The sequence below is a fragment of the Kitasatospora sp. NPDC032757 genome (genome assembly GCF_055579305.1).
In genome coordinates this window covers 76,792-132,343 of the sequence record NZ_JBVINN010000002.1, presented here as the reverse complement: position 1 = coordinate 132,343, position 55,552 = coordinate 76,792, and the positions used below count along the sequence as shown (strand labels likewise).

The window sequence follows — 55,552 nt, the reverse complement described above, 5'->3', positions numbered from 1 at the left end:
ATCTTGGAGCCGGAGAGCACCCAGTCGGCGCCCTCGCCGGCGCCCTTGCGGCGGGCGCGGGTGCGCATGTTGGCCGGGTCGGAGCCGAAGTCGGGCTCGGTGAGGCCGAAGCAGCCGATGAGCTCGCCGGCGGCCATGCCGGGCAGCCAGCGCTGCTTCTGCTCCTCGGAGCCGTAGGCGTGGATCGAGCGCATCGCCAGCGAGCCCTGGACGGAGACGAAGCTGCGCAGCCCGGAGTCGGCGGCCTCCAGCTCCATGCAGGCGACCCCGTAGGCGACGGCGGTGGAGCCGGTGCAGCCGTAGCCGTCGAGGTGCATGCCGAGCACACCGAGGGCGCCGAGTTCGGGGGCGAGTTCGCGGGCCGGGAAGACGCCGCGCTCGAACCAGTCGGCCAGGTGCGGGCGGATCCGCTCCTCGGTGAACTTCCGTACGGTGTCGCGGATCAGTCGTTCCTCGTCGGTGAGCAGGTCACCGACGGCGAGGAGGTCGGCCGGGTCGATGCGGGGCTGCTTCGCCATCGAAGCTCCTTGTCGTCCTTGTGGTCTCGGCGGGTACCGGTCCGGGCCGGTCGCGCTCCCGCTCCGGGGGGCCGGCGGGGGTACCGGCCGCGGCGGGTACCGGCGAGTATTCCGCACGCGGCCGGGCTCCGGGCGGCCGGAGGCGAGGGAGTGAGCATGTCCACAGTTGACCGCTGACCACGGAGGAACCGTCGGACGCCACGAGACCGACGGACGCCACGGAACCGGAGGCACCCCGCACCCGACCACGCTCCTCGTCAGGGCGCTCGCACCGGCGGCACTTCCCGCCGAAAGGCCTCCCCCGCCTCGATAGGATGATCGCTTTCGCAGGCTCCGGCAGCTGAAGTGAGGGGTGGGCCATGACGCGCTGGGCACTGGTCGTCCAGGAGACCGAGGGCGCCGGCAACGACCGGATCTGGGGCACCAACGTGCTCGCCGAGATCGAGGGCACCCGCGAGGAGGCCCTCGCCGAGCTGAAGCGGCTCGTGCCGACGTACACGCCGCAGCACCCGTTCAACAGCCGCCAGCGCACTCTGCTCCGGGACGGCGACACCTACCTGCTGATCTCCAAGGGCAGCATGCGGGACTACCACTGCGTGTTCAAGGTCTGGGAGCTGCTCTGGGACAGCAAGCGGCCCGAGATCCAGCAGGAGCGTCTGACGGAAGGCGCCACCGGCTGAACCCGGGCCTGCGCCCAGGCGGTCGGCCCCGAGGAGCCGCCCCGTCCGACAGCGGCCGGGACGGTGCGCCAGGGCGGGGCGGTGCGTCACCAGGTCAGGGCGGTGCGCCGGGTCGGGACGGTGCTTCACGAGGGCGGGCCAGGGCGGCGGGCCGCACCCTGGCCGCGGGCGCCGCGTCAGGCGATCCCGCAGAGCCGGAGCACCGCCGTGGTCGCTGCGCCCGCCACCACCACGACCGGGAACGGCGCGCGGCGCAGCGCGAGCAGCCCGGCGACCAGTACGCCGGCGGGCCGGGCCCAGCCGGCGAAGTCGTGGCCCCGGGTGAGGGCGCCGGTGGCGACGAGGGCGACCAGCAGCACGGCGGCGGCCACGGCGAGCAGGTGGCGCAGCCGGTCGGAGAGGGTGAGCCGGTGACCGAGGGCGGGACCGGCGATCCGGAAGGCGTAGGTGCCGGCGGCCAGCAGGAGGACGGCGAGCAGGGGCATCAGCGGACCTCTTCGGCGGTCGGCGCGGGTGTCTGACCGGCGGGCTGCTCCCCGGCCGGGCGGGCCGGGCCCCGGCCGGCGAAGACCAGGCCGAGGAGGGCGAGCAGGACGGGCAGACCGGCCGGCAGGAACGGGGTGGCGGCGACCGCGACGGCGGCGCCGGCCAGGGCGGCGGCGCGGGTGCGCGGGTCGGTGAGTGACGGCAGGACGAGCGCGAGCAGGACGGCGGGGAAGGCGGCGTCGAGCCCGAGGGCGTCGGTGTCGCCGATGAGGCCGCCGGCGGCGGCGCCGAGCACGACTGCGGCGTTCCAGACCACGAACAGGGCGACCCCGCAGAGCCAGAACGCGGCCCGACGGCGGCGCCGGTCGGGCTGGAGCAGGGCGAAGGCGACCGACTCGTCGGTCAGCAGCTGCGCGCCGAGCAGCCGCCGCCACCAGGGTCCGTCGAGGACGTCGGCGACGGTGAAGCCGAACGGCAGCAGGCGGGCGTTGAGGACCAGGCCGGTGGCGACGGCGGCGAGCGCGCCGCCGCCGGAGAGGACCACACCGACGGCCGCGAACTGGGAACCGCCCGCGAAGACCAGCACGGACATGGCGATCGGCACCCAGATCGGCAGGCCGCCGGAGACGCTGATGGCGCCGAAGGAGGCACCGACCAGGGCGTCGGCCACGCAGACCAGGGCGATGTCACGCAGCGTGGAACGGTCGAGTGTTCGGAGGAGCGAACGCATGTCCAGTAGAGTGAACCCGATGGCTGTCGTTCGTCAAGGCGAACGCGTGGACCTGTGGAGCGAACGCGGATGAGTGTGGGCAGCGGCGGAACCGGCCCCGGCGGCGGCAGCCCCGGAGGCGGCAGCGGAGCGAGCGGCGGCGCGGGCGACAACGGCGGGCCGACCACGTCCGGTTCGGAGCTGATCGGCCTGATCTCCGCCTCGATCCGGCGCGAGCGCGAGCGCGTCGGACTCTCGATGGCCGAGCTGGCCCGGCGGGCCGGGATCGCCAAGTCCACGCTCTCCCAGCTGGAGTCCGGCGCCGGCAACCCCAGTGTGGAGACGCTCTGGGCGCTCGGCGTCGCGCTGGACGTGCCGTTCAGCCGGCTGGTCGACCCGCCGCGGCCGGTGGTGCGGGTGATCCGGGCCGGCGAGGGGCCGGTCACCCACTCCGAGCGGGCCGACTACGCCGCCACCCTGCTGGCCTCCTGCCCGCCCAACGCCCGCCGCGACATCTACCGGATCGAGGCGCAGCCGGGCGAGACCCGCGCCTCCGATCCGCACATGCCGGGCACGGTCGAGCACCTCCTGATCGGCGCGGGGCGTGCGCTGGCCGGCCCGTCGGAGGCGCCGGTAGAGCTGGGCCCGGGCGACTACGTGAGCTACCCGGGCGACGCCCCGCACGTCTTCCGCGCGCTGGAGCCCGGAACGCTGGCCGTGATCGTGATGGAGCACGTCTGACCGGAGCGGCGCTCCCCCGCCGGGCGGCCCGCGCCGGACGGACCGACCGTCAGTTCGTCAACAGCCGGTCCAGGAAGGGGTTTCCGAAGACCCGGTGCGGGTCGTGGCGGTCCAGTACGGCGATCGCCTCGTCCCAGCCGGGGCCGCCGCCGTCGCGGTGGCTGGCGGGGATGACCCGGCCGAGCACGTCCGGGTCGGCCCAGGCGGCGTCCGCGGTGTAGGCCCAGCCCTTGGACCACTCGACGCGCAGGCCGGCCCGGGTGCCGTCGAAGGTGCGCAGCAGGAACTGTTCGAGCTCGCGGGCGAAGCAGTGCAGCCCGGGTGTGCCGGGGAAGGCGAGGACGTCGAGCCAGACGGCGGTGTCCCATTCGGGGCGGTCGGGCCGGGGGCGCAGCGCGGAGAGCAGGGGCGGCCGGGCGCCGGGGACACCGCAGGAGGCGGGGTCGTCCAGGCCGGTGACCCGGATCTCGACCGCGCCGTTCACCGGGAACTCGCCGCGCGCCTGGTAATCGGCGAGCAACTGCCGGTAGTGGTCGGCGAATTCGGCGAGCACCCACTGGAGGTCGGCGCGCCGGGCGAGGATGGCGTAGCCGTTGGCGGTGACCCGCAGGGTGGTGGGGCGGACGTACTGCATCAGGGTGCGGGAGGGGCCCCAGAGGTCGGAGCGCAGGCCGCCGGCGAGCAGGTGGGTGAGCACCTCGCCGGTGAGCAGGTCGCGGATCAGACCGCCGGATAGCAGGACGTCGGTGAGGTCCCCGGTGAGCCCCACCTTGGCGACCAGGTACTGGAGTTGACCGAAGAGCGGGGCCGACGACCAGGCGCCGGTGATGAGTTGGCCGGCGAGCCGGGCGACCGGTTCCGGGATGTTGTCGGAGAAGGGGTAGTTGTACGGTTCCTCGACGGCACGGGAGGCGAACGGACGCTCCGGGGCGACGCTCCAGGTCTTCAGCCAGGGGCGGTCCGTGTAGGCGAACCAGATCGCCTCGGCGCGGCCGTCGCGCTCGACGAAGTCGGCGAAGGTGCGCGGTCGGCGGCCGAGGGGACCGGAGGTGCCCGGGCGGGCGAAGAGTTCGCCCGCCGGGATGTCCAGCCGGCTGACGCAGCGCAGCTGCCGGTCGGCGCCGGCCCGGAGCACCACCTCGGTCACGAAGGCCCGGCCGAGGTGGACGAGGAACGCGCCGCTGTCGGCCTCGGCGCGGTCGAAGGTGCGCAGGGTGTAGCGGCCGGTGCCGGGGTCGTGGACGACGGCGGTCAGCCGGGTGATCTGGTTGCTCAGCGAGCCGTAGCCCTGGCCGTCCGGGCGGGTCTCGCCGGCGGCCGGGGCGGCGGTGCCGTGGCCGCCGATGGCGAGCACCCCGCCGACGGTCAGCTCGCCGGGCGCGGGGCAGTTGGCGACGCCGAGGCCGCGGCCGGCCAGGTGGGCGAGCAGGTCCTCCATGGTGGCGCCGGTCTGGACCCGGACGGTGTCCGGCGAGTCGGCGGTGATCGCGGTGAGGTGGCGGGTGGTGTCGAGCAGCAGGACGCGGGCACTCTCGGGGGTGGCGTCGGCGACGGTGAGCGGGGCCCAGGTGTGCCGGTGTCCCTGGGCGCGCAGCCGCCAGCCGTTGGCGTGGGCCCAGTCGGCGAGCGGGGGCACCTCCTCGGGGGTGCGCGGGGCGCAAGTCCAGAGCTGGTCGGTGCGGACCTCGCCGGACCAGTTCTGGTAGACCCGCTGGTACAGCTCGGTACCGGCGGGCAGTCCGGGCGGCGCCGGGGTGACGGCCTGCGCGTGGTCCGGGCCGATCGTGCCGCGCAGCAGCCAGGCGGCCCCGCCGAGCGCGGCCGAGGCGCCGAGCAGTTCACGCCGGCTCAGGCCGGTGCTGCTCCTGCGAGCCCCGCGGGGCCCGTCGACGGCCGCGCCGTCGCGGCGTTCGCTGTCGCGGCGTTCGCCGGTGCGGTGCCCGCCGCCGTGGTGCTCGCCGGTGTGGTGCCCTGGTGCTGTCATGCCCGCCCCCTGCGTGGCGACGGGTGCCGCGGGCCGCGCGTCCTGCGCCGCACGCCGCACGCGAGCGCCGTCGTGACCGTTCCCCCGATCCGCGTACGAGCGTACGAAGCCGGACGGGCCGGGCGGCCGCCAACGGGCCTCCGGCTCGCGATCTTCACCCTTTCGAATGAAGCTTGCCCGGTTCCCCGACGGCCCCTAGGTTGATCGTGATCTCCACCCCTGATCACCCCCTCGGAGGCCCCACCGTGCCCGCGCCCGAGCCCCTGACCGTTGCCGTCGTCCAGCCCGTCTGCGCCGAGGCCTCCCGGCCGGAGACCGTGGCCGTCAACGTCCGACGGCACGTCGACGCGGTCCGCGAGGCCGGCGCCCGGCTGGTGGTCTTCCCCGAGTTCTCGCTGACCGGCTACGACCTCGCCGCGCCCGCGATCGACCCCGCCGACGCGCGGCTCGCGCCGCTGGTCGAGGCCTGCGCCGCGGCCGGCACGACCGCCCTGGCCGGCGCGCCGGTGCGCGAGGCGGACGGCCGCGAGTACATCGCCACGCTCGCCGTCACCGGCGAGGGCGCCGAGGTCGTCTGCCGGAAGACCCAGCTGCACGGAGCGGAGGGCGACCGCTTCACCCCCGGCGACAAGCCCGCGGTGCTGGAACTGGACGGCCGGCGGCTGGGCCTGGCGATCTGCGCGGACGCCGCGTTCCCCGAGCACGCCGAGCAGCTGGCCGCGCTCGGCATCGACGTCTACGTCGCCTCCACCCTGTACGGCGACGACCCGGTGGCGCTCGCCCGGCGGGACGGCCAGGTCCGCGACCGGGCCGCCGCGCACGGGGTGTGGGGCGTGCTGGCCACCTCGGCCGGGGCCAGCGGCGAGTACCCGCGAACCTCGGGCGGGTCGGGCTTCTGGGCACCGGGCGGCGCCCTCGTCGCCCAGGCCGGGGCCGAACCGGGCGCGGTCGTCCGCCACGAGCTGCCCTGGCCCGCAGAAGCGGTGGCGCCGTAGTGCGGTAACCCCGCAGCGCAGGAGCGGTGGCGCCGTAGTGCGGTGACCCCGCAGCGCAGGGGCGGTGGCACCGTAGTGCGGTAACCCCGCAGCGAAGGGACGGCCGGGGCCGGACGGCGCCCCCGGGGGCGGAAATACCCGGGACCCGCGCGCGGCTGTCGTGATCGGAGACCGAATCCGGTACCGGTACCGGTACCGACAGCACGACCGAGACCAAGGCCGCCCCCGGGGCCGGCCGGGAGGAGCAGCGCGCGATGGGCGACGAGCAGCAGTACCGGACCGAGCACGACTCGATGGGCGAGGTCCGGGTGCCGGCCGCGGCGAAGTGGCAGGCGCAGACGCAGCGGGCGGTGGAGAACTTCCCGGTGTCCGGCCAGCGGCTGGAGCGCGCCCACATCGCGGCGCTGGCCCGGATCAAGGCGGCCGCCGCGCGGGTGAACGCCCGGCTCGGGGTGCTGGACGACGAGACGGCGGAGGCGATCGCGGCCGCCGCGGAGCAGGTCGCGGAGGGCCGCTGGGACGCCGAGTTCCCGGTGGACGTGTTCCAGACCGGCTCCGGCACCTCGTCCAACATGAACACCAACGAGGTGATCGCGACGCTGGCCTCGGAGCGGCTGGGCCGGCCCGTCCACCCGAACGACCACGTCAACGCGAGCCAGTCCTCGAACGACGTGTTCCCGTCCTCGATCCACATCGCGGCCACCGCCGCCGTCACCCACGACCTGATCCCCGCACTGGAGCACCTGGCGGAGGCGCTGGAGCGCAAGGCGGCGGAGTTCGCGCAGGTGGTGAAGTCCGGCCGGACGCACCTGATGGACGCCACCCCGGTCACCCTGGGCCAGGAGTTCGCCGGGTACGCGGCGCAGGTGCGGCACGGGCGGGAGCGGCTGCTGGCGACGCTCCCCCGGGTCGCCGAACTGCCGCTCGGCGGCACGGCGGTGGGCACCGGCATCAACACCCCGCCCGGGTTCGCCGCGGCCGTGATCGAGGAGGTGGCCCGGACCACCGACCTGCCGCTGACGGAGGCCCGCGACCACTTCGAGGCGCAGGGCGCGCGGGACGGCCTGGTCGAGCTGAGCGGCCAGCTGCGCACCGTCGCGGTCGGCTTCACCAAGATCGCCAACGATCTGCGCTGGATGGGCTCGGGCCCGCGCACCGGTCTCGGGGAGATCAACCTGCCCGACCTCCAGCCGGGTTCGTCGATCATGCCCGGCAAGGTGAACCCGGTGCTGCCCGAGGTGGTGCTGATGGTCTCGGCGCAGGTGATCGGCAACGACGCGACCGTCACGGTGGCGGGCGCGAGCGGCAACTTCGAGCTGAACGTGATGCTCCCGGTGATCGCCCGCAATGTGCTGGAGTCGGTCCGGCTGCTCGCCAACAGCGCCCGGCTGCTGGCCGACCGGACGGTGGACGGCATCACCGCCAACGCCGGACGGGCCCGCGAGTACGCGGAGTCCTCGCCGTCGGTGGTCACCCCGCTCAACCGGTACATCGGCTACGAGGAGGCCGCCAAGGTCGCCAAGCAGGCGCTGGCCGAGCGGAAGACGATCCGTCAGGTGGTGCTGGAGCGGGGCTACCTGGAGCAGGGGCTGCTCACCCGGGAGCAGCTGGACGAGGCGCTGGACGTGCTGCGGATGACCCGGCCGTAGCCCGGGGGCGGCGGGGCGGCCGCAGTGCCGTCCCGCAGGGGGCGGACGTGCCGGGGCGCGGACGGCGGCCTCGCCGTTCCGCGCCCCGGTCCGGGCTGCCCGTCCGGGCTTCCCGTGAGGTCAGCTCCTGGCCCGGCCGGCCCGGCCGCGCCTCATCGACGCTCCGTTCGATGTCATGGTGGCCATCGAGATCGCGGCGAGCCCCAGCAGGAACATCACGCCGCCCGCGATCAGGCAGGTGACGATGTTCTTGCCACGGTCCACCTCACCGGACACCACCCAGGGAGAGATGATCGTCCACGCGCCGAGCAGGGTCGCGGCCCAGGCCCGTGCGTGGGTGCGCTCGTACGCCGAGCCGTATCCGGCCATCAGCAGGCAGTACGCCAGGCCGACGATCAGGCAGGTGACGGTCAGCGTGCTGAAGGCGGTGAAGCCGACGATCCATGGCGAGGCCGCCAGGAAGAGACCGGCGAGAACGGCCAGGGCCTCGATGCCCTGGGCCTGCGGGGTCAGCGTGACCCGCTCGTAGTGCTCCCGTAGTTCGACGATGTCCGGATGGTGCTCCATGCCCATCGGAATCTGGGTAGACACCGATACCACCTCCTACGTCCGGAACATGGAAGGCGCTAGCGCGCCCGTACCCATTCTGGCGCCGATCTACCGTTTTGCACCTTTTTGCCTCGGAAGCTACCCTGTCGGGTTTCCCGCCGCGCCGACGAAGCGGTGAGCTGCGTCTCACCGGGGCGGGGCGCCCTTGTGTATGCAACTCGTTGCATAGCAGGATGCCGGTCATGGCACTGGAGCACGCGATCCTCGTCTCGCTGCTGGAGCAGCCCGGCTCGGGCTACGAGCTGGCCCGGCGGTTCGACCGCTCGATCGGCCGCTTCTGGACCGCCACCCACCAGCAGATCTACCGGGTGCTGCGGCGCATGGAGGCCGACGGCTGGATCTCCGCCGAGGAGGTCGCCCAGGACGGCCGGCCGGACAAGAAGGTGTACTCGGCCGCCGAGCCGGGCCGCACCGCCCTGGCCGGCTGGCTGCGCGAGCCGGTCGAACCGGAGACCGTCCGGCACGAGCTGGCGGTCAAGATCCGCGCCGCGGCCTTCGACGACCCGGCCGCGCTGATCGCCGAGGTCGAACGCCACCGCGAGGGCCACGCCGCCCTGCTCGCCCGCTACCTGCACGGCGAGCAGCGCGACTTCCCCTCCCCCGCCGCGCTCGACCCCCGGCAGCAGCTCCAGCACGTGGTGCTGCGCGGCGGCATCGAGTACGAGCGGATGACCCTCGCCTGGCTGGACGACGTGCTCGCCACCCTGCACCGCCTCGCCGCCGGCCAAGCCGGCCAAGCAGGCTCCGGCGGCCCCGGCGGCTCCGGCGACCACCGGCCGTAGGCCCGGGCCGCCCAGGCCCCGGGCCGCCCGTGCCCCAGGGCACCCCGTACCCCACACCGTCCTCACACCCCTCGAATCCCTCGACCCCCGGGAGCCCGTGATGCTCTTCAACCCGCGTACGTACGACCCCGCGCAGTTCGACGAGCCGACCCGCCGACTGCTGCGCGCGACCGTGGACTGGTTCGAGTCCCGCGGCAAGAAGGCGCTGATCGACACCTACATCGACCGCACCTGGTACGCCGACTTCCTCGAATTCGCCGCGAAGGAAGGCCTGTTCGCGGAGTTCCTGACCCCGTCCTCGGCCGACCCGGCCAAGCGCTGGGACACCGCCCGGATCGCCGAGCTGAACGAGATCCTCGGCTTCTACGGCCTCGGCTACTGGTACACCTGGCAGGTCACCATCCTCGGCCTCGGCCCGGTCTGGCAGAGCGAGAACGAGGCCGTCCGGGCCCGTGCCGCCCAGCTGCTGGCGGAGGGTCACGTGATGGCGTTCGGGCTCTCCGAGCGCAGCCACGGCGCCGACATCTACTCGACGGACATGATCCTCACCCCCGACGGCGAGGGCGGCTTCACCGCCACCGGCCCCAAGTACTACATCGGCAACGGCAACGTCGCCAGCCTGGTCTCGGTGTTCGGCCGCCGCTCGGACGTCGAGGGCCCGGAGGGCTACGTCTTCTTCGCCGCCGACAGCCGCCACGAGGCGTACCACCTGGTCAAGAACGTCGTGAACGCCCAGATGTACGTCAGCGAGTTCCGGCTGGAGGACTACCCGGTGCGCGCCGAGGACGTGCTGCACACCGGCAAGGCCGCCTTCGACGCCGCGCTGAACACCGTCAACGTCGGCAAGTTCAACCTCTGCACCGCCTCCGTCGGCATCTGCGAGCACGCGATGTACGAGGCCGTCACGCACGCCCACAACCGGGTGCTCTACGGCAAGAAGGTCACCGACTTCCCGCACGTGCGGCGTGAGCTGACCGACGCGTACGCCCGCCTGGTGGCGATGAAGCTGTTCTCCGACCGCGCGGTGGACTACTTCCGCACCGCCTCGCCCGAGGACCGTCGCTACCTGCTCTTCAACCCGATGACCAAGATGAAGGTCACCACGGAGGGCGAGAAGGTCATCGACCTGATGTGGGACGTCATCGCGGCCAAGGGCTTCGAGGCGGACACCTACTTCGACAAGGCGGCGAAGGACATCCGCGGCCTTCCGAAGCTGGAGGGCACCGTCCACGTCAACCTGGCGCTGATCCTCAAGTTCATGGCCAACTACCTGTTCAACCCGGCCGAGTACGCGCCGGTGCCGAGCCGGCTGGACGCGGCCGACGACGAGTTCCTGTTCCGGCAGGGCCCGGCCCGCGGTCTGGGCGCGATCCGCTTCCACGACTGGCGCACCGCGTACGACGCGCACGCGCACGTCCCGAACGTCGCCCGGTTCCGCGAACAGGCCGACGGCTTCTGCGAGTTCCTGGTCCAGCACGCGCCGGGCGCGGAGCAGCAGGCGGACCTGGACTTCCTGCTCGAGATCGGCCAGCTGTTCGCGCTGATCGTCTACGGCCAGCTGGTGCTGGAGCAGGCCGAGTTGACCGGGCTGGAGGCGGACGTCCTGGACCAGATCTTCGACGCGCTGGTGCGGGACTTCTCCGCGCACGCCACCGAGCTGCACGGCAAGGCGTCCGCGACCGAGGCGCAGGCCGCCTGGGCGCTGGCGCACGTCCGCCGCCCGGTCGCGGACGGCGAGCGGGCGGCGAAGGTGTGGGCGCGGGTCGAGGCGCTCTCCGGCGCCTACGAGATGCAGCCGTAGCAGTCACAGGGCTGTCGTGGCCGTGGCGGCCGTCCTGGCCGCTACGGCCGCCGTGGCCGCTACGGCCTCGGCGGCTCGAGCGGCTCCGCGAGCGGGGGTGCCGGCGGCGGCCGGCACCCCTTCACCTCGTGCGGCTTGCTTCGCCCTCCTGCCGCGAGGGCGTCAGAAGGTGAGCTTCCAGCTGTCGATGTAGCCGGTGTCCTGCCGGGCCACGTCCTGGACCTTCAGCTTCCACGTGCCGTTGGCGGGCACCGCGGAGGCGTTGACCGTGTAGGTGGTCTGGACGTTGGGCGCGGAGTCGTTGCCGCTGGAGTTCTTCAGCCGGAACGTGGTGCCGTTCGGCGCGACCAGGTCGACGACGAGGTCGCCGCGCCAGGTGTGCTTGATGTCGACGCCGACCTTGAGGGCGGCGGGCGCGTTGCCGGTCTGCCCGGTCACCGCGAGGTCGGAGGTCACCGCGGAGCCGTAGTCGGGGATCTGGACGTCGGCGGTGTTCTCGAAGACGGTGCCGGTGGGCGGCGTGGTGTCGCCGGCCGAGAGCGTCCAGACCGCGTAGGCGATGGCGTCGCTCATCCGGTCCAGCGCCGTGTCGTCGATGTTGGCGCTGGTGTCGCAGGAGGAGTGGTAGCAGCGGTCGAACGGCTGGCCCGCCGTCCCGCCCCACTTGGCCGCCTGGGCACTGGTCTTGGTGTAGTCGGCGCCGCTGAAGAGGCCGCCGACGCGGATGCCGGCGTCCTGGAACGGGGCGTGGTCGGAGCGGCCGTCGCCCTCGAAGTCCTGCTCGGTGGCGATGCCGAGGCCCGCGAAGTATTCGCGGAACAGCGCGTCCAGCGCGGTGTCGTACCGGTAGGTGAAGTAGCCCGGGTTGGGCGAGCCGATCATGTCGAAGTTGAGGTAGGTGTCGATCTTCGAACGCTCGGCGGAGGGAAGGCCGTTGACGTAGTTCTTGGAGCCGACCATGCCGTACTCCTCGGCGCCCCACCAGCCGAAGCGCAGGTGCTTGGCGGGCTTGAGCCCGGCCCGGGAGACGGCCAGCGCGGTCTCCAGGATGCCGGCCGAGCCGGAGCCGTTGTCGTTGATGCCCGGGCCTCCGGTGACGGAGTCCAGGTGGGCTCCGGCCATCACGACGTGCGAGGTGTCCCCGCCCGGCCAGTCGGCGACCAGGTTGTAGCCGGTCGAGCCGTTGTAACTGAAGGTCTGCAGCGTGGTGGTGAAGCCCGCCGCGTCCAACTTGCCCTTCACGTAGTCGATCGAGGCCTTGTAGCCGGCCCGCCCGTGGGCGCGGTTGCCGCCGTTGGCGGTGGCTATCGACTGCAGTTGGGCCAGGTGCGCCTTCACGTTGGCGACCGGGATGTCGGGGGCGGCGGCAGCCGCCGTGCTGTTGGCCGGTGCGGCGGGGGCCGCCGTGGGGGCCGCGGCTGCGGCGGGGGCGAACAGGGCGGCGGCGAGAGTGACGACCGCCCCGGTCGACAGGGCGGATCGGCGCAGGCGGGATCGCCGCGAGGCGCGCTCGGTCAAGGGAGGCTCCGGTTTCTGGTGGGGCAGAACGGAAAGTGCGGAACCTCGCGGGCGACGGTGGAGTCAGGGGCCGGCCGGAGTAGGGGTCCGGTCGATGTGCAGAGCAAGAACAGGGGCGCGCCCGCGAAGTTGACGCGACCATGATGATTAAGGCAACCCCCGGTTCCGTCAAGAGGGCCGGGCGTGGCGGCGGCACGGTTGACGGCAGGCGCATGACGGACAACAGCTGACGGATCGTGACATCCGGCAGCCGTCGTCCGTCAGCCGAACTCCGACGCGCTGCGCGCGCCCACGCTCGGAGCACCCGCCTCGGAGGCGGCCGGCGTCCGCGGCAGCACCGCCCGGACGATGGCGCCGCCGTCGTGGTTGACGGCGGTGAAGCCGCCACCCAATTCCTCGGCCCGCTCGGCCATCGAGCGCAGGCCGAGACCGGAACCCGCCCGGTGGTCGGTCGTCGCCCCGGACACTTCGCCGGGCCCGTCGCCGGGCCCGTGACCGGGCGCTGCATCGGCCACCGGGAGGGGCGACGGCTCGGCCCGGCCGGAGCCGGCGGTGGCGCCGGCAGGGCCCGGGCCCGGGAAACCGCGGCCGTCGTCGCGGGCCTCGACCACCACCTCGTCCGGGCGCACGCGCAGCGTCAACCGGGCCTCCGTGGCGCCCGAGTGACGCAGCACGTTGTTCAGCGCCTCGCCGCTGATCCGCAGCACCGCCACCTCGACGGCGGCCGGCAGCGCGGGCGGCGGGTCCGGGTCGAGCACCAGGGCGAGCCGGACGTGGTCCCCGTCCAGCCCGGCGACCAGCCGGCGCAGCGCGCCCGCCAGCCCGTCGCCGGCCAGCGCCGCCGGCGCCAGACCCTCCGTGATCCGGCGCAGCTCGACGATCGCCTGCCCGATCCCGGCCGAGACCGCGCGCAGCGACCGGGCGGCCGGGGAGTCCTCGGGAACGGCCGCGCGCGCGGTGTCGACGCCGAGCCGCAGCCCGGAGAGGGTGGGGCCGAGCCCGTCGTGGAGGTCGTGCCGCAGCCGACGGCGCTCCTCCTCCCGGGCCAGCACGATCTGCCGTCGCCCGGCCTGGAGTTCCTCGTACATGCGCAGCGAGGCGATGGCCGGCGCGGCCTGGTCGGCGAGGAAGCGCAGCACCTCGTGGTCCTGGGCGTCCAGTACGGGCTGGCCGGCGCGCGGCGGCGCGTAGAGGTCAGCGATCACGGCGCCCTCGTAACCGAGGGGGAACACCTGGCTGTTGGGAGCGACGGTACCGACCGAGGCGACCTCGTGCGGGCCGTTGCGGGTGTGCAGGACGACCCGGGCGCCGGGCAGGCCGAGGGCGTTGACCACCGTGTCGCAGAGCAGCGGCGGCGCGTCGGCCGGGCTGACGGCGCGGCTGAGCCGTTCGGCGAGCTCGCGCACCACCTGGTAGGGGCGGGCCCGGTCGCCGTAGTAGAAGCGGTCGACGGCGCGGAGCACCCAGCGGGTGGTCGGGCCGAGCAGTCCGCCGATGGCGAGCGCGCCGGCCGCGAGGAGCTGGGCACCGGCGGTGCCGGCATGGGGCAGCGCGCGGCGCAGCAGCAGCCCGATGCCGAGGTAGCCCGAGATCAGCATCGCGGTGAGGGCGAGCACGCTGAGCATCCGGCGGGTGGCACGGTCGAGGTAGCGGGAGCGGTCGCGGGTGAAGGCGTAGCCGACGGCGCCGAGCATCCAGAGTGCGGAGCCGGTGAAGTAGGCGACCGCACCGAAACTCTCCGAACTTCCCATCCGGAGCGCGAGGTTGGTGGTGATCAGCCAGATCAGGTACGGGACGAGCACCGGGGCGACCGTCCGGTGCGGGCGGGCCGAGCGCCGCCACCGCACCGCGGCCACCGTCAGGCTGCCCGTGACGACGGCCCAGGAGACGAGGGTGACGTGCCACTCGTCCAGCGGCAGCCCCTCCCCCTGGGGCACCAGGACGTCCCCGAAGTAGGGCAGGGGTACGCCGAGCCGCACCACGCAGGCGTGGCAGGCGCTCCACACCGCGATCGCGGCGACGAAGAGGCGCCCCCAACCGCCGGGAAGCCGGCCCTCGGGCAGCCAGAGGGGGAGCGCGAGGGACAGGAAGATGAACAGGGTGACCGAGGCGAGCAGCATCGCCGCGCCGACGGCCTCCGGCACGGGGCCGGCGCCGGCCGACGCGGTGGCGAGCAGGAAGAAGCGGGAGAGGCAGCCGCCGAGGCCGGCGGCGAGCATGGTCACGCCGAGGCTGCGGCCGACGGGGCGGGGCTCCCCGGGGCCTGGGCGGGCGGCTTCGGGGGTTGGTGCGGCGGTGGCGCGTGGGCGTGCGGCGGTGGCGCGTGGGGGTACGGCGGCGAGTGCCGGTTCGTCCGGCCCGGCGCGGTGGGCGAGGATCAGCAGGCCGGAGAGCCCGAAGGCGAACCCCAGCAGCACCGTCTCGCCGTCGTGGAGGAAGAACGGCTCGGCCCAGGCGGCGTCCTGGCGGGTCAGGGCCAGCACCACCCAGCCGAGGCCGCTGGCCAGCGTCAGCCCGCAGGCCCAGTAGGCCCAGGTCAGGCCGGCCTGCCCCGGCCGGTCGGCGGTGGCTCGGCTCATGCTGGCCGCGGCCGGTTCGCTCATGTGGGCCTCCGTGTGAGCCTCCGTACGGGCGCCTGCGGGGGTCCCGGACGGACCCCCTTCCCCGCATCCTCGGCGGCCCGCCGTCCCGGGCGCGCGGAACGGCAGGCCGGTCCCGGCCCCGGGTCCGGCCCGCGGTGCAGTCGTGGCCCCGGCCGGCGCTCCGGGCCGCGCTTCGACCAGGGCGCCGTCCGGGTCGCCGTCCGAGCGGGGTGTCCGGGCCGGGTCAGCCGTCGCCGAGGCCCATGTCGCGCGCCCGGGCCACCGCCTCCGCGCGGGTCGCCACGTGCAGCTTCTCGAAGATGTGGGTGACGTGGTTGCGGACCGTCTTCTCCGCCACCACCAGCTCGCGGGCGATCCGCCGGTTGTCCAGCCCCCGCGCCACCAGGTCCAGCACCTCCGCCTCGCGGGCGGTCAGCGCGGGGAACAGCTGGCCCGCCTCGCGCAGCCGGGCCCCCGCCAGCAGCGCGGTGATCCGGCCTGCCACGTCCGCGCCGAACACCGCACCACCCGCCGCGACCGTCCGCACCGCGTGCAGCACCTCCTCCCGGCCCGCGCCCTTCACCAGGTAGCCGCGCGCTCCCGCCTGGAGCGCGGCCAGCAGGCTGCCGTCGTCGTCGGCCATGGTGAGCATCAGCACCGGCGGAGCCGGCGGCTGGGCGGCGAGCAGGCGGGCGGCCTCCAGCCCGGAGCCGTCCGGCAGCGAGAGGTCCATGACCACCACGTCCGGGCGGTGCCGGGCGACCGCGTCCGGCACCGCGCCGACCCGCTCGGCCTCGGCCACCACGGCGATGCCCTCGGCGCTCTGCAGTGCGGCCTTGAGGCCCTCGCGGAACAGCGGGTGATCGTCGACGATCAGCACCCGGACGGGTGAGCCGTCCGGTTCCCCGGGCGGGTCCCCTGACGGCTCACCGGAGGGGTCCCCCGCCTGATCGCGGGCCTGTGCACCCGTCGGCCCGGAGCCCGGCCCGCCGTCGTACCCGTCCGGCCCTTCGCCGGCGGGCTGCCGGACGGCCGCGCGGGCGGGCTGCTCCGCGGGTTCGTCCCGTGGCGCGTCCTGCGGCTCGTCCCGGGGGCCGGGGGCCGGCTGCGGAGCGGGCTGGGCGGCGGGGTGCTGTTGGTCCACCTGGACGACACTACCAGCGATGGTCGAGTGACTTTCCGTGACATGTTCGGAGTGTCGCCCGCCCGTCCGGACCTCCTGCACGCACGACGAGACCGCTGCCCCATGCGCCCGGGACGGCGGGCCGACGAGACTGCCACCAGTGCCCGGCGAACGGCCGTCGGCGGACCACACCCCAGCCCGTTTCGAGGCGGTGCCATGATCACGGTGAGCTCTCCCCGGCCCCGGCCCCGGCCGCCCGCCTGCACCCGCCGGCCCGCCGCCCGTCGCACCGGTGCCCAGCGGCAGCTCGCGGCGGCCGCCGCCGTCACGTGCCTGTGCCTGGCCCTCGCCACCCTGTGGAGCTGTTACGTTCTCGCCCATCTGGGCAATCCGGCCGTGGTGGTGCCCCGGAACCAGCTGCTCGTACTGGCCTACGCGCTGCCCACCGCCGGGGCCGGCATGCTGCTGCACGCGCACCGGCCCGGCAGCCCGCTCGGCTGGGTGATGCTGATCTACGCGCTCGCCTCGATCGCCCCCGACGCGGCGGCCGCGGCCGTCTGGGTCGAGGTCGGCGACCCCGGGATCGTGGGCGCGGTGACCGTGCTCGACGCCGTCTGCGACACGGTCCGCGAGACGCTGTTCTTCGTCCTGCCGCTCTGGCTCCCCTCCGGGCGGCTGACGGACCGCCGGTGGTACTGGTACATCGGTGCGGTCGCACTCTGGCAGATCACGATCTACCTGTCGGAGATCGGCGACGACCGGATGTTCGACCGCGCCAACCCGGTGGCGGGCGCCCCGCCGGCCCGGGCGCTGGCGTGGCTCTACGACCGTGTGGGCGCGTACGACCAGCAGGTCTTCTACGCCCTGGTCGCCTTCGCGGGGGCCGTGCTGCTGGCCCGGCTGCTCAGATCGGCCCCGAGGAACCGCCTGCACCTCGGCCTGATGCTCACGGCCTATCTGTGGTGGGCCGCCATGCAGGACTTCTACACCCGGACGGCCGCGGAGGACTACTGGCGCGCCTATGTGCTCTGGGCCGCGGCGAGCGCGTTCTGGGTCGTCGCCGTGGCCGTTCTGGTCATCAAGGACGGCGGCTGGAAGCTCGACCGGGCCGCCCGCCGGATCCTCAGCGGGCTCCTGCTCGCCACCGGGCTGACCACGCTGTTCGTGGTGTTCGCCGGTCTGCTGTCGAGCTGGCTGGTGCCCGGGCGCGGCGCTGCGGCCCTGCTGCTGATCGTTCTCGTCTTCGCGCTGGGCTCCGGTCTGCCACGGGCGGCCCGGTGGGCGTGCGGGCTGGTCGACCGGCTGTACTACGGCGAGCGTGCCCAGCCCTACCAGGTGCTGCGGACGCTCGCAGAACGCGTCCGGCAGGTGGTCGACCCCGAGCGGCTACCCGTCGCGCTCTGTTCGACCGTCGCCGAGGAGCTGAGACTGCCCGGAGTCGCCCTGACCGTCAGCACGCGGGCAGGCTCGCGCCGGCTGGCCGCGGTCGGGCGGCTGGACGGGACCAGGCAGGGCTTCGAGCTCGTCCACAACGGCACCGTCATCGGTGAGCTGAACGTCGGGCTCCGGGCCGGCGAGGAGCAGCTGGACCGCAGCGACGTGGACATCCTGCGCTCGCTCGCCGACCAGGCCTCGCCGGCGGTTGCCACCCTCCGGCTGCTGGAGGACCTCCAGGCCAGCCGGGAGCAGATCGTCGCCGCACGCGAGGAGGAGCGGCGCTGGCTGCGCCGGGACATCCATGACGGCCTCGGGCCCGCCCTGGCCGGGCTGCGGCTGCGGGTCGACAGCGCCGGCATCGGGCTCGCCGAGGACGACCGGCTCGCGGGCAGCCTGCGCGGCATCTCGTCCGACCTGGCGATGACCATCAAGGAGGTCCGGCGGATCACCGACCGGTTGGGGCCCGCGCAGCTCGGCGAGTTCGGGCTGACCCGGGCGGTCCGGCAGCTGGGCACCACGTTCACCGGCGCGGGCCTGTCCATCGACGTCACGGTGCGGCCGGACCCCCTGCCGGAGCTGCCCGCCGCGGTCGAGGTGGCCGTGTACCGCATCGCGGCGGAGGCGCTCAACAACGTGCTGCGGCACGCCCGCGCCCGGTCCGCCGAGGTCTGCGTCTCGGTGGACCGCGAGAAGCTGACCCTCACCGTCCAGGACGACGGCGTCGGCATCGCGGGCGGAGAGTCGCCGGCGGGCGGCGCGGATTCCGGCGGCGCGGATTCCAGCGGCCCCGGTGGCACCGACGACGCCACGATCGAAGCTGCGGCGGACGGGGCTGCGGCGGACGGGGCTGCGGCGGACGGGGCTGCGGCGGACGGGGCTGCGGCCGCCGGTGCTGCGCAGGCCGTGGCTGCGGCGGGTGGGACGGAGGTGGGTGGCGGTGTCGGGCTGCGGTCCATGTCCGACCGTGCCGCCGAGATCGGTGGCTGCTGCACCGTCGCGCCGCTGAACCACGGCACCCGGGTGCTCGCGGTACTGCCCCGCTACCCCACCACGCCCTGACCGCCCGGCCGGGCGGCAGGCGGCGGGCGGCAGGCGGCAGGCGGCAGGCGGCAGGCGGCCGCCTGAGCATCCGGCCGGCTGTACGAAGCCGCTCGGCCGGGCGCGGGCGCGCGGACCGTGGGCCCGGTCCACCACGGCGCCCACGGCCCGGCCCGCTTCACAGGGGCTGCCCCCGGTACCAGGTCCGGTACCGGGGGCAGCCCCCGTGAGGGAATGTCCGGTCGGTCAGCAGGGCGGCTTGTCGCCGGGCCCGCACTGTCGGGCCGCGCGCACGGCCGTGGCGTCCGGCCGCTTGGCCGGCCGGCTGCCGATGGCTGTCGCGTCGGACGTACTCGACGAGGCGGTCACAGCACACTTGATCGCCGCGCCCGCCGCAGTGACACCCACCAGCAGGGACGCCACGCGCAGTGCCTTCGTTGCGGTGTTTGCAGTCATGGGGATAGCTCCAGATCTTCCGAGTGGTCGAGCCGATCGGCCGCTCTTCCACCACTGTGCGCGGGGGCCCGGCCCGGGCACATGAGCCCGCCGTCCCGTTCCGGTCCCAGGGCGGGAGCGGCAGTCGGGACGGCGGGCGTTTGGGCGGGTGAGGCCGGAGTTCAGGCCCGGGCGTTCACGGGCGGGTCCGTCGTTCGGCGCGGCGGCCGGCCAGGGCGTCCCTGGCAGCCGCGGCGCGGCGGGGTGCGGCGAGGGTGAGGGCCAGAAGTTCGGCGCCGAGCGGTCCGGCGTCGAGGTGCAGCGACGTTGCCCGGCGGGCCAGCAGCAGATCACCGTCGACGGCCAAGTGGTCCGGCCCGTCGGTCGCTCGGCCGACGAGGAGGGAGCCACGCAGCACGTAGAGGACGGTCTCGGCCTCGGCCTGCCCGGGTATCACGTGGTGGGCGCCGGGGCTCAGCCGCAGGTGGTCGAAGGGCTCGCAGGCACTGCTGAGCATCGAACGGCGGGCCAGGCAGCGCAGCCTGATCCGTTCGCCGTGCGGGCCGAGGATGACGGCGGCGGCCGAGGCGGTGGTGACGATCACCTGGGCTCGCCTCCTTTCGGACGCTCGGGGTGGTCGGGGTGGTCCGGGTGGTCGGGGGCTTCGGAGTGCCCGGGGGCCTCGGCGCCGGCCGGGAGCCCGGTGACGGCGAGGACGGCGTGGAAGTACTCCAGGCCCGCCGTACCGGCGGTGAGGGCCGTCCGGGCGCCGAGCGGCAGGGTCAGCGCGGTGCCCTCGAGCAGCGGGATTCCGGCATCGGGGCCCGCCTGCGCATCGGCGTCCGGGGCGGTGGCCGTGCCCGAGCCCGCGGTGATGTAGAGGGCGTGCTCGACGCCCTCGGCGGCGACCTCGGTGCTGCGGCCCGGGTCGAGCCACTGCAGGCCGACCGCGCGCAGCGGGCCGGTCAGGACCCGGCTCGGGTCGACGGCGCCGCGGCGGCGGAGGTCGGTGATGACCGTTCCCGTCATGACAGGACTCCTTCTGGTTCTCCGGCGGTCCGTGCTGGTCCGCCTCTGGTTTCCACGGTGTCGCGCCCGCCGTCCCGGCCACACGGGGAGCCGGTCCCGTCCTGCTCCCCGTGTGCCGCCCGTTCCCCGCCCGCCGGTCATCCGGTGGCGGCGGCCAGCGGCTCCGGGGCGGGGACGCGGCTGTGCGGAACGGCGGTCCGGCCCAGGCCCTCGACGGCTGCCCGGAGCTCGGTGGCGTCGACCGGGGTGAGCAGGCGGCCGCGCGCGCAGTACGGGTGCCCCAGGCCGGCGAGCAGCAGCAGACCGGGCCCGGCGGTGGCGGCGAGTACGGCGGCCGGGGTGCGGGCGCCGGTCCCGGCGGACCGGACGGGGAGCGCGGGCAGGGCCGTCGCCGAACCGTTGCGGGCGAGCAGTGCGTGGTGGGCCCATGCCCCGGCACCGTCCAGCAGGCCGCGGTGGACGGCGATGCGGGCGGCGAGGAGCAGCCCCAGGGCCTCGGCGTCGCCGGGTGCGAGCGCGGCAACGCCGGCACCGGGGGCACCGGCGTCGGCGGCGTTGGCGGCATCGGCGTCGCCGGCGGCGGCGGCGATGACGTGCACCGCCGCGCCGAGACTCCGCCCGTAGTCGAGCGCGAGGGCCGGGCCGGTCTCGAACGGATCGAAGCAGACCAGCGCGGCACGGGCGTCGGCGCAGAGGGCGAGGCAGGCGGCAATGGCCTGCGGCGAGTAACGGCCGTCCGGGCGCAGTACCTTGGCGAGCACCTCGTACTGCGCCGGGCAGACGGCGAGGACGTGGCGGATCACCTCGACCATGCCGGCCCGGGTCTCCGGAGCGGGACGGCCGGCCAGCACATCGCTGCGGACCCAGACCAGCGCGGGCGCGGTGCGGGGAGCCCGGTGCCCGCCCTGGGGCGGGCGCAGCAGCGCGAGCGCGGGGCCGCACGCTGCCGCGAGCGTGGTCGGCAGGCGGACGTCGGCCGGGACGCCGCAGGCCCGTTCGCCACCGATCGCGATCACCACGGTCCGGCCGCCGGACGCCGGTCGCGCCGGCGGCCGATCGGACGGTGCGAGGACGGTGCACGGGGCCAGCGCCTCGGCGATGGTCCGGACCCGGGCGAGATGGTCGGCGGGAGCAGCACCGTCGGTCACCAGGATGAATCGATCGGCTTCGAACTCGGCCAGGCGGTCGGCGAGTTCCATCCAGGCCGCTTCGCCGCCGCGCACCAGGAGGGCGAAGTTCGCGGGTCCGGCCAGGATGCGGCGGTCGAGTTCGGCGGTGCGGCCCATCATGGTCCTCCTCCCGCTGGGTCTGTGACCTCGACCATGGGCCGCCCGGCGCCCCGGGCACCTGAGCCGCCGTTCCCGTCCCGGCCGGTCCCGGGCCCGGCCGGGAGCGACCGGGACAGGGCAGATCCGGCCGGGACAGGCCGGAGGCGGCCGGGAGCGGCCGGACGGGAAGCACCGGGGGCGGGCACCCGCAGAAACCGGCAGATGACCGACGGCAGGAGTTGCGATCCGTCGTCCGGCATCGGCCGGTTGACATCCGTCAGCCGGCTGCGGCCGCCGTCCCTTCCACCACGAGCTCCGCGTGGACGTACTCCAGCCCGTCCGGGCCGGCCGCCAGGTCCGCCGCACTGCCGAGCGGCAGGGTGAGCGCCGTCCCCGGCCGCAGCGGCACCCGTACCTCCCCGGCTGCGGCCCGGCCGCTCCCCGCCGTGACGAAGAGCGTGTGCTCGACCCCGTCGGCGGTGTGGCCGGCCCGCTCCCGGGGAGCCAGGCGGGCGGACTGCAGCAGGCGCAGCGGACCGCCGAGGAGGGCTGACGGGTCCACCGGGCCGGTGCGCCGCAGGTCCCGGATCACCGTGCTGCCCACGAGAGCGTCGCCGTCCCACTGCGCCGGGAGTTCGATCACCAGCCGCTCCAGTGCCCCCGCTCCGAGGTTGCGCAGGCAGTGCCGGGTGCCGACCGCCGTCAGCACCGCGTCTCCGGCGCCGACGGCGTACGGGCGGCCGTCGAGCGTGACCACGCCGTTCCCCGCGAGCACGACGGGGACCTCCCGGGTGCGGGTGTGCAGGTGTTCCCCGCTGACCCCGCCGGGCGGGATGCGCACCCATTCGACGGCCTCCCAGGCCCCGGCGAGCCCGGCGCGGCGGGCCGGGCAGGCCGACCGCGTGACCCCGGCCGCGCCGGGCACACCGTGGACGGCCGCCGGTGTGCCGGTGTCAGCGACCACGACCGCGCTACGCACGGACCTCACATCCCTCCGGCTCCGCGCGCTCCTCACCGACCGGGGTTGCGGTCGACCAGTTCCTCAACCACCACGCAGCGCAGGCATGTTCACGATCAGTCAGATCGTCCACGAATACGCCCGACCCGATCCCCGCCGGCAGTGGCAACCGTTGCCGGCCGTCACGACGGCGGACGGTGTCGGCGAGCGCGCCGCCACCGATCGCGATCACCGGCTCGCCCCGCCGGGAGGTGCCGAAGGAGTCCATCCGGTCGGCGACCCGGAACACGGAGTCCATGGTCTTCACCTGCTCGTGGGCGAGCAGGACCAGCGTCTCGTACTCGACACCCCGGGCGGCCAGGTAACGGTGGAGGTGGTGGCCGTAGAGCTCGTGCACCCGGGCCTCCACGACGACCAGCCGCCGCCCGGGCGGTCCGCCGACCCGGGCCAGGGCGGGGTTGCCCGGATCCAGCACACCGGGCACGAAGCGGACCTGGTGGCGGACGGGCAGCGCGGTGCCCACCGTCCGGCCGGTGACCGGCTCGCCGGTGGCGTGCGGTCCGTGCGGCAGGACCGGGCCGTGGGCGTGGACCGGGCCGTCGACGTGGCCGTGCACGGCGGCGGGGTCGTGCACGGCGGCGGGGTCGTGCACGGCGGCGGGATCGCCGGGCGGTCGGTGCGGACGGTGGAGGGTCACGGTGTGATTCCTTCTGCTCGGGCTGCTGCTTCGGGCGCGTCCCGTCGGGGGTGCACACGTCCGTCCGGGCCTCGCGTCCGTGCGGGCGGGCGCAGCCGGTTCGGACGCGGCCGCCCGGCCGGGCGAGACACCCACCGGGCGGCCGGTCCGACCCCACATTCCGGCGCCCGGTGTCCCGGGCGCACGGGCGACCGGGCCCATCCGCGTCCCGGGCGGAGCACGGGACATGCCCGCGCCGAAGGCCACCCGCGCTCCACCGCGGCCCCGCCCGGCCCGGCCCCCGCCCAACCGCAGCCGGCCCCACCTGCGCCCCCGCCCCACCTCCGCCCCGCCGACGTACGGTGGAAGTCGGAGGCCGCGCCATGCACGTCACCGGTACCCACTTCACCGACCGCACCGACGCGGGCCGCAAGCTGGCCGCCCGCCTGGGCCACCTGCGCGGCCCCGGCACCGTCGTCGTCGCCCTCCCGCGCGGCGGTGTGCCGGTGGCCGCCGAGGTGGCGGCAGCGCTCGGCGCCCCGCTCGACATCTGCGTGATCCGCAAGCTGGGCGTGCCCTACCAGCCGGAGCTGGGCATGGGCGCGATCGGCGAGGACGGCGTCCGGGTGCTGAACGACCAGGTGATGCGCATCGCCGGGGTCAGTTCCGAGCAGCTCGCCCGGGTGGAGCAGGCGGAGCGCGCCGAGTTGGAGCGCCGTGCCCGCCGCTACCGGGGCGACCGCCCGCCCGCCGACCTGCGCGGTCGCACCGTGGTCGTGGTCGACGACGGTGTCGCGACCGGCTCCACCGCCCGGGCGGCCTGCCGGATCGTCCGGGCCCGGGGCGCGGACCGGGTGGTCCTGGCCGTCCCGGTGGCACCCGGGGACTGGACCGACCGGCTCTCGGACGTGGCCGACGAGCTGGTCTGCGTCGGAACGCCGTCGCCGTTCTTCGCGATCGGCGAGTTCTACGCCGACTTCTCGCAGACCGGGGACGACGAGGTGCTGCGCCTGCTCGCCGAGGCGCGTGGCGGCCACCCGCCGGCGCCCGTCGAGGTGGACCGTGAGCTGACCGTACCGGCCGCCGGCGTCCTGCTGGCGGGGCGGCTGACCGTCCCGGCGCGGGCGGCGGGCGTGGTGGTGTTCGCGCACGGCAGCGGCAGCAGCCGGCACAGCCCGCGCAACCGTTACGTCGCCGCGTACCTCAACCGGGCGGGCCTGGCGACGCTGCTGTTCGACCTGCTCACCGAGGCCGAGGAGCCGGACCGGCGGAAGGTCTTCGACGTCGACCTGCTCGGCGCCCGGCTGACCGCCGTCGCCGGACGCCTCGCGGACCAGGAGGAGACGCAGGAGCTCCCGCTCGGCCTCTTCGGCGCCAGCACCGGCGCCGCCGCCGCGCTCTGGACGGCGGCCCGGCTGGGCGACGACGTGCGCGCCGTGGTCTCCCGGGGCGGGCGGCCTGACCTCGCCGGTCCCGGGCGGCTGGCCGCGGTCACCGCGCCGACGCTGCTGGTGGTGGGCGCCCGGGACGGCACGGTGATCGATCTGAACCGGCAGGCGCGGTCCCGGCTTCGCTGCGAGAGTGAACTGGCGGTGGTGCCGCACGCGGGCCATCTGTTCGAGGAACCGGGCACGCTGGACCGGGTCGCCGAGCTGGCCCGCGACTGGTTCCTGCGCCACCTGCCACCCGGCTCACCGGCCTGACCAGGCAGACCTTGCACGCCGGGCCGGCACCGTCGTCCCGGCCGACCGGCCGACCAGCCGGTGTCGGCAGATTGCGCCGCCACCCCGATCAGCAGCACATTTTGCCCAGCCGAACCCAGGATTTCCTGATCAGCTTGTACACATTGAACAGTGAAATCCCGACCTGTTGCCCAACCATCCCGCAAGGAGCAAGCTCTCCGCTCAGCCGCACCGCCCACCCTATGCGGCGCGGCCGCCTCAAGCGGATGCCTCAATGCCGAGGCCTCAATGTGGAGGAACGACCGATGACCCCGCAGTCCCACGCCCTTGAGCTCACCCCCGAGGAACGCGAGGCCGGTCTCGACGCCGAGCAGCTGCGCCGCCTCGTCGGACTCGTCGAGCACGACCCCGCCACGGACCCGTTCCCTGTCATCGCGCAGGACGCCATCGTGTTCGTGGTGGGCAACGCCACCCAGACGGCGCAGTTCTACCAGGCCGTGTTCGGCATGGAGCTGGTCGCCTACTCCGGTCCGGAGACCGGCCGGCGCGACCGCAAGGCCTTCGTCCTCCGCTCGGGCTCCTGCCGCTTCGTCATCAAGGGCGGTGTCGCCCCGGACAGCCCCCTGCTGGACCACCACCGCCGGCACGGCGACGGCGTCGTCGACCTGGCGCTGGAGGTGCCGGACGTCGACAAGTGCATCGCGCACGCCCGCGCCCAGGGCGCCAGAGTGCTGGAGGAGCCGAACGACGTCTCCGACGAGCACGGCACCGTGCGCCGCGCCGCGATCGCCACCTACGGCGAGACCCGGCACACCCTGATCGACCGCTCCCGCTACCACGGCCCCTACCTGCCGGGCTTCGTGGCCGCCCAGACCAGGGTGACCCGCCCGGCCGGGCACCCGAAGCGGCTGTTCCAGGCGCTGGACCACGCGGTCGGCAACGTCGAGCTCGGCAAGATGGACGAGTGGGTCTCGTTCTACAACCGGGTGATGGGCTTCGTGAACATGGCGGAGTTCGTCGGCGACGACATCGCCACCGAGTACTCGGCCCTGATGTCCAAGGTGGTGGCCAGCGGCAACCACCGGGTGAAGTTCCCGCTCAACGAGCCGGCCATCGCCAAGAAGAAGTCGCAGATCGACGAGTACCTGGAGTTCTACGGCGGCCCGGGCTGCCAGCACCTGGCGCTCGCCACCAACGACATCCTCTCCACCGTCGACCAGCTGCGTGCCAACGGCGTGGAGTTCCTCTCCACCCCCGACTCGTACTACGACGACCCGGAGCTGCGCGCCCGGATCGGCAAGGTGCGCGTCGAGGTCGAGGAGCTGAAGAAGCGCGGCATCCTGGTCGACCGCGACGAGGACGGCTACCTGCTGCAGATCTTCACCAAGCCGCAGGGCGACCGGCCGACCGTGTTCTTCGAGTTCATCGAGCGGCATGGCTCGCTCGGCTTCGGGAAGGGCAACTTCAAGGCGCTCTTCGAATCCCTGGAGCGCGAGCAGGACCGTCGCGGCAACCTCTGATCACCACCCCTGATCAGAGCCGGTCACGCGGTGACCGGCAAGGAACCGACGGACGGGCCAGGAGGAGCAGGACGATGGCGTACTACCGGCAGCTGGGCAGCATCCCGCCCAAGCGGCACACCCAGCACCGCACACCCGAGGGCGGGCTGTACTACGAGGAGTTGATGGGCGAGGAGGGGTTCTCCTCGGACTCCTCGCTGCTCTATCACCGGGGCATCCCCTCGGCCGTCGTGGACGCGGTGCCGTGGGAGCTGCCGGACCAGTCCACGGTGGCCAACCATCCCCTGCTCCCCCGCCACCTCAAGCTGCACGAGCTGTTCGCGGGCCAGGAGTGGAAGTCCGCGGACGTCGTCGGCAGCCGCCGCCTCGTTCTCGGCAACGCCGACGTGCGGATCTCGTACGTCGCCGCCGGGGCCCCGAGCGAGCTGTACCGCAACGGGCTCGGCGACGAGTGCGTGTACGTGGAGTCCGGCACGGGCACGGTCGAGACGGTGTTCGGCACGCTGGAGGTCGGCCAGGGCGACTACGTGGTCATCCCACGGGCGACCACCCACCGCTGGGTGCCGTCCGGCGACGAGCCGCTGCGCGCGTACTGCATCGAGGCGAACAGCCACATCACCCCGGTGAAGCGTTTCCTCTCCAAGTACGGCCAGCTGCTGGAGCACGCCCCGTACTGCGAGCGGGACCTCCGCGGCCCGTCCGGCCCGCTGCTGGTCGAGGGCACGGACGTGGACGTGCTGGTCAAGCACCGGGGGGCGAACGGCATTTCGGGCACCCGGTACACCGTGCCGCACCACCCGTTCGACGTGGTCGGCTGGGACGGCTGCCTCTACCCGTACGTGCTCAACATCCGGGACTACGAGCCGATCACCGGCCGGATCCACCAACCGCCGCCCGCGCACCAGGTGTTCGAGGGCAACGGCTTCGTGATCTGCAACTTCGTGCCCCGCAAGGTGGATTACCACCCGCTGTCGATCCCCGTCCCGTACTACCACTCCAACGTGGACAGCGACGAGGTCATGTTCTACTGCGGCGGCGACTACGCGGCCCGCAAGGGCTCGGGGATCGGCCAGGGTTCGATCTCGCTGCACCCCGGCGGCCACACCCACGGCCCGCAGCCGGGTGCGTACGAGCGCAGCATCGGCGTGGAGTTCTTCGACGAGCTCGCCGTCATGGTGGACACCTTCCGCCCGCTGGAGCTCGGCGAGGGCGGCCGGGCGAGCGAGGACTCCAACTACGCCTGGACGTGGTCGGGCCGGGGGCCGCAGCGATGAGCGGCGCCCCCACCGGCTCCGACGGCGCCGTCCCCCCGCTCTTCCAGGGCCTCTTCGACGACGCGGCGGTGTTCCCGCCGGGGAACCTGCCGCTCGCCGAGGCGGTGCCGGCGCACCGCGCGCACCGCTCCGCGTGGTACGCCGAGGCGGTCGGCCCGCTGCTCTGCGGCGCGGGCCGGCTGGGCGAGCTGGCCGCGGCGGCCCCGGCCGGCGCGGGCGACGCTCTCCGGGTCGGGCTCGTACTGCCGGGGGGCAGTGCCGAGCTCGGCCCGGCGCTCGCCGCCGCCGCGCCGTTCGAACTGGCCGGCGTCGAGCTGGCCACCCGGGACGCCCACGAGGCGGTGGCCGCCCTCGACCTGCTGCTGCCACCGGACGTGCCGGCCGCCGTCGAGCTGCCGCGCGAACTGCTGCGCGGTGACGCCCTGGGCGAGGTGCTGGACGTGCTGGTCGACAGCCCGTACCGGGCGAAGTTCCGCACCGGCGGGGTCGTGGCCGGCGCCTTCCCGGACGAGGACGAGCTGGCCGGCTTCCTCACCGGCTGCGCGCAGCGCGGCCTGCCGTACAAGTGCACGGCAGGGCTGCACAACGCCGTCCGGCACACCGACCCGGTCACCGGCTTCGAGCACCACGGTTTCCTGAACGTCCTGCTGGCCGCGCTGGAGACCGACCGGCGGGCCGCGGCCGAGGTGCTGGCGGAGCGCTCGGGCGAGGTGCTGGCCAAGGCGGTCCGCGAACTGACCGACCGTCAGGTTACGGTGATCCGGAACTCGTTCACCGCGTTCGGCACCTGCAGCATCGCCGAGCCCCTGGACGACCTGGCCGCCCTCGGCCTGCTGTCGCCCGGGGCCCGCCCCAGCCCCACGCCCCAGGAGGACCGTTGACCACGCCCCGCAGCTGGCTCGCCAGCGCCCAGGACTCGCCGTTCGGCGTGCACAACCTGCCGTACGGCGTCTTCACGGCGGCCGACCGGCCCGGCCGCCGGCGGATCGGCGTGCGCATCGGGGAGTTCGTCCTCGACGCCGGCGCCGCCGCCCTCGCCGCCGGGGCGCCGTCCGCCCTGCTGGACGCCGACACCCTCAACCCGCTGCTGGGTGCGGGCCGTTCGGTCTGGTCGGAGGTCCGCGCGTCGCTGACGCACTGGCTCACCGACGAGTCGTTCCGGGAGGCTCTCTCGCCGCTGCTGGTCCCGGTGGCCGAGGTCGAGCTGCACCTGCCGTTCGAGGTCGCCGACTACGTCGACTTCTACGCCTCCGAGCACCACGCCACCAACCTGGGCCGGATCTTCCGCCCTGGCTCGGACCCGCTCACCCCCAACTGGAAGCATCTGCCGATCGGTTACCACGGCCGGGCCGGCACGGTCGTGGTCTCCGGCACCCCGGTGGTCCGCCCGCACGGGCAGCGCAAGGCGCCCGCCGACGCGGTGCCGTCCTTCGGCCCGACCCGCCGGCTGGACATCGAGGCGGAGGTCGGCTTCGTGGTCGGCGCCCCGTCCACGCTCGGCACGCCCGTCACCCTGGACGACTTCCGCGAGCACGTGTTCGGCGTCTGCCTGGTCAACGACTGGTCGGCGCGGGACATCCAGGCCTGGGAGTACGTGCCCCTCGGCCCGTTCCTCGGCAAGTCCTTCGCCACCTCGGTCTCGCCGTGGATCGTGCCGCTGGACGCCCTGGAGCACGCGCGCGTCACCCCGCCGGCCCGGGACGTCGAGCCGCTCCCCTACCTGGACGACCGCGGCGGCGAACCCTGGGGCCTGGACCTCGGGCTGGAGATCCGCCTGAACGGGCACCCGGTCTCGCGCCCGCCGTTCGCCTCGATGTACTGGACGGCGGCGCAGCAGCTCACCCACATGACGGCGAACGGCGCCTCGCTGCGCACCGGCGACCTCTTCGCCTCGGGCACCGTCAGCGGCCCCGGGCCCGAGACCCGGGGCGCGCTGATCGAGCTCACCTGGAACGGCGAGGAGCCGCTCAAGCTCCCCGACGGCACCACGCGCACCTTCCTGGAGGACGGCGACGAGGTCACCATCACCGCCACCGCCCCCGGCCGCGACGGCACGGTGGTCGGCTTCGGCGAGGTGACCGGCCGGGTCGTGCCGTAACGGCCGGTGGGTGAAGGGCGGCGCCGGACTCCCGGTGCCGCCCTTCGCACGCCCGCCACCCCGGCCCTGTCCGGACAGGACCTTGTACCGTGGGCGGCGAGGATCTTCGAACACGCGGCGACGAGGAACGGGAGCGGGCCCGATGAGTGCAGAGGTGCAGGTCCACCGGGACGGCGGCGTCGGGCGGATCGTGCTCGACCGGCCGCGGGCGCTCAACTCGCTGACGCACGGCATGATCACGGCCGTCCACGCGGCGCTGGAGGGCTGGGCGGCGGACGACGCCGTGCGCGTCGTGGTGCTGACCGGGGCCGGCGGGCGCGGGCTCTGCGCGGGGGCGGACATCCGGGCGATCCACGAGGACGCCAAGGCGGGCGGGGCCGGGTCGCGGGCGTTCTTCCGGGACGAGTACCGGCTGAACGCCCTGATCGCCCGGTACCCGAAGCCGTACCTGGCCGTGATGGACGGCATCACGATGGGCGGCGGCGTCGGTCTCTCCGCCCACGGCGCGGTGCGGATCGTCACGGAGCGCTCCACCGTGGCGATGCCGGAGACCCGGATCGGCCTGGTGCCGGATGTCGGCGGCAGCCTTCTCCTGGCCCGCGCCCCCGGCGAGTTGGGCACGCACCTCGGGCTCACCTCCGCCTCGATGGGGCCCGGGGACGCACTGCTCTGCGGCTTCGCGGACCACTTCGTGCCCTCGGCGGCCGTCCCCGCGCTGCTCGCGGAGCTGACCGCCGCAGCGGACCCGGCCGCGTCCGTCGCCGCCGATGTCGCCGCCGTCGTCACTGCTCATGCCGAGGCGGCGCCGCCGGCCGCGCTCGCGGCGCAGCGGGAGTGGATCGATGCCTGCTACGCCGCCGACACCGTCGAGGAGATCGTCGCGCGACTGCTGGACACGGGGCTCCCGGAGGCCAAGGAGGCAGCCGAGCAGGTGCTCGGGAACTCGCCGACGGCCGTCAAGGTCACCCTGGCAGCGCTGCGGCGGGCCCGCACGCTGCCCACGCTGGAGGCGGTGCTGGACCAGGAGTACCGGATCTCCTGTGCGGCCCTGGCCGGGCACGACCTGGTCGAGGGCATCCGCGCGCAGGTGGTGGACAAGGACCGCAACCCGCGCTGGTCGCCCGCCGACCTCGCCGGGGTGTCGGAGGCGGAGGTCGCCCGCCACTTCGCACCGCGCGAGGGCGACGAGCTGGGCCTGGCCTGATCGGGCGGGGCCGGGCCCCGGGGGCGGTCGGTCACCGTCGCCGCCCGCGCCGCGGCGACCCAACGCGCTCGCCCGCCGCGGCGTCGTCGGGGCTGTCACCGCCCGGCGGGCCGCCGAGCGCCACGGCGTGCGGGCCACCGAGCCGTACGGGGCGTGCGGGTCCGCCCGTGGCCGACGGTGGCGGGCGGCGCGATCCGTGACGACCGTCTCGCATGGCAAGACTGGCGCGAGCAGGGGTGCTTCGGAGATCGTTGGGCGGTCAGGGCGCCCCCTGAGCGGTGCCGAGCAGCGGACATGGGAGTCAACGGCGATGACCGAGACCACCGAGACCTACGAGACGATCCTGGTCGAGCGCAAGGGCCGGGTCGGGCTGATCACGCTCAACCGGCCGGAGGCGCTGAACGCGCTGAACACCCGGCTGATGAACGAGGTCGTCGCGGCCGCCACCGCCTTCGACCGGGACCCGGAGATCGGCGCCCTGGTGATCACCGGCTCGGAGAAGGCCTTCGCGGCCGGCGCCGACATCAAGGAGATGCAGGGCAACCGGTTCCCCGACGTCTACCTGGACGACTGGCTGGGCCCGTGGGACCGGCTCGGCGAGCTGCGCAAGCCGGTGGTGGCGGCGGTGGCGGGCTTCGCGCTGGGCGGCGGCTGTGAGCTGGCGATGCTCTGCGACATCCTGCTCGCCGCGGACACCGCGAAGTTCGGGCAGCCGGAGATCAAGCTCGGTGTCATCCCGGGCATCGGCGGCTCGCAGCGGCTGACCCGTGCGGTCGGCAAGGCGAAGGCGATGGAGCTCTGTCTGACCGGCCGGATGATGGGTGCCGAGGAGGCCGAGCGGGCCGGCCTGGTCTCCCGGATCGTCCCGGCCGACCAGCTCCTGGCCGAGGCGCTGGCCGTCGCCGAGAAGGTCGCCGAGATGTCGGCACCGGCCGCCATGATGCTGAAGGAGAGCGTCAACCGCGCCTTCGAGACCACCCTCGCCGAGGGCGTCCGCTTCGAGCGGCGCCTGTTCCACGCCGCGTTCGCCACGGCCGACCAGAAGGAGGGCATGGCCGCCTTCGCCGAGAAGCGGCCCGCCTCCTTCACCCACCGCTGACCGGAACGGCGGCGACCGGCAGCGGTTCGGCGACGGCGGCCGGCCGTCGGCGGCCGGGGACCGGCGGGTGACGCGTCACCCGTGGCGGCTGACGGATGCTGAAGTCCGTCAGCCGCCGCCCGTCCACCGGGACTTGCCGGCCGTGACCCGTCGACGCCGGGCCCGTCACTCCTCGCTCACCAGCGCCGTGTTGAGCCGGGCCAGGCCGCTGCGGGTCGCGGCCACCACGATCCGGTCGCCGGGGACGAGGGCGCGGGTGCGGTCGGGGTAGTTCCACTGGTAGGTGTGCGGGCTGCGGGCCAGGCGGACGGCGACCACACGGACGCCGCCCGGGTCCTCCAGGTCGTGCCGGTTCATGCCGATCAGGCCGCTGCCGTCCTCGACCCGCAGTTCGGCGATGAGCAGCACGTGCCGGAAGACCGACAGGGTGCCCAGCACCTCCCGCCCCATCAGGGCGGCGGCGAAGGCGGGCGCGGCCAGGTAGGAGGTCGAGCGGGAGGCCGCGTTGTCCAGCGTGGCGTAGACGTGCCTCGCGAAGTTGTCGTCGAACAGCCGGACGACCACCCGGACGTCCGGCCGCCCCGCACGCGCCTCCAGTGCCGCCTCCAGGTTGGTGGCGTCGTCCCCGCTGACCGCGACGACCGCCCGGCTGTGCTTGAGCCGGGCCCGGCGCAGCTGTTCCGCGAGCGGGCCGTCGTCGACGACCACCGGCACGCCGAGCGCGCGGACCGCCGAGATGCCGCGCGCCTGCGGATCGCGTTCCAGCCCCACCACCGGCACGCCCAGTCCGTGCAGTTGGGCGACGACGCGGGTGCCGACGTTGCCCAGGCCGGCCACGATGACGTGGTCCCGGGTGCCGGCGCCGGGGTTGCGGTGCTGGCCGCGCCGGCCGGAACCGAGCACCTCGACCATGATGGCGGTCGCGACCGGCGCGAAGGTGATGCCGCAGAAGGTGATCACCACCTGGGCGACCCGCTGCCAGAGGCCGCCGGTGCCGGCGCCCGAGGCCGCGTCGGCGGGCTGGTCGGGCTGGGCCGCGCCGGCCAGGTCGAGCAGCGAGACGTAGAGCGACCAGCCGAAGTCCCGGTTGAGGTACCAGAGCAGGCCGAAGGCCATCAGCACCGCGGCGAGCGCGGTGATCAGCACCAGCCGGAGCCGGGCGCTGGTGAAGTAGCGCAGGGTGTCGAGCAGCCGCCAGCGCAGCCGGCGCGCCCAGGCGATCCGGACCGGCGGTTCGCTGGGCAGGGCCTGCAGCGCGGCCACGCCGCCGGTCTCCTCGGGCTCCGGCTCCCGTTGCGCAGGAACTCCCCCGCTCTCTCCCCTGTCCTCTCCTCCGCCTTCTCCCCTGTCCTCTCCCCCGCCGCCGGCTCCGCCGCCCCCGCCCCCGGCTCCACCCCGCCGGACCGGTCCGTCGTCGCCGAACTCGGAGGCCAGCCGGACGAAGGGGGCCGAGTCGCCCTCCTGCTCGGGCAGCAGCCGGATCCGGGTGAGGTCCTGCCGGTCGATCTGGTCGGCGACGATGCAGATCCGGCCGGAGTCGATGTCGTCGTCGTAGGCGATGTGCAGGAAGCGGTCGCCGACCTGGACGGAGTTGGGGCGGGAGAGGGCGGCTGCCGCGAACGCGGGCGCGGCGGTGGCGGAGCCGGAGAGCGCGGCGCCGTTCTTCAGCAGCCGTTCGATGTTCTCGCCGAGCCGCTGGTTGAACATCCGCAGCACGATGCGGATGTCGGGGTTGTGCTCCTGGGCGCTCAACGCGGTGTGGATGTTCTCCTGGTCGCTGCCGTCGACCAGGGCGATCCCGCGGGCGGTCTCGACCCGGACGGCGCGCAGCACCTCCTCGGTGAGGCTGCTGTACTCGACCACGGCGGCGACACCGGGCAACTGCTCGATCTGCGGCGCGTGCTCGCGTGTGCGGTCCGGGACCAGCACCACCACCGGGACCTCGTAGTGTTCGACGAGTTCGACGATCAGGCGGTGGGCGAGCGCGTTGCCGCCACAGACGATGTAGTGCTGGCTGACCGGCTCGACCGGAGGGGTCCCCCACCCTGCAGAAGTCATATCGCCGGATGATATCTACCGCGTGTGAGCGGAAGGTGTCCCCGGGGTGGCTGAGGGGAGATCAGTTCGCGTCCCGGGCCGCGGATCCGCGGCCCCATGCCCGGGTCCCGCCCCGTGCCCGACCCGTGCCATCCCCCGAACGGGCGTACCCGACGGGCGGCCGGCCCCTCCCGTGACGATCATGAGGAGCGCCCACCCGTCACGGGCCCGCCCGGCCACGCAGAGGCCCGTGCGGGCCTGTGGGCCCCCGCCCGTCACCCGCCGTCAGGAGTACGCCACCGTGGTCTCCCCGATCATCACCCCCAACGGTTCCCCGGTCCAGGGCCCGCTCGCGCTGCTCGCCAAGGCCGCCTGGCAGGTGCTGCTGATCGCCGGGCTCGCCTCGCTCGCGCTCGGGATCGTCGTCTTCGTCTGGCCCAAGCAGACCCTCCTGGTGGTGGGCGTGCTGTTCGGCCTCTACCTGCTGATCATCGGGATCGTGCAGCTGGTCGCCGCCTTCGGCACGCACGCCAGTACCGCCATGCGGGTGCTGGCGTTCATCAGCGGCGCCATCTGCGTGCTGCTCGGCCTGCTCTGCTTCCGCAGCGCGGCGCAGTCGTTGCTGCTGCTGGCGATCTGGATCGGCATCGGCTGGCTGTTCCGGGGCATCACCCAGCTCGCCGCCGCGATCTCGGACGACGCCATGCCCGCCCGCGGCTGGCAGGCCTTCGCCGGCGTGGCCAACACGCTGGCGGGCGTGCTGCTGATGGTCTGGCCGGTCGGGTCGATCACCGCCCTGACCGTCCTGGCCGGGTGCTGGCTGGTGATCCTGGGCCTGATCGAGGTCGTGACGGCCTTCCAGGTCCGCTCCCGGGCCAAGCAGATTCCCTCCGGCGTCTGACCCCGGAGCCGGGGACCCCGGCCACCCACGTCTGCGTGCGCCCGCAAACGGCCGCTACGGCCGCTTACGGCTGCGGGGCGTAGCCGAGCAGGAAGCCCGCCGCGTCCAGGCGCTCCGGAGTGAGGCGGACGTCCGTCAGCCGCTCGGCGAGCGCGAACGCCGCCTCGGTGTGCAGCCTGGGCCCGGCGTGGTCGGCGTCGGTGAGGTCGAAGCCGCAGTGCGCGAGCAGCTCCGCCACCCCCGGGGCCTCGGCGTCCTCGCCGTCGCGCTGGGTGGGGAAGAGCGGCTCGAAATGCAGCCGGTTCAGCGCCCCCTCCTGCCAGTGGAAGCTGTCCACCGCGTTGCAGTTGCGGAAGTGCGAGACCAGGCGGGTGCCCTCGGCGAGCCTGGGCAGCACGTCCCACAGGGAGCCCAGGTAGCCGTTGGCCTCGACCGCGACGGCCCAGCCGTCGATTTCGGTGACGGCGACGAGCATCAGCTCCTCGTCGCCCTCCGGGGCGTGCTCGTCCTCGCCGTCGTCGAACTCCTCCCAGGCCTCCACGACCGCCGCCAGGCCGGTGACCCGACGGCCCGGGACGGCGTCGAACCGCCGCAGCAGATCGTCGGCGGAGATCCCCTGGACGTGCGTCAGGCAGTAGGCCTCGGCGAGGTCGGGGTAGCGGTCCTCGAACCAGGTGAAGTCGGTGGCGTGTGCAGGCATGTGAGGGATGCTGCCAGATGCCTCCGACACCCGGACACCTGGGACGGCATCAGCACCGCACCGCCTCGTCCGCGCCGGGCCCGCCCGTCGGCGCCGCACCGGATTCGTCAGCGCCAGGCCGGCGCGTCCGTCCCCCAGCGCCCGGGCGGGCGGGTCCAGTCGGTGGGTGCGCCGGTGTAGGAGACCGGGGGGAGGGCGTGGCGCAGCCGGCCGTACGGCGAGCCGGTCTCCGCGAGCCAGCGCCCGGGCTCGTAGGGCAGGTCGTTCAGCGGCGGGGCGGGCGTGATGCCGTGCTGGAGCCAGGAGGCGGTGCCGGCCAGGGAGTAGCGCAGGTGGCGGCCGCCGGGCCGCCCGGTGCGCTGGTCGGTGAGGGCACGCAGGACGCCGGCCGCGATCAGGTAGCCGGTGCCGTGGTCGAGGGCCTGCGCGGGCAGCACGCCGGGGCGCCCGGCGGGACCGAGAGCCCCGGCACCGTCCCCGGCACCGTCACCCGCCTCCACGGCCGCGATGCCGACGCCGGCCTGGACCAGGCTGTCGAAGCCCCGGCGCCCGGCCCAGGGGCCGGTCCAGCCCCAGGCGTTGAGCTGGGCGACGATCAGGCCGGGCCGGCGTTCGAGCAGGGCGTCGGGGGCGAGGCCGTAGGCGTCCAGGGCGCCGGGGCGGTAGCCGGTGACGACGGCGTCGGCGGTGGCGAGCAGCTCTTCGAACGCGGCGCGGTCGGCCGGGTCGGCGAGGTCGAGGCGGGTGGAGCGCTTGCCGAAGCCGGTGTCGGCGTGGGCGTCCTCGGCCTCGGGCAGCCGGGGCGAGTCGACGCGCAGGACGTCGGCGCCGAGCAGGGCGAGGGTGCGGGTGGCGACGGGGCCGGCGATCACCCGGGTGAGGTCGAGGACGCGGACGCCGGCGGCGGGCAGCGGCGCGGCGGCCAGCGGGCGGGCGGCGGCGGCGTCGGCCACCCGGATCTCGACCAGAGGGTGCGTGGTGTCACCAGGCGGCGCGATGGCGACGGCGAGCGCCCCCGCCGCGTAGGCACGGTCCTGGATCCAGGCGGCCGGGTGCTCCCGCAGCGTCCCGGCGAGCTGCTCGGGCCCGGTGCCGGCGGGCAGTCCGAGGACGCCGAGCAGCCGGTCGCGGTGGTGCGGGTAGTTGGCGTGGGTGCGGACCCAGCCGTCGGCGGCCTGCCAGAAGCCGGAGAGCGGCGCGAAGCTGACCGGGGTGCGGCCGTCGATCTGGAGATGGCGCTCGCTGACGAAGGCGGTGGCGACGGCTCCCTGGTCGATCCTCACCTCCGGGACGGCGCCGCCGGCCCGCAGGGCGGACAGCTCCGCGGCGGCCAGCGAACAGGCGGCGACGGTGGCCCGGGCCAGCCGGCGGACGGGGAGCCGGGCGGGCAGGACTCGGTCGGGGCCGTGGAAGGAGACCCGCTCCAGCAGCCCGGCCGGCCCGCCGAGGGCGTCCCACGCGTGCGCGGTCGGCGCGTCGTGGGGGGCGGGCTGGTCGACCGGGGGCATCGGACGCTCTGTCATGCCCGCATTCTGCTCCCGTTCTCAGGCGCTCGCAGTGACGCCCGCCACCAGCATCAGCAGCACCGCGGAGACGACGGTCATCCGGCGGGCGGCCTGCGGGGTGGAGCCGAACCGGCCGCCGAGGCGTCCGCTGGCATGGGCGACCAGGCCGTACACGACGGCGCAGGCCAGCACGTTGAGCGAGCCGAGGGCGAGCACCTGGCCGCCGACCGGCAGGGCGGCGGCGGGGTCGACGAACTGCGGCACCAGGGAGAGGTAGAGCAGCAGCCCCTTGGGGTTGAGCAGGGCGGTGAGCATGCTCTGGCGCAGCACGGTGACGGTGGGCTGCGGGCGGGACTCGGCGAGGACGGCCGAGCCGCCCCGGCGCAGCGCGAGCAGCATGGTGGCGGCGAGGACCACCAGGTACGCGGCCCCGGTGAGGCGCAGGACGGGCAGGACGGCGGGGACGGCGCGCAGGGCGGCGGCGAGGCCGGCGCTGGAGAGCAGGGTGTGCACGGCGTAGCCGGCGCAGACGCCGGTGACGGCGGTGAACGCGGCGCGGCGGCCCTGGCCGAGGCCGCGTGCGGCGATGTAGAGCCAGTCGGGGCCGGGGGTGCAGACCAGCAGCAGGTCGACCCCCAGGAAGAGGAGGAGGGCGTGGGTGTCCATGGTGCTGACCTGTCGTGTTCGTCGCGGGCGTTCCGGTTACCGAAGGTAGCCGGAGTGGGGCGGCACGCGATGGCCACTTCGCGCTGGTCAGGGCCACTCTTTGGCAGAATATTGCGCCATGGACCGCATCGACCGCAGAATCCTCCACGAGCTCCAGCAGGACGGCCGGCTCACCAACGCCGAGCTGGCCGCCCGGGTGGACCTCACCCCCTCCCCGTGCCTGCGCCGGGTGCGGCAGCTGGAGCAGGACGGCGTGATCCGCGGCTACCGGGCGCTGCTGGACGGCGCGGCGGTGGGGCGTGGCTTCCAGCCCTTCGTGACGATCACCATGCGGCACGAGGACCGGGCCACGGTGGCGGAGTTCGAGCGCCGGGTGGCGGAGCTGCCGGAGGTGGTGGAGGCGCACCGGCTGTTCGGCGAGCCGGACTACCTGCTGCGGATCGCGGTGGCGGACATCACGGCGTACGAGCGGTTCATCACCGACGTGCTCTCGGGGCTGCCCGGGATCGCCCAGGTGAACTCGCATCTGACGATGAAGCAGGTGAAAGCCGACCGGGGCATCCCGACCGGCGGGTAGGGTGCGAACGGCGGGGGCCGACCGCAGCTCCCGGACCGTTTCCAGGGGGCCACGCCATGCCGAGCACGATCCGCCGTCTCGACCTCGGCTACTTCGTCCGTCCCGCGTCCGAGACGGGCGGCCCGAACGCGGGCGGGCCCACCGCGGGCGGCCCCGAGCCGCGCGTCGAGCCGGTGTTCGCCTACCTGGTGCGGCGGCCGGAGGGGCTGCTGCTCTTCGACACCGGGGTGGGCGGCGGCGATCCGCAGACCGCCGACCCGGAGACCGAGGCCCACTACCGGCCGGTCCGGCGGCCGCTGCCGGCGGCGCTCGCGGCGGCCGGGGTCGCGCCCGCCGACATCGACCTCGTCGTCAACTGCCACCTCCACTTCGACCACTGCGGCGGCAACCCGCTGCTGGCCGGTACGCCGGTGCTGGTGCAGGCGGTGGAGCTGGCGACGGCCCGGCGCGGCGACTACACCTTCGACGCGCTGGTGGACTTCCCGGGCGCGGCCTACCGCGAGCTGGACGGCGAGGCGGAGGTCTGGCCGGGCGTACGGGTGGTGCCGACCCCCGGGCACACCGCCGGTCACCAGTCGCTGGTGGTGGAGCGGCCGGACGGCGGCCCGGTGGTGCTGGCCGGCCAGGCGTACGACTTCGCCTCCGAGTACGGCTCGGCGGTGCTGGCCCGGCAGGCGGCCGCCGAGGGCGTCGCTCCGCCGCTGCCCGGCTACCGGGCCTGGGTCGACCGGCTCGCCCGGTTCGCACCGAGCCGGGTGCTGTTCGCACACGACAACGCGGTCTGGGAGCCGGCCGGGTAGCCGTGGGGCGCGCCGCTAGAACGCGAACCGCAGTGCGCGCACCCGGTTGTCGAAGTTGGACGGGATCAGCTCCGGCTCGCCGACCGAACGGGCCTCGGGCAGGCGGGTGAACAGTTCGCGGAAGAGCACCTTCATCTCCTGCCGGGCCAGGTACGCGCCCAGGCAGTAGTGCGGGCCGCCGCCGCCGAAGCCGAGGTGGGGGTTGGGGGTGCGGGTGATGTCGAAGGCGTCCGGGTCGGTGAACACGGCCTCGTCGCGGTTGGCGGAGCCGAAGAAGAGCACCGCCTTCTCCCCCGCGCGCAGCAGGGTCCCGTCGGGGCCGCCGAGGCGGTGGTCGACGGCCAGGGTGCGGCGGAACTGGATGATCGGGGTGGCGTGGCGGACGATCTCGTCCACCGCGCCGCCGAGGTGGCGGTCGGGGTCGCCGAGCAGCAGGGCGCGCTGCCGGGGGTGGGCGGTGAGCAGGTGCAGGCCGTGGGCGAGCGCGTTGCGGGTGGTCTCGACGCCGGCCACCAGCAGCAGGGAGAAGAAGGCGCCGAGCTCGCGCCCGGTCAGCCGGCGGCCGTCGACATCGGCGGTGACCAGGGCGGAGATGAGGTCGTCCGTGGGGCGGCGGCGGCGTTCGCGGCCGAGGTCGGCGACCATGGCCTGCATCCGGGCGAGCGCGCGCAGCCCGCGCCCGGGCATCCGGATCCGGCTGCGCAGCGGGCGCGCCACGCCGGTGTGCTCGGAGGCGTGGTTGACCTGGTCGAGGATGGCGCGGCGGGGCTCCTCGGGGATGCCCATCATGTTGCAGATCACCCGGAAGGGGAGTTCGGCGGCGACCGAGGCGACGAAGTCCTCGGGCCGGTCGCGCTCCACCCGGTCGACCAGGCGGGCGGCCACCTCGCGGATGTCATCCTCGACCTTGGCGATCAGGCGCGGGGTGAAGGCGCGGGAGACGATCCGGCGCAGCTGGGCGTGGCGGGGGTCGTCCAGGTTGACCATCGAGTCGCCGAAGAGCAGCCGGACCCAGCGGGCGGGTTCGGGGGTGGTGACGCCGGGACCGCTGAGGAAGACGGCGGGGGTGCGGCTGGCCTCGACGACGTCGGCGTGGCGGACGAGGGCGTGGAAGCCCCGGCCGCCGGGCCGGCCGGCCGCCCGCTCGCCGAAGTAGACCGGGCCGGGGAGGCGGCGCAGTTCGGCGAAGGCGGCGGCACGGTCGGGGGCGGAGAGCTGCCAGAAACGGGGGTCGGCGAGGTCGGCCGCGGGGGTTTCGGGTGCGGTCATTGTGCCCATGCCCGGGCCTCCTGTCCTGTCGGTGCCCACCGGGAAGGCTCCGGAAGTCCGTGTGCTGGTGAGGCCCACATTTAGTCAGCACCGACGGGGACGGTGTCAAACCACAATTACCGTATGATTACCGGCTTTTCGAGGGTCGGGTCGCCACGCTTCAGAGGTGGCCGGGCCCGGGAGCGGCCCGGGTCCGTAGGCCGCCGGGGTCCGGGAGTGACCCGGGGGTCCGCCGGCGTTCGGAACGGCCGGGTCCGCGGACCGTCGGCTTTCGGGAGCGGCCTGGTTCCGGGAACGGCCGTCACACCCGGGCGTGGGAGGTGATGTCCGCGCCGAACTCCTCGATCATCGGCGGGGTGACAGTCGGCCGGGCCTGGGCGATCGCCGCCAGGTAGTCGGCGGTGCTCGCTCCCTCGATGCCGTCGGCAACGCCGTCCGGCGTGATGAGGTCCCGCTCGAAGGCGGCCTGGGCGGCCACCCGCGCGGCGTGCTCGATGTCGGCCGGGGTGAACAGCTCGCTCGCGCCGACCAGCGCGTCGAGGTCCACGTCCGCCCGGCCCGCCGCATACCGGGACCAGATCGCTGCGCGGGCGGCCGCGTCGGGGGTGCCGATCGGGATCAGGTAGTCGAAGCGGCCGGGGCGGAGGAAGGCCGGGTCCAGCGAGCGGATCGAGTTGGTGGCACAGACCAGCAGCCGCTCCTCACCCTCGCGGAAGCCGGGGATGAGCTTGAGCAGCTCGTTGGTGACGCCGTGCATGCCGCCCTGCGCGCCCTCGGTGCGGACCGGGGCGACCTCCTCCACCTCGTCGATGAAGACCAGCGCCCGCTCCAGCCGGCCGATCCGGGCGAAGGCGTCGCGCAGCGCGGCCGCCAGGTTGCCCTCGTCGGCCAGCCGGGACGGCAGCAGCTCGACGAACGGCCAGCCGAGCCGCGAGGCGATCGCCCGGGCGAAGGTGGTCTTGCCGGTGCCGGGCGGCCCGAACAGGGCGATCGCCCGCGGCGGGCGCACACCGTGCCGGGCCGCCCGCTCCGGTTCGGCGAGCGGCAGCACCACCCGGCGCTCGATCAGGTTCTTCTCCGTCTCCATGCCGGCCACCCTGGCCCAGAGGTCGCCGGGCAGCAGCCTGCCGCCCAGCTCGTCCAGCAGCCCGCTGGCCGCGCCGGCTGGCGGCTCGTCCTTCTCGAAGTAGGCGGCCGCGGGGCGCCGGGTGTAGCCGGCGTTGTGCAGGCCCTCGCCGAGCAGCTCCTCCTCCGGCAGGACGTACGCGATGCGGCGCACCCGGCAGGCCACCAGCCGGCGCTCCAGCTCGCGCAGCAGCGCGCTGGCCAGACCGCGGCCGCGCCAGGCGGGGGTGATCGCGATCCGCATCACCCAGGCGCGCTCGCCCGCCACGGTGGCGAGCGCGGCACCGATCGGCTCGCCCTGGTGGACGGCGACCACGGCGGGCTGGCGGGAGGTCAGCGCGCCGATGCACTCCGCGAGGGAGAACACCGACTCCTGGCCGAGCCCGGCCGTGGTGTCGATCAAGTGGACCACCGCCGCGAGGTCGTCCTCGCGATAGTCGTGAATCAGCCAGTGCACCGGCCGGCCCGCCTCTCCGTCCTCACCGGCCCCGGGCCGGTCGTCCGACCGCCGGCGCTGCGCCGCGCGGTGCCCGAACGGTACGGGCGGGCGCGGACGGCGGTCCCGCGCCGGAACGGACAAGCCCCGCCCCGGCAACCGTACGAACCGCCTCTACCGCACGGGGCGGAGAGCGGCACCGGTCCGGCGCGGGCGCGGCGCGGGCCGGGGACGGGCAGGGCGGCTGACGGGCCGGCACCGCGGCGGCGGCCGGCCCGGTCCGGCGGGAGGGGCGGGCCGGGCGGGCCGGGCGGGCACGGCCGGGCATGCTCTCACGGGGCGGAACCGGCCAATACCCGAGGGGGCGGTACGGGCCGGGCGAGGCGGGTGCGACGATGAGTGTCATCGTGATGACCGACCGGATCCGCTCGCTGCGCGCCGTGGTCTTCGCTGCGCTCTGCGTGGCGCTGGCCGCCACGGCGCACGTCGCCATGGCCGGCTCCGGGGTCTCCGCGCCGGTGCTCGCGGGCGCGTTCGCGGTCACCCTCGGGTTCACCTGGCTGCTCGCCGGCGGCCGCCGCGGGCTGGGGCCGATCAGCGTCTGGATGGTGGCGGCGCAGACCGCGCTGCACCTGACCTTCGAACAGGCCGGGGCCCTCGCGTCCGGCAGCGGGCTGGCGCGGCTCGGTTCGACGGACTGGGCGGGCCTGCTGCTCTGCAACCCGGAACGGGCGCCGGCCGGGATCTCGCCGGCCGACCTGGCCCGGATGGCCGGGATCGACCCCGACGTCCCGCCCCCCGGGGACCTCCGGCCGCCGGCCGGGGCGCACCACCTGGGCGCACACGGCGGGGCGGCGTCCGCCGGGACGGCCGACCAGAGCATGGCGGGGATGGCCGGCATGCCCGGGATGCCGGGTGGCTCGGACATGTCGGGGATGCCCGGGGTGTCCGGCGGCTCGGGGACGTCCGGCCACGACATGGCGGCGCACGGCATGTCCGTCGGGATGATCGCCGCCCATGTGCTCGCCGCGCTCGCCTGCGCGCTGCTGCTCTGGCGCGGCGAGACGGCGCTGGCCCGGCTGTTCGAGCTGCTCGGCGCGCTGGGCGCCGTCCTGGCGGGTGCGCTGCTCGCGCCGCTGCTCGCCCTGTGGTGCCGGCCGAGCGGCTTCCGGCCGCCGGCCCCGCCCGGACCCGCCGCCCACCGGGTCCGCCCGCCGCGGCTGGTGCTGCTCTCGCACGCCCTGGTCCGGCGCGGCCCGCCGTGCGCCGCCCCCGCCTGCTGACGCGCCCACCGTCCGACACCCGACGCCGCTCCCGGCGTCCGCTGCGCGGTGGGCAGGTCGCCCTGCGCCGTGCCGTGGCCGACCGGCCACGCCGCCAGGGCCCGGGCCCGCGCCTGCCGCCGCCGCCCCACCGGGGCGCCGCGGCGTACCCGGCCGGGGCCCCACCGACGCCGAGCGTGCCGCCCGCGGCGGCCGCTCCCCAGCCCTCCCCTCAGGACCTTCCATGCCTGACCACGACGGCGCACCGGCCTCGTCCGGCGCCACCGTCCTCGTCGATCCGCCCGTCGTCTCCCTACCGGGGACGGTCACCCGCACCGGGCCCGTCCGCACCGACGCCGTTCCCGCCGAGGCCGCCGGCCTCGCCGAGCCTCGCGAGGAGCTTCGCCGACCAGTCCGCCGACGGGCCCCCGGCACCGGCCCCCGGCACCGCGCCGCGCAGCCGTTCCGCCCGCTCCAGCCACTCCCGGCAGGCCTCGCACCGGGCGACGTGCTTGTCCACCCGCCGGTCCGGCACACCGGCCGCCTCACCGTCGAGGCGGGCGGAAAGAGCGGTACGGAACTGGGCGCATCTCATCCGACCATCGTCCCGCATCACCCGGCACATCGGACCGGCCGGGTGGGTGGCGCCGCAGGAACCACAGGCACACCACCCGCCCCGGACGCCGGCGAGGACGCCTGCACGGGACTCCCTACGGGACGCCGCACGGGAGGCCGCCGTGGATGACGACCAGCTGACCGCGCTGGCCCTGTCCGCGCGGGAGGGCCGGGCGGCCGACGTCGAGGCCTTCGTCCGGGCCACCCAGCGGGACGTGTGGCGGTTCGTCGCCCACCTCACCGACGTGCAGTCGGCCGACGACCTCGCCCAGGAGACCTTCCTGCGCGCCCTGCGCAGCCTGCCCGGGTTCGCCGGCCGCTCCTCGGCCCGGACGTGGCTGCTGTCCATCGCCCGGCGGACCGTCATCGACCGCTACCGCACGGCCGCCGCCCGGCCGAGGTGCGCCGCCCTGCCGGACTGGCAGGAGGCCGCCGAGCGACAGGGCACGCCGCCCGCGGCAGGGTTCGAGGACGGGGTCGCGCTCGGGGACCTCCTCGACCGGGTGCCGCCGCAGCGCCGGGAGGCGTTCGTGCTCACCCAGGTGGTCGGGCTGAGCTACGCCGAGGCCGCCGAGGTGGCCGGCTGCCCGGTCGGCACCGTCCGCTCCCGGGTGGCCCGGGCCCGCGAGGAGCTGATAGCCCGGCTCCGCGCCGCCGAGCGCGGCGAGGCTCCCCCGCCGGGGCAGGCCGCCGAGCTGGCGGCGGCCTGCTGACGGCGTCACGCACGCCCGCGCCTGGGTGGCGGCGCCGACGCACCGCCGCCCAGGCCGCCGGCGCCCCGGCCGCCGCCACCCCGCCCGGCGCGACAGGTGGGCCAGGTGGGCCCGCCTACGGCTACGCCCGGAACGACTCCGGCCGCTCCGGCGAGGCGGCCGCCAGGGCCTTGGCCACCTCCTCCACCCCGGCCCGGAGGCCGTAGACAGGGGTCTCGGGCTGCTGGCGCCAGGACTCGTCCATACCGCCGGTGTCGACGGTGTCGAAGCCCAGCTCGTCGATCAGGGCGCGGACGATCCGCTTGGCCGCCTCGTCGTCCCCGGCGACCGGCAGGGCCATCCGCTCCGGGTCGCCCGCGGGGCGGGGCCGGTCCAGGAGGTCCTGGGCGTAGGTGCCGTTGAAGGCCTTCACGACCGGGTGGCCGAGGTGCTGCTCCGTCCAGCGGCTCTCGGTCAGGCCGTCGTCCTCGATGCCCCCGATCCGGCCGTCGCGCTTGGGGTAGTAGTTGCCGGTGTCGATCACGGCGAAGCCCTCGGCGGCCCCGTCGAACAGCCCGGACGGGAGGTCGGGCACGTTCTTCAGCGGCACGGTGACCACGACGACCTGCGCGCCGCGGGCCGCCTCGGCGACGGTGACCGGGGTGGCGCCGGTCTCCTCGGCGAGTGCGCCGAGGGTCTGCGGGCCGCGCGAGTTGGCCACCGAGACCTCGTGGCCGAGTGCGGTGAGGCGCCGGGTGAGGTTGCCGCCGATGTTGCCCGCGCCGATGACGCCGATCTTCATGGTTGTCCTTTCGGACCCCTGCCGGGGGTCGGGTCGGGCCGGCGTCACGCCGTGTGGTGCCTGGCTGCAACCCCGGGCCGGGCGTGGCTATTTCCGGACCGCGGCTAATTCCCGACCGCGGCGACGTCCGGAACGGAGCGCCGTCGTTCCCGGCGACCGGGCCGGCCGCGCGGTCCGGATCGGCCACCACCGCAGCATTCCGGCCAACCGGGAAAATTCCTTCAAGTGTTCGGAACTGGACCCCTCCTGCCTCCGACTGCTGTACCGGACGCCGCCGAGGTGGTGTCCGGAACGGTACGGGGAAATCGGAGGAGCGCCATGTCCGCGCAACAGCCACTGGCCACCGGTGGGCTGACCAAGGACCAGGCCCAGCCGGAGGACCGGTGGATCCTGGTCGTGGCCGCGGGACTGCTCTCGTTCGTGGCGATGCTCGACATGAACGTGGTCAACCTGGCCCTCACCGACATCGCGGACGGCCTGCACGTCTCCCCGACCACCGCGCAGTGGGCCGTCCTCGGCTACCAGCTCCCGCTGGTGGCCCTGCTGCTGCCCGCCGGGCGCTGGCTCGACCAGGTCGGCACCCGCTCCGCCCTGCTGCTGGCGGTCAGCTGCTTCGCGCTCTGCAGCGTGCTCGCCGCCGTGGCACCGTGGGCGAGTTGGCTGGTCGCCGCACGGCTGGCGCAGGGCGCGTTCGGCGCGGTGCTGTTCGTGCTGATGCCGGTGCTGGCCGCCACGGCCGTCCGGCCGGAGCTGCGCGGGCGGGCGATGAGCGTGCCCGCCACGCTCGGCCCGCTCGGCGCCGTCACCGGGCCGGTGGTCGGCGGCCTGCTGCTCGACCACGTCGGCTGGCGGGCCATCTTCCTGGTCAAGCTGCCGATCTGCCTGGCCGCCCTGGTGATCGCCCACCGCAACGCGCCGCACGGCGGCAGGCTGCGGCTGCCCGACCGGGGTTCCCTCGGCGCCGCCGCGCTGATCGGCTCCGCGGTGGCCGCCGTGCTGCTCGGCCTCACCCTCGCGCCCGACGCGCCGGTCTGGCTGCTGCTCGTGCTGCCCGCCGCACCGCTGGTCGTCCTCTGGCTGCGCCGCCCCGGCGGACGGCCGGTCGCCGCCGTGCTGCGGGAGTCCGGCACCGCCGCCGTCAACGGCTCGGTGCTCTCACTGGCCGCCGGGTTCGCCGCCACCCACTACCTGCTCGCCCAGCACCTGCGCCGGGACGACGGGATCAGCGCCACCACCACCGCCCTGACCATGCTGGCCTTCCCGCTCGGCATGGTGCTGGCCGGCCGGTTCGGCGGACGGCTCGCCGACCGCTGGGGCGCCCGGCCGACCGCCCTGACGGGTGCGACCGTCACCGCCCTCGGCATGCTGCTGCTCGTCCCGCTGGACACCGACTGGTCGCCGCTCGACATCGCGTGGCGGCTCGCGCTCGCCGGGACCGGCATGGGCCTCAACGGCGGCCCGGTCCAGGCCCTGGTGATGACCGCCGCCAAACCGCAGCAACTGGCCACCGCCGGCTCCGCCGTCCAACTGGCCCGCAGCCTCGGTTTCGCCCTCGGACCCGCCCTCGCCACCGCCGCCACGCTGTTCGGCGACTCCGCCACCGCGGGCGTCCGGGCCGGGCTCGTCCTCGCCACGCTGGCCGCCGTCCAGGCCGTGGCCCTCCTCTCCCTGCACCACCGCACCAACCGCGCGGGCACCTGACGACCCGCCCGCGCGCACCACACCTCGACCGGAGGAACAGACGCAATGACCGACACCGTCCACGATCCGACCGCGGGAAGGCCGGCCGACGACACGCCGCGCTGCCCGTTCGGATACGACGAACTCCCCGACCCGGTACCGCTGTACGGGACGGAGTACAAGAGCGACCCCTATCCGCTCTACCGGCGGATGCGCGAGGCCGGCCCGGTCCACCGGGTGAAGTTCCCGAGCGGGATCACCGCCTGGCTGGTGACCGGCTACAAGGCCGCGCACGAGACCCTCAACGACCCCCGGCTCGGCAAGAACCACGAGCTGGGCAACGAGGGTTGGCGCAAGCTCGCGTCGATCATGCCGGAGCCGCAGCACTCGCAGCTCCAGGTCCACCTGCTGCACCAGGACCCGCCGAAGCACACCCGGATGCGCCGGCTGGTGCTGGACGCCTTCACCCCGCGCCGGGCGGAGGCCCTTCGCCCGCGCCTGGAGGAGCTGGCCGGCTCCCTGGTCGACGAGCTCCCGGAGACCGGCGGCGCCGACCTGGTGGCCGGCTTCGCGGCGCACTTCCCGTTCCGGGTACTCGCCGAAGCGATCGGCCTGCCACAGGAGTTGGCCGTCCGCTTCGACCGGGACTGGGGCAAGGTCGTCCAGCCGGTCGGGCCGCTGGACCCGGGCCGCCCGGCCTACGAGGGCCGGCTGCGCGGCCTGCAGACCTACATCGCCGACGTCGTGGCGCACAAGCGCGCCCACTACGACCCGGCCGGGCCCGACGCCGGCCTGCTCGGCCGGCTCGTCGCCGCGTGCGACGCGGGCGAGTTGAGCCGCGAGGAGCTCGACTCGATGGTGTTCCAGCTGCTGGTGGCCGGCCAGGAGCCGGTGACCAACCAGATCACCACCATGCTGATCACCCTGCTGCGCCGCCCCGACCAGCTGGCCCGGCTGCGCGACGGCATCGCCGCCGACCCGGGCCTGCTCACCCGCGCGGTGGAGGAACTGCTGCGCCACGACGCCGCGTTCGAGCTCACCACCTGGCGCTTCTTCGCCGAGGACAGCGATCTGCACGGGACGTCCGTTCCGGCCGGCGACTCCGTGATCGTCTCGCTCTGCGCGGCCAACCGCGACGACGAGCAGTTCCCGGACGCCGACGTCCTCGACTTCGACCGCACCCCCAACGCCCACCTGGCGTTCGGCCACGGCATCCACTACTGCCCCGGCGCCGCCCTGGCCCGGGTCGAACTCCAGGTCGCCCTCGCCACTCTGCTCACCCGGCTGCCCGGGCTGCGGCCCGCCACCGGGCCCGGCGAGGAGATCGACTCGCTCGCCTGGGTGCCCGCCGTCCTCGCCCGGGGGGTGAACAGGCTGCCGGTCGCCTACGACAAGCGGGTCTGACCGGCCCCACCACTCCCCGGCACCCCCCTCAGCGTCCCGGCGACCGATGCCGGGGCGTGGCTACGCCTGCCCTGAAGCCCGTACACCGTTCCGTGGAGGACCACCATGCCGCCCGCCGGCACCGTTTCCACCGATTCCCAGACCACGGCCGACCAGAGCGCGGCCGACCGGAGCACCACCGGCCGGACCGCTTCCGGCCCGACCACCACCACCCGGACCACGTCCCCGTCCCCGTCCGCCACCGTCACGCCGGCCGGCGCCACACCGCCCGGCGCCGTCACGGACCCGCAGGAGATCGCCCGGATATCCGCCGGGATCCTCGATCTGCTGCTGCCGCACCGCCGGGCCTCCGACCCCGGCGTCCACGCCACGCCCGCCGACTTCCCGATCCAGCTGGAGCAGCTGGCGGACTTCCTCTCCAGCGGCGACCCGATCCTGTTCACCCTGCCCGGCTTCCCGTGCAAGTCACCCAACCTCGCCAAGGTGCTCGGCCACCTGCCCGACGAGGGAGAGCGCCTCTCGCTCACCTTCCTCAACGGTCTCTGCGAGGAGATCGGCAAGCTCTACCAGCCCGGCGCGCAGATCCTGATCTGCTCCGACGGCCACATCTTCGGCGACCTGATCCACGTCCCCGACGACCACATCGACCAGTACTCCGACGAGCTGACCGCCATGATCGAACGCGAGGGCCTGAGCCACCTCGCCACCTTCGACCTGCGCGCCGTCCTCGGCGACCTGCCCTTCGACGAGAAGCGCGCCCGGGTGCACGCCCGGTACGCGCCCACCAAGGAGGAGCTGCGCGAGCAGGTGATGACCGACGAGGAGACGCTGAAGCTCTACCGCGGCATCACCCGCTTCCTCACCGAGGACACGTTCGGCTTCGAGGGCAGCAAGTCCGCCCTCCAGCGCGAATGCCGCCGGCGCGCCTACGGCGTCATCCAGCGCAGCCGGGCCTGGGGCGACCTCATCGCCGAGCAGCACCCGCGATCCTTCCGGCTCTCCATCCACCCGCAGAAGGCGGGCGTGCTGAAGTTCGGCATCCGGCTGCTGGAGGCCGCCGACGCGTGGATGACGCCGTGGCACTCCTCGGTGCTCCACCGGGCCGACGGCGGCTGGGAGCTGCTGCGCAGCGAGGACGCCGCGAAGGTCGGCCGCCTGGTCGAGCGCAACGGCCGCCCCAGCCACTACGAAACCTCCTGACGCTGCATCACCTCGGCCGAGGACGCGGGCGTGCGGTGGTCGAACGCGATCAACGGGTCGCCGGTGAGCGGATGTTCGACCACCGCCGCCCGCACGCCGAACACCTCGGCGAGCAGCTCGGCGGTCAGGACGTCCCGCGGCGCCCCGGACGCCACCAGGGCGCCGCGGTGCAGCACGTGCAGCCGGTCGCAGACCGAGGCCGCCGCGTTGAGGTCGTGCAACGCCACCAACGTGGTGCGGCGCTGCTCCCGTAGCAACGCGAGGAGTTCGACCTGGTGCCGGACGTCCAGGTGGTTGGTCGGTTCGTCCAACACCAGGACGTCCGGTTGTTGGGCCAACGCCCTGGCCAGCAGGACGCGTTGGCGCTCGCCGCCGGAGAGCTCGGCGAACCGCCGCCCGCCCGCGTCCGTCATGCCGACCCGCTCCAGCGCGCCGGCGACGATCCGGTGGTCCTCGGAGTCGTCCGCCGCGAACGCCCGCTTGTACGGGGTGCGGCCCATCGCCACCACCTCCCGGACGGTCAGCTCGAAGTCCCCGCCGCGCTCCTGGGGCAGTGCGGCGATGTGCCGGGCGGACTGCGCCGGGCTCAGCCCGGCCAGCTCCCGGCCGGCCAGCAGGACCCGGCCGGCGCTCGGCTTCAGGTGCCGGTAGACGGTGCGCAGCAGGCTGGACTTGCCGCTGCCGTTCGGCCCGACCAGCCCGGCGATCTCCCCCTCCTTGGCGACCAGGTGGACGCCGGCCACCACCGTCCGCCCGGACAGGGTGACGCTCAGATCCTCGACCGCGATCCTCAATTCCGCTCCAGTCGTCGGTCCAGCAGGTAGAGCAGGGTGGGCGCGCCGAGCAGGGCGGTGACCACGCCGATCGGCAGTTCCTGGGTGTCCAGCGCGGTGCGGGCGATGGTGTCGACCACCACCAGCAGCACCGCCCCGGTCAGGGCGGAGAGCGGCAGCAGCCGGCGGTGGTCGCCGCCGGCCAGCAGCCGGCAGACGTGGGGCACCATGAGGCCGACGAAGCCGATCGCGCCGGAGACGGCGACCAGGACGCCGGTCAGCACGCTGGTGACGACGAAGATCTCGCGGCGCAGCCGGGTGACGTCGATGCCGAGCCCGGCCGCCGTCTCGTCGCCCATCAGGAGCGCGTTGAGCCCCCGGGCGCGGGCCTGGAGCAGGCCCAGCCCGAGGGCCACGGCAAGGGCGGGGACGGCGAGTTGGCTCCAGACGGCGCCTCCGAGGCTGCCCATCAGCCAGAACAGCACGCCCCTGGTCTGCTGTTCGTCGCCGGTCTGCAGGACGAGGTAGCTGGTGAAGCCGGTGAGGAACTGGCCGATGCCGATGCCGGCGAGCACCAGGCGCAGCGGGGAGAAGCCGCCACCGCGCCGGGCCAGCAGCCAGACCAGGGAGAAGGCGGCGAGCGCGCCGAGGAAGGCGGCCAGCGAGATGGTCAGGCCGACGGCGCTGCCGAAGGCCATTTCGAGGCCGAGCCCGCTGCCGAGGACGATCACGGCGACGGCGCCGAGCGAGGCGCCGGAGGAGATCCCGAGCAGGTAGGGGTCGGCGAGCGGGTTGCGGACGAGTGCCTGGACGGCGGTGCCGACGAGGCCGAGCCCGGCCCCGACCATCGCCGCCAGCAGGGCGCGCGGGACGCGCAGTTGCCAGACGATGAGGTCCCGGGTTCCGGGCTCGGGTGCGCTGCCGGTCAGGCGGCGGGCGACCACCGACCAGACTTCGCCGGGCGGGATGTCCACCGATCCGAGCGAGACGGCGGCGGTCAGCGCGGCGACCAGGGCGAGGGTGAGCACGGCCGCGAGCGGTCCGGCACGCAGGGTGCGCGTGCGGGTCCGCTCGGCGGCGGCGGTGGTGGTGGCCGATGCCACGGTCTACTGGCCGTTCTTGACGAGGTCCGGGTGGACGGTGGCGGCGATCTGCCGGACGGTGTCGGCGTTGCGGACCCCGGCGATGGTGGTGACCTCGGATCCGATCCGCAGGAACTTCCCGCCCTTTACGGCCTTCAGGCCCTGGGTGGCGGGGAAGCTCTTCAGGAACGCCTCGGCGTCGTCGAAGGCCTTGCGGTTCTCCTCCTCGGTGCCGCGGGTGCGGACGGCGAGCTGGATCCAGTCCGGGTCCTTGGCCACGACGTCCTCCCAGGAGACGGGCTTGAAGTCGGCGTCGCAGTCGGCGAACACGTTGCGCGCGCCGGCCAGGGTGATCACCGCGTTGGCGACCTGGCGGCCGCAGACGGCGACCGGCTGCTTGGTGCCGGCGTCGAAGTCGAAGAAGAAGTAGCCCGGCCGCTGGCCGGCGGGGACGCCGGCGGTGGCGGTGCGCACCTCGCCGACCTGCTTCTCCATCCCGGCGACGAGCTCCTCGGCGCGGGCGCCCGTGCCGGTGACCGCGCCGAGCCGGCGGATGTCGTTCTCCACCTCGCCGAGGTCGGTTCGCGGCCCCTTGGCGGCCTTGGGGGTGCCGGAACATGCGGTGGAGAGGAGGAAGACGTGCTGGATGCCCGCGGCGGTGAACTCCTCCTCGCTCGGGCCCGCACCCGCGCCGCCCATCATCGGCATCGCCCCGAAGGCGTCGACGTAGAGGTCGGCGCCGGAGCCGAGCAGCTTCTCCTTGGCGATCCCCATCTCGCCCAGCACCGGTACCTTGGCGCCCTGTTCGGCGATCGGCCCCGGCAGGCTGCCGTTGCCGGGCGGGAATCCGGTGCCGATCACCCGGTCGCCGGCGCCGAGCTGGAGCATCATCTCCAGGCCGGCGGCGTTGCTGGTGACGATCTTCTTCGGTGCCTGCTTGACGGTGGTCTCCTTGCCGGCGCAGTCGGCGACCTTCACCGGGAACGCACCGGCGGCGGTGGCCTGCCCGCCACCGCCGCCACCGCTGCTGCTGTCCGTGCTCCCTCCACCGCCGCTCCCACAGGCCGTGGCGAACAGGGCAACAGCGGCCGCGATACCGCAGAACACGCGAGGGCGCATGACAACTCTCCTGGTCAATGGTCGTGCTCGGGCCCGTCCTACGAACCCGGACCAGGTAGTCGGCCACCAACCCCGCCCGGTTCCCGGGACTTTCCGGCGCCGTACGGCCGGCGTCCGGCCGAGGTCCGGTCCGGTGGATCGCGCGCCCGGCGAGACCGGCCGGAGAGGGCCTAGGGTGGCCGTATGGCCTCCCTCTCCGGTTTCCCTGCAGAGCCGTTGGACGACCTCGGGCTGCCGGTGGCGCTCGGGGCCGGACCGGTGCGGCGGGTGGTGTCGCTGGTCCCCTCGCTGACCGAGGCCGTCGCCGTCTCCGCGCCCGGACTGCTGGTCGGCGCCACCGACTGGTGCAGCCACCCCGCCGGCCTGGCGGTGGAGCGCGTCGGCGGCACCAAGAACCCCGACACCGGCCGGGTCGTCGCGCTCGCCCCGGACCTGGTCCTCGCCAATGACGAGGAGAACCGCCGACCGGACCTCGATGCGCTGCGGGCCGCCGGGCTGGCCGTCTGGGTCACCGACATCCGCACGCTGGAGCAGGCGTTCGCCTCGCTGGACCGTCTCCTGACGGTCGGCTGCGGCCTGCCGCGGCCCGCGTGGCTCGACGCCGCCGAGGCCGCGTGGTCCCCGCAGGCCGCCCGGACCTCGTGGGCCGGTGTCCATCCGCTGTCGAGCCCCCTCCGCGCCGTCGTGCCGATCTGGCGCCGCCCCTGGATGGTGCTCGGGCGCGACACCTTCGCCGGCGACCTGCTCGGCCGCCTCGGCGTCCACCTGCTCCACGCCGGCCACCCGGAACGGTACCCCGCGGTTCCGCTGCCCGAACTCCTCGCCGCTGAACCCGACTTGGTGGTCCTCCCGGACGAGCCGTACCGCTTCACGGCGGACGACGGCCCGGAGGCGTTCCCCGGCGTCCCGGCGGCGCTGGTCAGCGGGCGCCATCTGACCTGGTACGGCCCGTCCTTGGCGGAGGCCCCGGAGGTGCTGGCGGCCCAGCTGGCGCGGGCTCTGCCACCCTGCTGAGGCCGCGGCGCCGCCCCGGACACGGGCCGGCCGTGCCGGGGCACCGGTGCCCCCAGCGCGTGGGATTCGTACCGGACCGGTGCCCGGGCCCCGGCGGGCGGCGCACCGATCCGATCATCGTAGGATGTCGCCTCTCGCCGGGTCGGCCGGCGACACAGGGGGGCGGAACGACATGAAGGTACGTGCTTCACGGCAGGCGCTGGTACTGGTGTCGGCGGCGGCCGTGTCGACAGCGCTGCTGACCGGCTGCGGCACCAAGAAGGCGGACGACACGGCCGGGGGGACGCCGGCCCCGGCGGCGGCCACCGCCACGGACGCCACGCCGTCCACGACGCCGACGGCCACGCCGTCGCCCAGCGCGACGGCGAGCGCCACCCCGAGCGCCAGTGCCTCACCGACCGCCTCTCCGAGCACGACGGCGGGCAGGACGGCCAAGCCGAGCCCGACCGCTGCGGCGAGCACCGCCAAGCCCACCGCCGAGAAGCCCGCCGACCCCGCCCCGAAGGCCGCACCGGCCCCCGCTCCCGCCCCGGTCGCGGCGGCGCCCGCGCCCGCGCCGACCGCCAAGCCCGGGCCGGTCGCACCCCCGCCGCCGCCCGCGCCCGCCACCCCGCACGTCCCGCCGCTGCAGAGCGGCTGCACGCCGAGCAAGCCGCAGCCCGACGAGCCCAAGGAGGCCGTCGCCGCGGCGCTCACCTCCGCCGCCGGCCAGCCCCGCACACTGACCCTCAGCAACGGCGGCACCGACAAGCTCCCGGCCCTTCCGGCCGGCCTGGTCAAGGCGATCGCCTGGCAGGAGAGCGGCTGGCAGTCCGGCATCCTCGCCTGCGACGGCGGCATCGGCACCATGCAGGTCATGCCCGCCACCGTGAGCTGGATGAACAGCAAGTTCGGGACCACCTCCGACCCGAAGACGCTGGCCGGCAACGTCCAGCTCGGCACCCAGCTGCTCGACTGGCTGGTCGCCTACTACGGCGACTCCTCGTTCGGCGGGAAGTACGACCTCTCCCCCGACCCGGCCACCGGCAAGACGCCGCTGCTCGACCTGGTCATCTCCGCGTACAACGCGGGCGCGGGCAACGTGCACTACAACACCGTCACCGACCCGGCCACCGGCGCGACCACCGGCAGCCTGGCCATCCCCAACCCGAGCTACGTGGCCAACGTCAAGGCACTCATGTCCAGCGCGCCCTGGAACAAGGCGGGCTGAGCGAGCACGGGCACAGCCATGACGAAGGGCCCGGTGGAGGCGGTGCAACACCACCCCACCGGGCCCTTCGTCGTCGCCGAACCGGTCGGCGCCGCTCTGCGTCAGGCGCGCGCGGCAGTGACGGCGGCGCCCAGCGCCTCCTTGATCCGCGGACCGAGGCGGGCGAAGCCCAGCTCCTTCATGGCCGCCCGCAGCAGCTCCTCCTCGCTGCGCTCCACACCGTCGGCGTCCACCCACCGCACCACGGCGAGCAGTTCGTCGGCGGAGTAGGCGGTGACGGGACGGCCCGGCGTGAAGTCGGGCTTCTCGGGCTGCCCGGCAGTGGCGGGCTCGGCGGCCGCGACGGGCTCGGGAACGACGACCGGCTCGGGCTCAGCCTCGACGACCGGCTCCGGCACGACGACCGGCTCGGACTCAGCCTCGGCGACCGGCTCCGGCACGACCTCATCGGTCGTCTCCTCGGCCACGACGGCCTCCGGCTCGGCCTCGGCCACGACCTCTGCAGCCTCGGGCTCCTCGGCCACCGCGTCGGGCTCGACCTCGGCGGCAACGGGCTCGACCTCGGTCGGCTCCACCTCGACGGCCTCGGCGGGGGCGTCGACCTCGAGGGCCTCCACCTCGGCGACCAGCGCCACGACCTCGGGCGCGGTCTCCTCGACCTCGGGCTCGACCTCGGCGGCAACGGGCTCGGCCTCGGTCGGCTCCACCTCGACGGCCTCGGCGGGGGCGTCGACCTCGAGGGCCTCCACCTCGGCGACCAGCGCCACGACCTCGGGCGCGGTCTCCTC

Annotated in this window: 50 protein-coding genes (1 of these 50 cut by a window edge); 24 read left to right on the top strand and 26 right to left on the bottom strand. The window is 74.7% G+C overall.

All coding sequences use genetic code 11. The annotated features are described in order from the left end of the window. Positions 1-518, bottom strand: the beginning of a protein-coding gene (locus ACZ5WK_RS03670) for an acyl-CoA dehydrogenase family protein (protein ID WP_465544568.1). 673 nt of this gene lie to the left of the window's left edge; only the first 518 of its 1,191 coding nucleotides appear in the window; its start codon is at positions 516-518; its stop codon lies off the left edge, out of view. Between the two features lie 359 nt (positions 519-877). Here ACZ5WK_RS03670 and ACZ5WK_RS03665 point away from each other — a divergent pair, with 359 nt between their 5' ends. After that, complete coding sequence (locus ACZ5WK_RS03665) at positions 878-1,198, top strand: hypothetical protein (protein ID WP_396319806.1); 321 nt, start codon at positions 878-880, stop codon at positions 1,196-1,198. 176 nt (positions 1,199-1,374) lie between these two features. Here ACZ5WK_RS03665 and ACZ5WK_RS03660 read toward each other — a convergent pair whose 3' ends face one another. Together ACZ5WK_RS03660 and ACZ5WK_RS03655 are read right to left on the bottom strand one after the other, a co-directional pair. Then, on the bottom strand, positions 1,375-1,683 hold the full coding sequence (locus ACZ5WK_RS03660) for an AzlD domain-containing protein (protein WP_396319805.1): 309 nt from the start codon (positions 1,681-1,683) through the stop codon (positions 1,375-1,377). Continuing rightward, positions 1,683-2,414 carry an AzlC family ABC transporter permease gene (locus ACZ5WK_RS03655; RefSeq protein WP_465544566.1) on the bottom strand — a complete coding sequence of 244 codons (732 nt, stop codon included), beginning with the start codon at positions 2,412-2,414 and terminating at the stop codon, positions 1,683-1,685. Before ACZ5WK_RS03655 ends, ACZ5WK_RS03660 begins: the two co-directional genes overlap by 1 nt. A gap of 69 nt (positions 2,415-2,483) precedes the next feature. Here ACZ5WK_RS03655 and ACZ5WK_RS03650 point away from each other — a divergent pair, with 69 nt between their 5' ends. Then, the gene (locus ACZ5WK_RS03650; RefSeq protein ID WP_465544564.1) at positions 2,484-3,134 is read left to right on the top strand and encodes a helix-turn-helix domain-containing protein; all 651 of its coding nucleotides are present in this window, start codon (positions 2,484-2,486) and stop codon (positions 3,132-3,134) included. 49 nt (positions 3,135-3,183) lie between these two features. Here ACZ5WK_RS03650 and ACZ5WK_RS03645 read toward each other — a convergent pair whose 3' ends face one another. Next, positions 3,184-5,118 (bottom strand): cholesterol oxidase substrate-binding domain-containing protein, encoded by a 1,935-nt coding sequence (locus tag ACZ5WK_RS03645; protein WP_465544562.1) that lies wholly within the window; start codon positions 5,116-5,118, stop codon positions 3,184-3,186. Between the two features lie 245 nt (positions 5,119-5,363). Here ACZ5WK_RS03645 and ACZ5WK_RS03640 point away from each other — a divergent pair, with 245 nt between their 5' ends. Beyond that, a complete protein-coding gene (locus ACZ5WK_RS03640) occupies positions 5,364-6,113 on the top strand; it encodes a carbon-nitrogen hydrolase family protein (protein ID WP_465544560.1) in 750 nt (249 codons plus the stop codon). A gap of 254 nt (positions 6,114-6,367) precedes the next feature. After that, on the top strand, positions 6,368-7,762 hold the full coding sequence (locus tag ACZ5WK_RS03635; RefSeq protein ID WP_465544558.1) for a class II fumarate hydratase: 1,395 nt from the start codon (positions 6,368-6,370) through the stop codon (positions 7,760-7,762). 120 nt (positions 7,763-7,882) lie between these two features. On the opposite strand, the gene ACZ5WK_RS03630 is transcribed toward ACZ5WK_RS03635, so the two are convergent. Next, on the bottom strand, positions 7,883-8,353 hold the full coding sequence (locus ACZ5WK_RS03630) for an SPW repeat protein (RefSeq protein WP_396319800.1): 471 nt from the start codon (positions 8,351-8,353) through the stop codon (positions 7,883-7,885). 200 nt (positions 8,354-8,553) lie between these two features. Here ACZ5WK_RS03630 and ACZ5WK_RS03625 point away from each other — a divergent pair, with 200 nt between their 5' ends. Together ACZ5WK_RS03625 and ACZ5WK_RS03620 are read left to right on the top strand one after the other, a co-directional pair. Then, positions 8,554-9,153: a PadR family transcriptional regulator gene (locus ACZ5WK_RS03625; protein ID WP_465544555.1), complete on the top strand. Its 600-nt coding sequence runs from the start codon at positions 8,554-8,556 to the stop codon at positions 9,151-9,153. Positions 9,154-9,253: 100 nt separating this feature from the next. After that, positions 9,254-10,954: an acyl-CoA dehydrogenase family protein gene (locus ACZ5WK_RS03620; protein ID WP_465544553.1), complete on the top strand. Its 1,701-nt coding sequence runs from the start codon at positions 9,254-9,256 to the stop codon at positions 10,952-10,954. A 162-nt stretch (positions 10,955-11,116) separates the two neighbouring features. Here ACZ5WK_RS03620 and ACZ5WK_RS03615 read toward each other — a convergent pair whose 3' ends face one another. The 3 genes from ACZ5WK_RS03615 to ACZ5WK_RS03605 all read right to left on the bottom strand — a co-directional run bounded on the left by ACZ5WK_RS03615 (position 11,117) and on the right by ACZ5WK_RS03605 (position 15,934). Further along, positions 11,117-12,427, bottom strand: coding sequence for a M28 family metallopeptidase (locus ACZ5WK_RS03615; RefSeq protein ID WP_465545211.1), 1,311 nt, complete (start codon positions 12,425-12,427; stop codon positions 11,117-11,119). A 305-nt stretch (positions 12,428-12,732) separates the two neighbouring features. Beyond that, positions 12,733-15,075, bottom strand: coding sequence for a sensor histidine kinase (locus tag ACZ5WK_RS03610; RefSeq protein WP_465544552.1), 2,343 nt, complete (start codon positions 15,073-15,075; stop codon positions 12,733-12,735). A 223-nt stretch (positions 15,076-15,298) separates the two neighbouring features. Then, entirely contained in the window at positions 15,299-15,934 is a 636-nt protein-coding gene (locus ACZ5WK_RS03605) for a response regulator (RefSeq protein ID WP_465545209.1), read from the bottom strand. A 459-nt stretch (positions 15,935-16,393) separates the two neighbouring features. Here ACZ5WK_RS03605 and ACZ5WK_RS03600 point away from each other — a divergent pair, with 459 nt between their 5' ends. Then, entirely contained in the window at positions 16,394-18,673 is a 2,280-nt protein-coding gene (locus tag ACZ5WK_RS03600) for a sensor histidine kinase (RefSeq protein WP_465544550.1), read from the top strand. Between the two features lie 225 nt (positions 18,674-18,898). Here ACZ5WK_RS03600 and ACZ5WK_RS03595 read toward each other — a convergent pair whose 3' ends face one another. The 6 genes from ACZ5WK_RS03595 to ACZ5WK_RS03570 form a co-directional block, all read right to left on the bottom strand. Then, the gene (locus ACZ5WK_RS03595) at positions 18,899-19,108 is read right to left on the bottom strand and encodes a hypothetical protein (protein ID WP_465544549.1); all 210 of its coding nucleotides are present in this window, start codon (positions 19,106-19,108) and stop codon (positions 18,899-18,901) included. A gap of 175 nt (positions 19,109-19,283) precedes the next feature. Then, positions 19,284-19,691 (bottom strand): hypothetical protein, encoded by a 408-nt coding sequence (locus tag ACZ5WK_RS03590; RefSeq protein ID WP_465544548.1) that lies wholly within the window; start codon positions 19,689-19,691, stop codon positions 19,284-19,286. After that, positions 19,688-20,116: a hypothetical protein gene (locus ACZ5WK_RS03585; protein ID WP_465544546.1), complete on the bottom strand. Its 429-nt coding sequence runs from the start codon at positions 20,114-20,116 to the stop codon at positions 19,688-19,690. Before ACZ5WK_RS03585 ends, ACZ5WK_RS03590 begins: the two co-directional genes overlap by 4 nt. 137 nt (positions 20,117-20,253) lie before the next feature. Further along, positions 20,254-21,405 (bottom strand): dehydroquinate synthase/iron-containing alcohol dehydrogenase family protein, encoded by a 1,152-nt coding sequence (locus ACZ5WK_RS03580; protein WP_465544544.1) that lies wholly within the window; start codon positions 21,403-21,405, stop codon positions 20,254-20,256. 256 nt (positions 21,406-21,661) lie between these two features. Then, complete coding sequence (locus ACZ5WK_RS03575; protein ID WP_465544542.1) at positions 21,662-22,363, bottom strand: cupin domain-containing protein; 702 nt, start codon at positions 22,361-22,363, stop codon at positions 21,662-21,664. Next, the gene (locus tag ACZ5WK_RS03570) at positions 22,356-23,039 is read right to left on the bottom strand and encodes a hypothetical protein (RefSeq protein ID WP_465544540.1); all 684 of its coding nucleotides are present in this window, start codon (positions 23,037-23,039) and stop codon (positions 22,356-22,358) included. The genes ACZ5WK_RS03575 and ACZ5WK_RS03570 overlap by 8 nt, the downstream gene beginning before the upstream one ends. 362 nt (positions 23,040-23,401) lie before the next feature. On the opposite strand from ACZ5WK_RS03570, the gene ACZ5WK_RS03565 reads away from it, so the two are divergent. The 7 genes from ACZ5WK_RS03565 to ACZ5WK_RS03535 all read left to right on the top strand — a co-directional run bounded on the left by ACZ5WK_RS03565 (position 23,402) and on the right by ACZ5WK_RS03535 (position 31,895). Next, positions 23,402-24,721 (top strand): alpha/beta family hydrolase, encoded by a 1,320-nt coding sequence (locus ACZ5WK_RS03565; RefSeq protein ID WP_465544538.1) that lies wholly within the window; start codon positions 23,402-23,404, stop codon positions 24,719-24,721. A 284-nt stretch (positions 24,722-25,005) separates the two neighbouring features. Then, positions 25,006-26,220 carry a 4-hydroxyphenylpyruvate dioxygenase gene (hppD, locus tag ACZ5WK_RS03560; protein ID WP_465544536.1) on the top strand — a complete coding sequence of 405 codons (1,215 nt, stop codon included), beginning with the start codon at positions 25,006-25,008 and terminating at the stop codon, positions 26,218-26,220. A gap of 74 nt (positions 26,221-26,294) precedes the next feature. Continuing rightward, positions 26,295-27,494 (top strand): cupin domain-containing protein, encoded by a 1,200-nt coding sequence (locus ACZ5WK_RS03555; RefSeq protein ID WP_465544534.1) that lies wholly within the window; start codon positions 26,295-26,297, stop codon positions 27,492-27,494. Beyond that, positions 27,491-28,375 (top strand): hypothetical protein, encoded by an 885-nt coding sequence (locus ACZ5WK_RS03550; protein WP_465544532.1) that lies wholly within the window; start codon positions 27,491-27,493, stop codon positions 28,373-28,375. Before ACZ5WK_RS03555 ends, ACZ5WK_RS03550 begins: the two co-directional genes overlap by 4 nt. Next, a complete protein-coding gene (gene fahA, locus ACZ5WK_RS03545; protein WP_465544530.1) occupies positions 28,372-29,592 on the top strand; it encodes a fumarylacetoacetase in 1,221 nt (406 codons plus the stop codon). The genes ACZ5WK_RS03550 and fahA overlap by 4 nt, the downstream gene beginning before the upstream one ends. Positions 29,593-29,734: 142 nt before the next feature. Beyond that, entirely contained in the window at positions 29,735-30,796 is a 1,062-nt protein-coding gene (locus tag ACZ5WK_RS03540; protein WP_465544528.1) for an enoyl-CoA hydratase/isomerase family protein, read from the top strand. Between the two features lie 310 nt (positions 30,797-31,106). Beyond that, positions 31,107-31,895 (top strand): enoyl-CoA hydratase, encoded by a 789-nt coding sequence (locus ACZ5WK_RS03535; protein ID WP_396319784.1) that lies wholly within the window; start codon positions 31,107-31,109, stop codon positions 31,893-31,895. A 165-nt stretch (positions 31,896-32,060) separates the two neighbouring features. Here the strand turns inward: ACZ5WK_RS03535 and ACZ5WK_RS03530 are convergent, their stop codons facing one another. Then, positions 32,061-33,953, bottom strand: coding sequence for an NAD-binding protein (locus tag ACZ5WK_RS03530; protein ID WP_465544526.1), 1,893 nt, complete (start codon positions 33,951-33,953; stop codon positions 32,061-32,063). Between the two features lie 280 nt (positions 33,954-34,233). Between ACZ5WK_RS03530 and ACZ5WK_RS03525 the strand changes: the two genes are divergently transcribed. Further along, positions 34,234-34,833 carry an HdeD family acid-resistance protein gene (locus ACZ5WK_RS03525; protein WP_465544524.1) on the top strand — a complete coding sequence of 200 codons (600 nt, stop codon included), beginning with the start codon at positions 34,234-34,236 and terminating at the stop codon, positions 34,831-34,833. Positions 34,834-34,897: 64 nt separating this feature from the next. On the opposite strand, the gene ACZ5WK_RS03520 is transcribed toward ACZ5WK_RS03525, so the two are convergent. The 3 genes from ACZ5WK_RS03520 to ACZ5WK_RS03510 form a co-directional block, all read right to left on the bottom strand. Continuing rightward, entirely contained in the window at positions 34,898-35,533 is a 636-nt protein-coding gene (locus tag ACZ5WK_RS03520) for a DUF6461 domain-containing protein (protein ID WP_465544523.1), read from the bottom strand. 107 nt (positions 35,534-35,640) lie between these two features. Then, the gene (locus ACZ5WK_RS03515) at positions 35,641-37,056 is read right to left on the bottom strand and encodes a CoA transferase (RefSeq protein ID WP_465544521.1); all 1,416 of its coding nucleotides are present in this window, start codon (positions 37,054-37,056) and stop codon (positions 35,641-35,643) included. Between the two features lie 21 nt (positions 37,057-37,077). Next, entirely contained in the window at positions 37,078-37,704 is a 627-nt protein-coding gene (locus tag ACZ5WK_RS03510) for a LysE family translocator (RefSeq protein ID WP_465544519.1), read from the bottom strand. A gap of 118 nt (positions 37,705-37,822) precedes the next feature. Between ACZ5WK_RS03510 and ACZ5WK_RS03505 the strand changes: the two genes are divergently transcribed. Both ACZ5WK_RS03505 and ACZ5WK_RS03500 read left to right on the top strand, forming a co-directional pair. Further along, positions 37,823-38,281, top strand: coding sequence for an Lrp/AsnC family transcriptional regulator (locus ACZ5WK_RS03505; protein WP_465544517.1), 459 nt, complete (start codon positions 37,823-37,825; stop codon positions 38,279-38,281). Positions 38,282-38,337: 56 nt separating this feature from the next. Next, entirely contained in the window at positions 38,338-39,081 is a 744-nt protein-coding gene (locus ACZ5WK_RS03500; protein WP_465544515.1) for an N-acyl homoserine lactonase family protein, read from the top strand. Positions 39,082-39,096: 15 nt separating this feature from the next. Here the strand turns inward: ACZ5WK_RS03500 and ACZ5WK_RS03495 are convergent, their stop codons facing one another. Then, positions 39,097-40,359 carry a cytochrome P450 gene (locus ACZ5WK_RS03495; RefSeq protein ID WP_465544512.1) on the bottom strand — a complete coding sequence of 421 codons (1,263 nt, stop codon included), beginning with the start codon at positions 40,357-40,359 and terminating at the stop codon, positions 39,097-39,099. A 292-nt stretch (positions 40,360-40,651) separates the two neighbouring features. Continuing rightward, on the bottom strand, positions 40,652-41,932 hold the full coding sequence (locus ACZ5WK_RS03490) for an ATP-binding protein (RefSeq protein ID WP_465544510.1): 1,281 nt from the start codon (positions 41,930-41,932) through the stop codon (positions 40,652-40,654). Positions 41,933-42,306: 374 nt separating this feature from the next. Here ACZ5WK_RS03490 and ACZ5WK_RS03485 point away from each other — a divergent pair, with 374 nt between their 5' ends. Further along, positions 42,307-43,194 carry a hypothetical protein gene (locus ACZ5WK_RS03485; RefSeq protein ID WP_465544508.1) on the top strand — a complete coding sequence of 296 codons (888 nt, stop codon included), beginning with the start codon at positions 42,307-42,309 and terminating at the stop codon, positions 43,192-43,194. 292 nt (positions 43,195-43,486) lie between these two features. On the opposite strand, the gene ACZ5WK_RS03480 is transcribed toward ACZ5WK_RS03485, so the two are convergent. Next, positions 43,487-43,768 (bottom strand): zf-HC2 domain-containing protein, encoded by a 282-nt coding sequence (locus ACZ5WK_RS03480; protein WP_465544506.1) that lies wholly within the window; start codon positions 43,766-43,768, stop codon positions 43,487-43,489. A gap of 142 nt (positions 43,769-43,910) precedes the next feature. Between ACZ5WK_RS03480 and ACZ5WK_RS03475 the strand changes: the two genes are divergently transcribed. After that, complete coding sequence (locus tag ACZ5WK_RS03475) at positions 43,911-44,501, top strand: sigma-70 family RNA polymerase sigma factor (RefSeq protein ID WP_465544504.1); 591 nt, start codon at positions 43,911-43,913, stop codon at positions 44,499-44,501. Positions 44,502-44,622: 121 nt separating this feature from the next. On the opposite strand, the gene ACZ5WK_RS03470 is transcribed toward ACZ5WK_RS03475, so the two are convergent. After that, positions 44,623-45,330 carry an NADPH-dependent F420 reductase gene (locus ACZ5WK_RS03470; RefSeq protein WP_465544502.1) on the bottom strand — a complete coding sequence of 236 codons (708 nt, stop codon included), beginning with the start codon at positions 45,328-45,330 and terminating at the stop codon, positions 44,623-44,625. Between the two features lie 270 nt (positions 45,331-45,600). Between ACZ5WK_RS03470 and ACZ5WK_RS03465 the strand changes: the two genes are divergently transcribed. The 3 genes from ACZ5WK_RS03465 (at position 45,601) to ACZ5WK_RS03455 (ending at position 49,566) form a co-directional block, all read left to right on the top strand. Further along, positions 45,601-46,983: an MFS transporter gene (locus ACZ5WK_RS03465; protein ID WP_465544500.1), complete on the top strand. Its 1,383-nt coding sequence runs from the start codon at positions 45,601-45,603 to the stop codon at positions 46,981-46,983. 45 nt (positions 46,984-47,028) lie between these two features. Beyond that, positions 47,029-48,366 (top strand): cytochrome P450 family protein, encoded by a 1,338-nt coding sequence (locus ACZ5WK_RS03460; RefSeq protein ID WP_465544498.1) that lies wholly within the window; start codon positions 47,029-47,031, stop codon positions 48,364-48,366. Between the two features lie 105 nt (positions 48,367-48,471). Further along, positions 48,472-49,566, top strand: a complete 1,095-nt coding sequence (locus ACZ5WK_RS03455) for an L-tyrosine/L-tryptophan isonitrile synthase family protein (protein WP_465544496.1) — start codon at positions 48,472-48,474, stop codon at positions 49,564-49,566. On the opposite strand, the gene ACZ5WK_RS03450 is transcribed toward ACZ5WK_RS03455, so the two are convergent. From ACZ5WK_RS03450 to ACZ5WK_RS03440, 3 genes are read right to left on the bottom strand one after another with little or no spacing between them, the layout of a single operon-like run. Further along, positions 49,551-50,360 (bottom strand): ABC transporter ATP-binding protein, encoded by an 810-nt coding sequence (locus ACZ5WK_RS03450; RefSeq protein WP_465544494.1) that lies wholly within the window; start codon positions 50,358-50,360, stop codon positions 49,551-49,553. The two genes, ACZ5WK_RS03455 and ACZ5WK_RS03450, sit on opposite strands and share 16 nt — an antisense overlap. Continuing rightward, a complete protein-coding gene (locus ACZ5WK_RS03445) occupies positions 50,357-51,442 on the bottom strand; it encodes a FecCD family ABC transporter permease (protein ID WP_465544492.1) in 1,086 nt (361 codons plus the stop codon). Before ACZ5WK_RS03445 ends, ACZ5WK_RS03450 begins: the two co-directional genes overlap by 4 nt. Positions 51,443-51,445: 3 nt before the next feature. Next, positions 51,446-52,540, bottom strand: coding sequence for an ABC transporter substrate-binding protein (locus ACZ5WK_RS03440; RefSeq protein WP_465544490.1), 1,095 nt, complete (start codon positions 52,538-52,540; stop codon positions 51,446-51,448). 183 nt (positions 52,541-52,723) lie between these two features. On the opposite strand from ACZ5WK_RS03440, the gene ACZ5WK_RS03435 reads away from it, so the two are divergent. Together ACZ5WK_RS03435 and ACZ5WK_RS03430 are read left to right on the top strand one after the other, a co-directional pair. Continuing rightward, the gene (locus ACZ5WK_RS03435) at positions 52,724-53,554 is read left to right on the top strand and encodes a helical backbone metal receptor (RefSeq protein WP_465544488.1); all 831 of its coding nucleotides are present in this window, start codon (positions 52,724-52,726) and stop codon (positions 53,552-53,554) included. Positions 53,555-53,726: 172 nt separating this feature from the next. Then, on the top strand, positions 53,727-54,764 hold the full coding sequence (locus tag ACZ5WK_RS03430) for a transglycosylase SLT domain-containing protein (protein WP_465544486.1): 1,038 nt from the start codon (positions 53,727-53,729) through the stop codon (positions 54,762-54,764). Positions 54,765-54,865: 101 nt separating this feature from the next. Here ACZ5WK_RS03430 and ACZ5WK_RS03425 read toward each other — a convergent pair. Then, the coding region (locus ACZ5WK_RS03425) for a hypothetical protein (protein ID WP_465544484.1) at positions 54,866-55,552 on the bottom strand (687 nt) is incomplete at its 5' end.

Excerpts from the sequence above, each read along its gene's own strand:
- ACZ5WK_RS03665 (WP_396319806.1), top strand. The coding sequence starts at position 878 with ATGACGCGCTGGGCACTGGTCGTCCAGGAGACCGAGGGCGCCGGCAAC.
- ACZ5WK_RS03660 (WP_396319805.1), bottom strand. The coding sequence starts at position 1,683 with ATGCCCCTGCTCGCCGTCCTCCTGCTGGCCGCCGGCACCTACGCCTTC.
- ACZ5WK_RS03655 (WP_465544566.1), bottom strand. The coding sequence starts at position 2,414 with ATGCGTTCGCTCCTCCGAACACTCGACCGTTCCACGCTGCGTGACATC.
- ACZ5WK_RS03650 (WP_465544564.1), top strand. The coding sequence starts at position 2,484 with ATGAGTGTGGGCAGCGGCGGAACCGGCCCCGGCGGCGGCAGCCCCGGA.
- ACZ5WK_RS03645 (WP_465544562.1), bottom strand. The coding sequence starts at position 5,118 with ATGACAGCACCAGGGCACCACACCGGCGAGCACCACGGCGGCGGGCAC.
- ACZ5WK_RS03635 (WP_465544558.1), top strand. The coding sequence starts at position 6,368 with ATGGGCGACGAGCAGCAGTACCGGACCGAGCACGACTCGATGGGCGAG.
- ACZ5WK_RS03625 (WP_465544555.1), top strand. The coding sequence starts at position 8,554 with ATGGCACTGGAGCACGCGATCCTCGTCTCGCTGCTGGAGCAGCCCGGC.
- ACZ5WK_RS03620 (WP_465544553.1), top strand. The coding sequence starts at position 9,254 with ATGCTCTTCAACCCGCGTACGTACGACCCCGCGCAGTTCGACGAGCCG.
- ACZ5WK_RS03610 (WP_465544552.1), bottom strand. The coding sequence starts at position 15,075 with ATGAGCGAACCGGCCGCGGCCAGCATGAGCCGAGCCACCGCCGACCGG.
- ACZ5WK_RS03600 (WP_465544550.1), top strand. The coding sequence starts at position 16,394 with ATGATCACGGTGAGCTCTCCCCGGCCCCGGCCCCGGCCGCCCGCCTGC.
- ACZ5WK_RS03595 (WP_465544549.1), bottom strand. The coding sequence starts at position 19,108 with ATGACTGCAAACACCGCAACGAAGGCACTGCGCGTGGCGTCCCTGCTG.
- ACZ5WK_RS03585 (WP_465544546.1), bottom strand. The coding sequence starts at position 20,116 with ATGACGGGAACGGTCATCACCGACCTCCGCCGCCGCGGCGCCGTCGAC.
- ACZ5WK_RS03580 (WP_465544544.1), bottom strand. The coding sequence starts at position 21,405 with ATGATGGGCCGCACCGCCGAACTCGACCGCCGCATCCTGGCCGGACCC.
- ACZ5WK_RS03565 (WP_465544538.1), top strand. The coding sequence starts at position 23,402 with ATGCACGTCACCGGTACCCACTTCACCGACCGCACCGACGCGGGCCGC.
- hppD (WP_465544536.1), top strand. The coding sequence starts at position 25,006 with ATGACCCCGCAGTCCCACGCCCTTGAGCTCACCCCCGAGGAACGCGAG.
- ACZ5WK_RS03555 (WP_465544534.1), top strand. The coding sequence starts at position 26,295 with ATGGCGTACTACCGGCAGCTGGGCAGCATCCCGCCCAAGCGGCACACC.
- ACZ5WK_RS03550 (WP_465544532.1), top strand. The coding sequence starts at position 27,491 with ATGAGCGGCGCCCCCACCGGCTCCGACGGCGCCGTCCCCCCGCTCTTC.
- ACZ5WK_RS03540 (WP_465544528.1), top strand. The coding sequence starts at position 29,735 with ATGAGTGCAGAGGTGCAGGTCCACCGGGACGGCGGCGTCGGGCGGATC.
- ACZ5WK_RS03535 (WP_396319784.1), top strand. The coding sequence starts at position 31,107 with ATGACCGAGACCACCGAGACCTACGAGACGATCCTGGTCGAGCGCAAG.
- ACZ5WK_RS03530 (WP_465544526.1), bottom strand. The coding sequence starts at position 33,953 with ATGACTTCTGCAGGGTGGGGGACCCCTCCGGTCGAGCCGGTCAGCCAG.
- ACZ5WK_RS03520 (WP_465544523.1), bottom strand. The coding sequence starts at position 35,533 with ATGCCTGCACACGCCACCGACTTCACCTGGTTCGAGGACCGCTACCCC.
- ACZ5WK_RS03515 (WP_465544521.1), bottom strand. The coding sequence starts at position 37,056 with ATGACAGAGCGTCCGATGCCCCCGGTCGACCAGCCCGCCCCCCACGAC.
- ACZ5WK_RS03510 (WP_465544519.1), bottom strand. The coding sequence starts at position 37,704 with ATGGACACCCACGCCCTCCTCCTCTTCCTGGGGGTCGACCTGCTGCTG.
- ACZ5WK_RS03505 (WP_465544517.1), top strand. The coding sequence starts at position 37,823 with ATGGACCGCATCGACCGCAGAATCCTCCACGAGCTCCAGCAGGACGGC.
- ACZ5WK_RS03500 (WP_465544515.1), top strand. The coding sequence starts at position 38,338 with ATGCCGAGCACGATCCGCCGTCTCGACCTCGGCTACTTCGTCCGTCCC.
- ACZ5WK_RS03495 (WP_465544512.1), bottom strand. The coding sequence starts at position 40,359 with ATGGGCACAATGACCGCACCCGAAACCCCCGCGGCCGACCTCGCCGAC.
- ACZ5WK_RS03485 (WP_465544508.1), top strand. The coding sequence starts at position 42,307 with ATGAGTGTCATCGTGATGACCGACCGGATCCGCTCGCTGCGCGCCGTG.
- ACZ5WK_RS03480 (WP_465544506.1), bottom strand. The coding sequence starts at position 43,768 with ATGAGATGCGCCCAGTTCCGTACCGCTCTTTCCGCCCGCCTCGACGGT.
- ACZ5WK_RS03465 (WP_465544500.1), top strand. The coding sequence starts at position 45,601 with ATGTCCGCGCAACAGCCACTGGCCACCGGTGGGCTGACCAAGGACCAG.
- ACZ5WK_RS03460 (WP_465544498.1), top strand. The coding sequence starts at position 47,029 with ATGACCGACACCGTCCACGATCCGACCGCGGGAAGGCCGGCCGACGAC.
- ACZ5WK_RS03455 (WP_465544496.1), top strand. The coding sequence starts at position 48,472 with ATGCCGCCCGCCGGCACCGTTTCCACCGATTCCCAGACCACGGCCGAC.
- ACZ5WK_RS03440 (WP_465544490.1), bottom strand. The coding sequence starts at position 52,540 with ATGCGCCCTCGCGTGTTCTGCGGTATCGCGGCCGCTGTTGCCCTGTTC.
- ACZ5WK_RS03435 (WP_465544488.1), top strand. The coding sequence starts at position 52,724 with ATGGCCTCCCTCTCCGGTTTCCCTGCAGAGCCGTTGGACGACCTCGGG.
- ACZ5WK_RS03430 (WP_465544486.1), top strand. The coding sequence starts at position 53,727 with ATGAAGGTACGTGCTTCACGGCAGGCGCTGGTACTGGTGTCGGCGGCG.